The following is a 40,869-nucleotide window of genomic DNA, read 5'->3' on the forward strand; positions in this document are numbered from 1 at the left end:
TTTTATTTTCTACTCACCGCTGAAAGCTCTTTAGAACCACCCGCGTAGCAGGTGGTATTCAAAATACAATAAAAAGGTATGAATTTTTCACCCATACCTTTAACTATCCAATTAGATTAATTTTAGTAGATCTAAAATTTACTTATTCTAGTTGTGTTTGGCATAATGATAAACACTTTAAATATGCATTTTCTAAACACCTAATAGTTTGTCTATTGTATCAACAAGATCACTTACTTCTGGCTTACTTAGCTGTGCATTTGCTCCCACTGATTCTCCCTTATGTTTTAATTCTCCCGTAATTAGTGATGAAAATATTACAACAGGAAGCTTTTTCAATGTTTCATTTTCTTTTATTTTCCTTGTCAATGTGAGCCCATCCATCTGAGGCATTTCTATATCTGTAATAAGTAATTGAGCTTCTTCAATAAATTTTTCACCTTTATTTCTTGCTAATTCTTCGAAGAAATCTAACGCTTGTTTACCGTCATCAAAAATTCTTAAATTCTTAAATCCTGCTTTTGTAAGAGTATCTTTTAATAACCTTCTAATTAAAGCAGAATCATCAGCCATAACTAATTTTATAGATGATCTATCTTTATAATCTACTTGTATAAGTCTATCTTCACTTATTCCAACACTTGGACAAATATCTGTCACTATTTTTTCAAAATCAAGCATAATTAATACTTTTCCATTTAAAAGTATATTTCCAACAGCTAATGAGTTTTCTGATAGATCATCAGGTTTTCTTATTTCATCCCATCTTATACGATGAACTCCAACTATATCATCAATATTAAATGAAACTTTTATTTTATTAAACTCACAAACTATAACCTTGGATCCAAGTTTTCCTGCCGATCTTTTTGTTAATATGTATTTTAAATCAATCAAAGTAAGTATCTCATCTCTGCATAGTATGAGGCCAGCTATCTCTGGCTTAGGATCTGGCAATTTAGTTAAGTTTGAAGGCATCTCTATTACCTCTTTAACTTTTACAACATTAATTGCATAATGATTTCCATTTGCGATAAATTCTATTATTTCTAATTCCCCAGTACCCGATTCTAGTAATATGTTATTGTTCATAATATCTCTCCCCCTTACTTAAAATCTTGTAATTGTAACATTATTTTGCAAAATATATCCTTTCACTTTTTTATAGTTATCATAGCATTGATCCTATGTTTTATATCGTATTCATAATTATAGCTTATGTATATGTTGAATAAACATATTATTCTATTTATGCCTATACTTTTATTAAATACTTACATCTATTATCGTTGCCATATATAACTTCTTTAATTATATCATTTATACATGATAATTTGTAATTAAAAAAACTAAAATTCATACTCACTGTGAAAGATACATAAGACTGTTTTACCTTAAAATGATAAAACAGAAAACATTATTTTTTTATCTTTGTCTCATTTGTAGAAGCCTATCTTTCAATTTACCTTCAATTTCTTGTAATTCAGCTTCAGCAGCTTTACGTTTTTCTCTTCCTTCAATTTGTATTCGTAAAACTTCATCAAGAGTTGATATCAACGATTCATTTGTATTCTTTAAAGTCTCAATATCAACAATTCCACGCTCAGATTCTTTAGCTGTCTCAATTGTTGACATCTTTAGTGTTTCTGCATTCTTACGTAACAGCTCATTGGTCATGTTCGTAACTTCATTTTGAACCTTGGCTGCATTGTTTGAATGAGCTACTCCAAGAGCTAATACAATTTGACTCTTCCATAGTGGAATAGTATTAACAAGAGTAGATTGTATTTTTTCTGACATTAATGAATCATTATTTTGAACGAGACGAATTTGAGGTGCCATTTGGAGTGAAATCATTCTAGTTAATTCTAAATCATGTATCTTTTTGTCAAAGCGATTGCAAAGAGCCACAAAATCATTTGTCGCCTGAGCATCTTCTGGAAGTCCACTTATCCTTGCTCTTTCTGCTAACTTAGGCAGCTCATCCTTTTCTAATTTTGAAAGCTTCTTTTTCCCAGCTAATATGTACATAGAAAGTTCTTTAAAATATACCTTATTTATTTCATACATTTTATCAAGCATAGCAATATCTTTCAAAAGCTGTATTTGATGATTTTCTAGAGCACTACAAATTTTATTAATATTCCCTTCAACCTTTTCATACTTTGCTTTCATTTGCGAAATCTTTTCTGCAGATTTCTTAAAAAGACCTAGAAATCCTTTTTTTTCTTCTACAGATTCAAAATTTTTAAGCTCACACACTACATTTGTTAACATTTCCCCGACTTCGCCTAAATCTTTTGTTTTAACGTTATTTAATGCTGTCTCAGAAAAATCTGCAATCTTCTTTTGAGCTCCTACTCCATATTGAAGAATTGAATTTGTATTATTTATATCTATTTTATCTACAAATTCATTAATCATCTTCTTCTCATCTTCTGTTAAATAGCTTTCATCAAAAATTTCTTTCTTCTTACTTTCTTCTACCTTTACATCAGTAACTTCCTCTTCAAAAGGTTCAAATGTTAAACTTGGCATCATATCTATATCTTCCTTAAATCCATCATTCACTTTTAATTCCTCCTTTTAGTTCAAGTCCTATTTTTTGAAATCATCTTTTTTAAGCCCTTCTTGAGTAAATAGTGTTTCAAGAACAGAAATATCTGTAGAAATATCTAATGCTATTTCTTCAAATAAATCGTCTAATAACTTTTCAAATGCATTATTTATGGTATCCAAAGTCTTTTCAATTTCATTTTTTGCATTTCTTATATTATCACCCTGAACCGGCTGCTCATTCAATTCTTTATATGCATTAAGAAGCTTTAAAGTCATAGGCAGATAGTGTTTTGCAAATCTATCAACTTCTTGAAGCTTTTTAGGATTCTGCTCAACATACTTAAGTATTTGATTTATAATATTCTGGAGCCTATTTAATTTTTTAGAAATTTCTTCTTTATCTATAGAACTACTTATGTCTCCTATTTGTTTAATGTAATCCCTTCCCATTTCAATTGTATTCCTTAGTTCCATCTTCACTGGATCATTGAAGTCTTTTTTTAGCTCCTCTTGTTTTTTTAATTCATCTTCATTCCTTTTCTTCAAAGATTCCTGTGAAGTCAAATAATTCTCATAAACTTCATTATTTAACATGAAATAAGTCTGCTTATCATCAATATGTCCTTGTGGAAACATATTTAATTCAATCATTTTTCTTAAATCTTTAACTACAAATTTATTTTTTTCCTAACAGCCTCAGCTAATTCACTAATGGAGCAATAGCTATTACCTCGTAGCAATTTCACATATTCTTTAAAACGCTTCGCTCTCTTTCTTAAATTTATACCCCTTAAAGTAAAAGCTCCACTCGCCGCAAGAAAAGAAAACAATATTCCTAAGCTAATCAAATTACTCATTAAAAATTCACTCTTAAAAGAAATAAGTATTGAATATGAAATTATTAATATTCCTAATATTCCGCTTAATATAGATCCAAATATTGTATACAATGTTCCTGATATACTTCCAACTGGTCTCTTAGCAATATATTTCTGTATTTTATTTTCAGATTTTGGAACAACATTCGCGATATTTTTATATCCATTTTTTAATTCATCTTTTATCTTTTTATCAAAATACTGTGATTTATCTACAAATTTATTTCTTGTCTCTCTAACAGTTTCTTGAGCTTTATCATCAATATCTTTTTTTATCTTAGCAAAATCTATGACATCGAATGCATTTTTTATTGTATCTCTAATTTGATTTTCTAAATTAGAAAAATCTTTTTTATCCATTCCCCTGCCTCCAAATTATTTTATTAAAACTTAACTTAACATTAATTTATTTGCAACGATATATTGGCTTTATTATATCTTATTCTTGTATCCATTACAATTTGTAACATCTTTATCTCCCTTTAAAATTCTCATTCTAAGACATAAATATCCATAATTTTTTTATTTTGATTTTTATAGAAATGTAAAATCTGCTTCGTAGACTATGTATTTCTAATACCTTTAAAAATTGTTCTCAGATTTCATTATAATTTTCCCCAAAATAAAAAAATCGCAGGCGCTAGAATATAAATTCCTAAAGAATAAAATAAGCCCCGCGATAAATTATCGTGGAGCTCTAGTTTCAATAAAACGCAACCTTAAATTTTTATAATTCCATTAAAATTATATTATATATATTCTAATCCTCTAACTCATCTGAGAATACTCTTTCAATGTGCATCGCAAGATATCCTATCTCAACTGCTTTTATTTCTTTCTTTAATTCCTTGCCTAGTTTCATACATATGTCTTCAGCAATTTCAAATGATTTTGGAAATCTTTCACTAATATAATCATTCATATCAAGCTTTATCGTTTCTCCTTTTAACATTCTTGCCGCCATATATTTAATGTGGTTCATAAGACGATTATAGGATAATGATTCGATATCTATTGTCTTTCCTGTACTCTCTTCAATGGATGTAATACATGATCTAACTAACATTGCTACTTGCATTGCTTGTGATACTTTTTCATTTCCTAGGCTTGAATGAATATGAAGTGCTATATAGCCAATCTCATCTTCATTTATTTCAATGCCTTCTATCTCTTTGATAATATCTTTTCCTTTACATGCAACTTCATATTCTTCTGGAAATAAAGCTTTGATGTCTTGTGTTAATGGATTACTAATTTGTTCATTATCTCTTATTCTTTTTACTGCAAATGCAATATGATCTGCAAGTGGGCATAAAATGTTCTCGTCTACTTCATGAAATTTCTTTTCTGCTTCCATAATAATATTATTCGCAATTTCTAAAATCTGAGGCTCTATATTGTTTATTATCTCCTTAGTCAATCCTCTTTCAGTTTCTTGCTGCAAGAGATATATATGTGCATTTTCTGGAGCTTCAATACGTTCATTGACCTTTTTACCAAAACCTATACCTTTTCCGAGCAAGATATACTCTTTATAGTTATCCATATTTATAGCGAGTACACCATTATGATTTAGTGCTTTTATCACTCTAAACATTTTATGCCTCCTCATCCCTTATATATTATTCAAATGCATCAACTGCAATTAAAGCTTCTCCGGCTTTTATATCTCCAGTTTTTAATAGACGCACCTTTTGATTGCTATTCAATGCAGTGCATATGCATGGTGATGCAATAGATGGTGCATTATTTTTTATAAATTCTAAGTCAAAGCTTAATATTTTATCTCCAGCTTGTACTTTATCTCCCTCTTCCACATAAGTTTCAAAGGCTTTTTTATCAAGCTTTACTGTATCTATTCCTATATGAATAAGTAATTCAAGTCCATCAGTTGTTGTTAATCCCAATGCATGTTTTGATGGGAATACAAAACTTATTACTCCATCTGCCGGAGCTATAACATTTCCATCACTTGGGACAACCACAGCTCCATCTCCCATTATCCTGCTCGCAAATACTTCATCTGGTACTTCGGATAAATCTTTTGCTTCACCTGTTAATGGACTATTTAAAATCACTGTACTTCTAACTTTTCCTTGAACCTTTTTTTCAATACCTTTTTCAGTATCTTTCTCTGATTCTTTTTTTATTATTGCATAACCAGTATCTTCTTTATCTGGTGCTGTAACTAAGTAATCTTCTAAATTTGATTTTATAACAGTTACTCTTGGCCCATACATTATTTGGACGCCTACGCCTTTGTGAAATATCCCCGATGCTCCAGTTTGTTTTAACAAACCTTCATTCACCAATTCAGAGTTATGTACAGTACAACGCAATCTAGTTACACAGCAATCAACATCAGAAATATTGTTCTTTCCTCCGAGACCTCTGCATATCATGGCCGAAAGTTCGTCTGCGTTTTCATTTTGATCATTTTTCTTTGCTTCTAAATCACTTCTAGTATAAAGCTTAACTTCACCAGAATCTTCACGACCTGGAGTCTTTAAATCAAGCTTCTTAATTAAGAAGGTGAATAATAAATAGTATACTACAAAATATACGATTCCTACAATAACAATCAGTATCCAGCTTGTTTTAGCATTTCCTTGTAAAATACCAAATAAGAATAAATCAATAAATCCACCTGAGAAGGTCATACCTACGCCAACACCTAACATATGCATTAACATATAAGCGAGTCCAGCAAGCACACAGTGAATTCCATATAATACTGGTGCTACAAATAGAAATGTGAATTCAATTGGTTCTGTTATACCAGTGAGCATTGACGTTAATGCTGCTGATAGTAATAATCCACCTACTGCTTTTCTCTTTTCTGGCTTAGCACATTTATACATTGCTAGTGCTGCTCCTGGCAAGCCAAATATCATAAGCGGAAATTTACCCGACATAAATCTTGTTGCAGAAACACTAAAGTGTGTTATTCCTGGCGTTCCTAGTTCTGCAAAAAAAATATTTTGAGCACCTTCAATAACTTTGTCTCCTACTTGAGCTGTACCTCCAACGGCTGTTTGCCAGAATGGTAAATAAAATACGTGATGAAGCCCAAACGGTATTAGTAGCCGTTCCATCAAACCATAAACCCACGTTCCTGCATAACTTGATGCAAGCACTATATTTCCAACTTTGTAAATAGCACCTTGAACTGGAGGCCAAATATAGAACATTAAAATTCCAACTATTAAATAGACAATTGAACATATAATAGGAACAAATCTAGTTCCACCAAAAAACGATAATACTTGTGGTAATTCAATTTTATAATACCTATTATGCAATGCTGCTGTACCAAGCCCTACGATAATCCCACCGAAAACACCCATTTGTAATGAAATTATACCAAGTACTTCAGTTGATGCGCCACTTAAAAGAGCTTCTGTTCCACCATGAATTTTAATCATGGCACCAATTGATGCATGCATTATAAGAAATGCAATTCCTGCTGCTAACGCTGCAACTTCTCTTTCTTTCTTAGACATGCCTATTGCAACCCCTATTGCAAATATTAAAGGCAAATTTTCAAACACAATATTTCCTGCATCATTCATTACTGAAAGAAGTGCATTGACAAATGTGCCAGGTCCAATTAAACCTGTAAGTCCATACGTATCAAGCATTGTTTTATTAGTGAATGACTCACCTATACCTAAAAATAAACCTGCTACTGGTAAAATAGCAATTGGAAGCATAAAAGATCTTCCTACACGTTGCAAAACGCCAAAAACTTTGTCTTTCATAATTCTTCTCCTTCATAGGATTATTTTTGCACATTATTAATGCTTTATTATGCCTTTTTTGTGCAAAAAAACATTAACCAACATAAACATCTTCAATAAATATTTATGTATAGTTAATGCCTACCTACCAGTCACATACTATATCATATTTTTCACTCTAGCATATCTATAACTGCATGTCAATGTTTTCATAAAATATTATCGCGGGCATTTTAATAAAAAAATAAACGGTATTAGTGATTTAACTTTTCTTCATATATATTATATAATATTCTCATAATATATTTTAGGAGGTCGGCTTTCTTATGAATAATATTCTAACTGAAGAAAATATAAAAAAGTTAAGAGAAGAATTAGATTATAGGATGACAGTTAAAAGAGCTGAAATAGCAAAAGAAAAATTAGTAGCTGCTGCTCACGGAGATAGATCGGAAAATGCTGAATATAAAGAGGCTTGCAGAAACTATAGAGAAAATGATAATAGAATCCAGTATCTATTAACTATGATTTCAACTGCAACGGTAATAGATGATGGTAGTATAGATAAATCAATACTAGGAATTAATAGCAAAGCTAGAATTAGGTTTGTCGAAGATGATGATGAAGTTGTTGTAACACTAGTAACAACTATGGATCTGGATCCAGAAAATATGATTATAAGTATTGAATCAGACTTGGGTAAAGCATTATCTGGAAATAAAGCTGGTGACATTGTTGAAGTCAATGCTCCAGGTGAAAAATATTCAGTTGAAATACTCGAAGTACTATAATACCTATTAGATATTAGTTTTAAATATTCATATGATGCATATTTTGAATCCCCTAGCTAAATTGGTGATTAATCAAAATCTTTGCTAAAATATAATCATATAATAGAAAATAGTGCATATAACAAAGAAGCTTTTTCTTTGTTATATGCACTATTTTTACTGATATAATTATGCAAATTTATATTTTCTATTTCTTTGTATAATTCTTTTCTTTAAGTAAAAGATTAATTTTTTCAAGGCGTTTAGTATATAAATCATAATCATCTAGCAAAATTCCCATATAAAGCATATCCACAATAGCTAACTGCGATATGCGTGAAACCATTGTCTCACTATAAAATGTAGTTTCTTCACCACCAGTAAAAAATGTTATGTCTGCATATTCAGAAATAGCTGGTGCTTTAAAATTTGTTAATGCAATAGTTCTTGCTCCAGACTCTTTTGCTATTTTTAAAGCATTTACAGTATCTATTGTGCTTCCTGAATGGGATACACCAATGGCAAGGTCATTACTTGTTAGATGACTTGCACAGATTTGCTGTATATTACTATCAGAGTATGCTCTGCATTCTAATCCTATACGTAAAAATTTATTTCTAATATCACTAGCAACACTTCCCGAATTCCCCACACCGTAAACATCAATGATATTTGAGCTTCTAATCATTTCTATTGCCTTTTTATATTTATTAATATCAATTATTTTTAAAGTATCTTCCAAAGCCTTTATAGTAAGTCCAATCATTTTTACTGGCACATCTTCTATTTTTTCATCTCTATCAATATGAAGTTCTACTAGTAATTTGGAATCATACTGCTTATCTACAGATTCCCTTCCCCACTCTTTCATTAATGCCATCTTAAATTCACTATATCCACTACAACCTATACTTTTCACAAAACGTATAATTGTTGGTTCACTCACCCCTACTTGACGAGAAAGCTCAGCTAAAGTCATTGTAGAAACAGAATGCCCGTTTAATAATACATAATCGGCTACTTTTTTTTCAGATGATCTCAGTAAATTATACATATTTTTTATTTTATATTCGTAAGACTCAGTATGGTCCAATTCATCCACATCCTTTGTTTTGCAGTTTTCCTTAAATATATATTACACTAATGTAGTAAAACTACCAATTCAATATTTCTTTAATACTATTTTAAGATAATTCTTTTATATTGTAAATAGTTTTACTACATTATATCAATTGACATTGTAGTAAAACTACATTATAATATATTCAAAAGGAGGAATACCTAAATAATATTCAATACTGCATAATTACTACATTAGAATATTAAATACTAAATAGGTGTTATCGAAAATTATGATACCAACAAAAAAAGCTGCCGAAATGACTATAGAGGAATTAGGATCTTACATTGATCAATCAGTGCTAAAGCCAGAATTTACTTTAGATCAAATTAGAAAGTATATTCAAAAAGGTGTAGATTATAAATGCAAAACAGTTTGTGTCTATCCATCCTCAATAAATATTGCTAAAGAGTTAACAGCTGAAACTCAAACCGGGATATGTGTTGTATGTGATTTTCCTTTTGGTACATCAGCAACATCCTCAAAAATTTTACAAGCAGAAGAATGCTGCAAGCAAGGAATTGATGAGCTTGATATAGTTGCAAATTGTGGCTGGACACGAAGTAATTTGTGGCACTCAGTTGAGGCTGATATAAAAGCTGTCGTTGATGTGTGTCATGATTATGATATTCTTGTAAATGCAATTTTTGAAACTGATGCTCTAACATTAGATCAAATAAAAAAATCTACAGAAGTCGCTATTTCAGCTGGTGTTGATTTTATTAAGACATCAACTAATTTTCTAACAGGATTTGCTAGCAAAGGTGCTACCCCTGAAACCATAAAAATAATAATGGATACTGCAAAGGATCGCTGTAAAATTAAGGCCTCAGGTGCCATAAAGACAAGAGAGCACTTTCTAAAACTGATTGATATGGGAATTGATAGAATTGGGATAGGATATAAATCTACTCCTGTTGTCTTAGGTCTTTCATAATGAAAATAATAAATAGCTCGGTTATTATTGAAACTAAAGCTATAACTCATCATAGAAATATATATAAAATAGGAATGTAATGAATAATTTATATACATATTAATCCATCACATTCCTATTTTATATTTTAAAACTAAATTATCTAGATTTCTAGTTGTCATTAATTATAGGGATTTTTACCTTTATTTTTACCAAGCTCACTCTTCTGCAATTTTAATTGATTTACTGGAATTAAAAGCTCAAAATCACTTATTATCAACTTCTTTTACATATTGCCATGTTAACCCTTCATCTTTTGATTCATACAAAGCCTTGCATCCCCCATTATAATCTCCATCAGATCCTTGACCTATTAAAACATTAAGGATTCCGTCTTGCTCATAAGGCATATCTGGCAAATCAAAAGGATTATATTTTTCCCCATTATCTAGTGTTACTTTTCTCTCTGGAAAACTTACTTTTTTATAAGATACACCGCCATCCTCGGTGCGATATAATTCTCCGTTACTGCCACCACTATGAGATAAACATAAAAAACCAAGTTTATCATTCAAAAAACTTATTCCAGCTGCCACCCCTGTTTTCCCTGCAAAAGGATCTTCATTTACAATTGTCCATGTATTTCCACCATTAATTGTGCTCTTCAAAGAGTACGATCTGCTTCCAGCTGCAGCTCCAGTCACTTCTAGCCTATAACCAACTTGATCAGACATATAAAATTCATCCTGATTATTTGATTTTTGAGAAATACTTTTATCTTTGTCTTCTTTTAAAGGTGTATGCGTCTTAATGTTATTTAAATCTTCTGTTAAAATATATCTATACGGAGTATATATTTTTTCTTTACCAGGTACGAATACTGAAACAGCATAACCTATTATCTCTGAAGAGGCCTTTGAAGCTGCTTTTGTGCTCGCTTCTGGATTAATATAAGTAATTCCATCAGTATTATATCCAAAACTTCGGTTACCGTAATAAAGAATCCCATATTTATTTTCATTCCATTTGCTCACTGTATCCTTAAGTGGGATAGCTTTCATTGTACTTAGCAATGGCTCTAACAATTTATCTTCATTATAATCAGCATTTACATACCCATTTAAATATATTGTTATTTTATCTGATTTGTCATTATTATAACTTATTAAATAACTTTCTAACTTACCCTTATTATCTTTTCCATAAAGATATGTATCAAAAGACGTAATTGCTCCATCAGAATTAAAATTAAGATTAAAGTTACTTGAAACATACAATTTATCTGGCATATGAATTTCTTTATTAATGTCTGCGAAAATACCTTCTATTCCATTTTCATATATATTGTTATGTTCAAGCTTCACTGTCTTTTTGTTTTTTAAATCACTTAAAAACCACGAAAGTTTTCCGTTATAGCTTATTGTATCATTATATATTTTTGCTCCGTAAAATAATGTTGTAGCAGCTATAACTATCATAGCTATATAGATCCATATAGTTTTATAATTTGATTTGAAAATCTTTCCATCATTCAAGCTCTTCTTTATTATGACTATTTCTTCATCTGTTCTATCTATCATACTTAAAACTAATATGTCTCTGTTTCTAAGTGTTATAACAGCATATTTCCTATTTATTCTAAATGACTTTATATCTTGAAAATCTATCTCTAGTTCGTCTTCTTGTAAAACTTTTATATTGCTTTCATTAAATTTATATTTTTCCATAATCTGTTGCGGAACACTTATAGGCTTTTTTACACTTTTTATTATTACATATGTAAGCCACACTAAAAGGAATATTATACACCCAAACAATATAATAATATTATTATGAAATCTTCCAAACCTAGAAAGCGTATATAGCTCATAAATCGAAATACAATATATAAATACAAATATTGGGTTAGATATCATTGATAAAAATATACTTCTTTTTATAATTTGCCTGTATTTTTTCATTTTAACCTCCTTGCTTTTTTACTAGTATATATAAATTATACAGCAGATTTCCAATTATTTGTATTGTTCTGTTCTTTATATCTAATTTGCAACTGAAATATTTCATACAAAATCTAGTGATTATTTAGATTTTTATGGGCATTATCACCCATTCCCGCCTTTCCTGTTATGCTAGGACCACCATTCATTCCTTGATTTATCTTAAATCCATCTGCAGGATTAATGTTTATATTTTGAGCTGTGATTGCTTGACACGAAATCAATACTACTGACCAAATAAACAATAACATAATTATGACTATACTATATATTACTTTCTTCATATCTCTACAACCCCTTTCTAATTGATAACATATATTTAATAAAACTTCTTCTTGAAACAAATTCATACACATCTTTAAATCCCATGTATGATAAAATTATTAATATAGGGTATGTTGGATAAATGTATCTAGATTTTATTTCCCATAAAACATAAAATCCAATAAATCCTAAAAACACTAAAACTAAGAGCACTTCGTCAAATTTCTTTTCCTTTATTACACCTATCATTCTTATGAATATAAAACAATACATAAGAAAATTCATTACGTACAAAATCCAAAGTAATCCACTTCTATAGACCGAATCTCCTTTAAATAGTTCAGTCGCAAAAGTATTATAGCTATATACTTTTTCTTCTCTTCCAACTCTCTGAGATGAGCTAACTGCTTCATTACCAATGCCAAAGGTTTCAATTTGGTATGTCCCTTCTGTCCAAGTCCATATAATCTTGTCATAATACATTTTTGATAAACTAGTGAAACCCACATTTGATAATTTATTTTTAATTTCTTCTTTAAATAACTCTGTACTTTTTTCTTTATCATATCTTGCCTGTCTTTGATATATATTGTAACTTTTCATATTATCCCAATAACCTATCGTATCTTCATTCATCCCCATATTAATCCACATATATATGGGTGCAGAATTTTTATTAACAGATTCATTCACAATATTTGTTTCCTGCAAAATGAAATTTTGACTCCAATTGGGAATATTAAATAGCACTCCTAATATGCAGAATGATGTTATTGCCTTTTTAACTCCAGTCTTCTTTACTTGCAGTAAAATATAAAAAACAGCAGCTATTAAAACAATAGTTCCTACGCTTCTAAAATAATTTTCTATTGATAAACACACTGAAGCAATTACAATATATTTAATTGATCCATCCTTTACAAATCTTATCAAAAAATATATAGAGCTTGTAAGCAATGTTGTAGCTATAATATCGTTATATATATAATTACTCATAAATAAAGATGGTATATAGGTTGATGCAAATATCAAAACTCCATAATCATTATCTCTTGATTTATAATTTATCTCTTTATATATGTAATAAATGATTAGACTCGTAACTAGGGTAAATAAAATGTTGAAAATTTTAAGAACTAAATAGTTATTGGGAAATATAGTTAATAAGGTTTTCAAATACAATACAGTTGAAAAATTAAAAGGAAACATATATAAATATCCGCTACTTTGAAATGACGAATAATCATTCCTATACAACATATTTAAAGCTAATGATAGTACTGTTTGAGAATCAGCTGTCGGTAATTTAGTAAATAAAAATATAATTATCATTTGAATAATAAAACTAAATACCAAAGTTACTGGAACTACCATTTTCTTGCTATATCTGTTAAGTTTTAAGCACATTCTATATAAAGCTACACTTAATAAAACTAAAATTAATATCATGAATATAAAAATACCAAGTTTTTGATTTTGAAGAACTGGCTTATCTCCATATAAAAAAGTATTATACTTTGCCCTAACAAAAAATGATGATGCTATAAAAAGTCCTATAAAAAAAGTAAATATTAAATATATTATCTTTTTAATTAACGCTGACATATGAAAACTCCTTTATTACAAATCTATTATTTAATCATGGAAATGCAACTTGTCCATAACAATATTGATCAAATAAAAATACATTTATAAATTTTATTATAATAAAGTTTTCTGTAAGTTAGCTTAACAATTTCAAATTTTATAAAAATAATATAATTCATTCTTTATATTGAGTTATATTATAAATATCTAACTCTAAAACTAAATTTATGTGGTAACTTACCAAAATCATAAATATTTTGTTCCGAAAAGCTATGAAAATATATTTATGATTTCTAGTGAATATACGAACTTAAAATACTAGAAAACTTGCAAATATATTCATCTAATAAATATAACTGCTATTATATCATTAACATAAAAAAAATTAAAAATGACCAATGATTCATATTTAAGAATCATTGATCATTTTTATTATACACCTATTAATAATGCTCTTTTACTTTTTACTTTGCGCTTATACTCATACATACGTCTATCAGCTCTCTTTATTAATTCATCAAATTCAATTCCTTCTCTTGGGAAGTTAGCAATACCATAGCTATAACTACAAACAATTTTGTTTCCTTCAAATACTAGTGGACAGTCTTTAAACTTTCTAATCAGTTCTTCAAGCTTATTAGTTAAACTTACTAAATCTGAATTCAAAAAGATTCCTACAAATTCATCTCCACCAAATCTTCCTATAATATCGCCCTCTCCAGCCAAAGCATTTAAGCCTTTTGAAAATTCCTTAATTAATTCGTCCCCAGCCAAGTGGCCATAGTTATCATTAACAAGTTTTAAATCATTTAAGTCAAAAACTACAAGGAAAAATTCTTCTATATTCTTATCTTCATTATAAATTTCACTGTGAATTAATTGTTCAAACCACGTTCTGTTACATACATTAGTTAATTTATCATATCTAGATAAATATAAAGTTCTCTCATGAAGTTTATGATTAGTAATTGCAACCGAAACTTGATTTCTCATGTATTCCATTAATTCCAAATCACCTTCATTAAAACAATTATTGTAGATACTATCAATATTCAAAAATCCATATAATTCACTATCTATAATAATAGGTGAACTAATAATAGACTTTATTTTCATTCCCTCTGCCGTATCTAGCATTTTTATATTTTCTATTTTATGAATATCATTGAAAATAGTTGTTGTATCTACATTATTTCTCTGATTAGCCCATGCAAAGTGCTCTTCGTACTTTAATTCAAATGTTTTAATATCCTCTAAGTTATAGCCTTTAGCCACAGCTATTTTTAAACTTTTGTCTTTATCTAAAAGCAGCACCGATCCACAACTTCTGCTATCTATACAATTAATGACTTCGTCCAATATTAATTGCAGTAAATTATTAATATTAGATATCTCGTTAATCGAGTACCCTATTTTTAGCATTGATTCTTTTAATTTTAATAATTTACTTATCTTTTCTTTGCTCTTTTTTTGTTCAGTAGTGTCTATTATAACGCCAACTAATCCTTTAACATTATCATCTTCATTTACAACAACTGATTTATTAAAGATTACATCATGATATGTGCCATCTTTATGTGTAAGCCTTTCTTCATAGGCTTGGGATTGCTTTTGACTCATTATATTCTTATCTGAATTACTATAAACTTCAGCTAGTTCCTTTTCGAAAATATTATAAACGGTACTTCCCAAAAATTCTTCTTTACTCATTCCTAAAAATTCTGTAAATGCTGCATTGCAATGATTATATACTCCAAATTCATCCTTAGAATATATAGGATTAGGAATAGCATCAATAAGTGTTTGAAGAAATTTCGCATTATCATATACTTTTTTTCTTTGCACTTCAATCTCAGTAATATCTGTTAAAATTAGTATTTTACCAACTATCTTACCATTATTCTCAGATATATTATTAATATTTATCTTATAATATTTTAGCTGTTCTTCATAACTTATACTCATCAAGCTTTCATTGCTGGAACCATTCTTTATAACATTTAATAATGTTTTATATTTCCTACATACTTCATCAATCTTATGCTCTCCTTTACCTATGTCTCTTAACTCTAAAATAATATTTTTTGCTGAATCATTAAAATTTACTATATTATTTTCGGAATCCAATATTATGACACCTTCTAGCATACTGGAAAATACCTTGTTTAACGCTATTGGGGTAAGCTCCAAAAATTTAAATTTTAATATAGCAAAACTATAAATTATTCCCGAAAAAGAAAGCGTAAATGGAGACAAATCAAGAGTAAATGGTAACAGCTTCAATATATAAATGATATTCGCCCCCCATGGAATTACCCATGCAACTATTATAAGTAAAATTTGTTTTCTAATAATTGCAGCTGATTTTAAATATGCTGCTACCAAAAACACTAACCCTGCAATCATTAGAATGTATGTATAAGCAATATGTATCCAATACCAAGGCCCTTCTATTATCTTTGCTATTGGAAAAACTCCAGTATCATTCATATATAGTTCTTTATAGAATAGATGATGAAAATCATTCGTACAATTCAGAATAAATGTAATTGAAGGTATTATATATAGTAATGCTAAAGTATTCTTTTTAAATTTATCTTTATATCCTGTAAAGTTAAGTGCAAGCATTAACCAAAACACAGCTATAAATGGAATACCTAAGTATTCTATTTTTATCCAGAATTCTACTCCTTCGATGCTTGTACATAATATTTCAAATCCATATCCTAATGCATAAATTGATACAGGAATCAAAGACATTGAAACATATGATTTATCTCTTTTCCATGAAGAATATCCTATATAAATTAATGTTAGCGCAGATAATAATAGTATCAAGCAAAAAAAAATGTTTAGCTTCAAAAACATCACCTCATACACTCCATTATACTAAATATATCTTGTAATATTCTACAATTTTATATTTAAAATAAAACATAATGCCATATAATTCTAAAATTATGGCATATATGTCATTATAAACGTGTTACTAAATTGACACTGGATTATTATGTCTCCTAAAATAATCCAGTCTCAGAATTTCATAAATTCATTAACGACTTTGAATCTTATACTAATTAAGACTTTTGTGATTATAAGTTTAATTATAAAACACATTAAATATAAATCTAATGTTATATATATTTAAGAATGGTATCAGTATAAAAAATACTTATTTTTATATTTCTTGTAATATTAAACTAAAGTTATAAAACACAAATATCCAATCTCTAAAATATCATCTCCAAAACCATCCCTAATGAATTCTATCATAGCATCAGTATTATTACCTATTATTCTTGAAAAAGCTACAGTGTAATTCTTTATGTCTTCCTCATCTATTTTATTTTCCATGCAATATTTTAAGAATAAGGAATACCTTAACAATAAATACTCTAATATAATCATTTGGAATGAAATAATCATCTCTTCTATATCATCACTGATACAATTGCTAAAAATTTTAGATATAATGCAATTTTCAACAAAGTCGCTATATTGCTCGAACAAACTTTTATAATCATTCCATTTAGATGAAAGTTTTTTAATTTTAGCATTTTCCGCGAAATTAGCAATATCTTTTAAAAGAATATTAAAAATAGAAACTTCCTTATAATTCTCTATGATATCTAAAAATAGATTATTGACTTCCTCAACTGAGTCATTTGTGTTTATCTTTATTCCCTTATACATGTCAATAAGCTCTTTTACATAATTACTATTCTCATACTTTTCTAATTCTTTTAATAAGGCATGTTCTCCAAGATTCTCTTTTTCTAAAATAGTAGATAGCATTTGAAAGCTAATAATAAGCTTATTTTCTAGCAAGAAATTTTCTTGCTGCATTATGTTTATGATGGTTTCTCTAACTTTAATTTCTAACGCATTACTTTCTAAATTATTATGACTTTCTGAAGTCATATTTATTTTGCCAGTCTCACTACCTATAAGCTCTAATACTTCTGGACAGGAACATGATAATGAAAGCTCTCTTCTATCCTCAAAAATATTCTCTATTCTAGGAAACATTTGGCATGTTAAAGATAAATAATTTTCCCCATGATCTTTTACTATATTGCATAATCCATGGCTGTCTAAAAGCGGACATGCTTCATTTGTTTTCTTATTTATAAAATGCTCATCTTTACCTTCATATCTTTTTATTTTTATATTATTTAGGATATTATTAGATTTGTCATTTTTCCAATTATCATATGTATTGTCATCTACACTAATATCCCATCCTTCACAACATGTGAATTTACACTTATCAGCTGTGCACTTAAACTTATCATAGTTTGAAATTTTTAAGGTATCTATTTTATTCATATATATCTCCAGTTTTTTATAATATTAACTTAACATTAACCATTATAGTTTAATTCTTTATCCTTAGTATACTGTTTATATAAAATATTCACATTTATTTCTCACTTTAAACTATTTCCCTTAAATATAACGCTTTTATAAATACGATGATCTTACTTTACCCTGAAATAAAACTCTAAAAATATAATATAAAAAATCCCCTTCACTATTATATCCTCATGTATAATAGTGAAGAGGTTAATTTTTTAATAATTATTGTTCCATTAACTACTGACAAAGTACATTTCATACTAATTTCCTGAATTTGCAGTTGCTCCACCTGGAGATGGCTTTGTATCTACATTTTTAGTAGTTCCATCTGTAGAAGTTTTCTGATCTGTATTCCCATTTGTTCCACTTGTTGATGCCTTTGCATCCGTATTTTCACTTGATGTTCCTGATGGCGACTTTAAGTTTGTGCTTCCATTTGTTCCACCACTTGTTGATACTTTTGTATCTATATTATTTGGGCTATTTGCATCTGTTGATGTTTTTATATCTGAATTTCCCGATGCTCCACCTGCTTGTGTCTTTGCATCTGGTGTTCCAGTATCTCCATTTTGTGATGTTTTTGCGCCTGAATCTTTATTTGCTTCATTACCTGAAACTTTTACTGGAGAATTTTTACTTTTTCCATTTGTCGGCGTTTTTTCATTTGCATTTTTAGTCTGTTCGCCTTCTGACTGCGATTCACTCGTTGATTGCTTCTGAACTTCAGTTTTTTCATCTGAAGTTTTTGCATTAGTGGACATCTCCTGAAAATATAATGCGCCTAATCCTCCAATGCTTATAATCAAAATGAGCGATATAATTGCTATTAGCGCCTTTCTATTGTTATATGAGTTTTTATCTCTACCAAATCTCGTACTATTTTCTTTACCACCTATTTTCTTAGCAGTTTGTCCTTTATTTACTGTAGATCTGCGCCCTCTATTAGAAGTTGAAGCTTTATCATCCTTCGTTATATTACAAAGTAAATTCTTTATATTTTTAGGCATGTTAAGTAATGAGGATATTATTCCTCCTTGCTCAATTGATTGTATCTCTTTAAAATTTTCAGGTGATCTAATTGTTACAACAGGCTTTTTATATTCTCCATACTTACTTTCCACATACAATGTAGCTGAAAATTCATCATCTTTACTTAAGAAAGGTATATATACATCTAAAATGTTATCTTCTATTGAAGAATCAAATTTCAAACCTTTCGTTATTTGAGCATCTCCAATTTTCAAATCATTTTGTAACCCTTGTATATTTAAGGTTAACTTATGAATTGTTTTATTTGATATGTTTCTTACCGTAAGAACATATGCACATATTTTTTTGTTGTTTAATTCTAGTGGTACACCTTCTCCTATATTGCATAATATTTTAGGAGCCAGATTTTTATAATACTCTAACAGTAATCCAGATATAAATGATATTATTATAGTTATAATTGCAGTTTCGATAACACTTATCATAGTAATTTTCGCTTCCTTGTTTTTAAAAATTGTGTAACTAAATTATAGAGTAGAGGGATATTCATGTCAAACTTGAAAATTAATTATAATTTCTCCAATAATTCATATATAGCAGTACAGATTAATCTATAAATCCATTTAAATTACTATTCATAAATATTCTACATATGCTATATTTATGTTTATTATTGACTTTTTGTTATTATTAATAAAGTGCTTTTACTTTTATTTATCTTCTCTAATATCTATGCTATTTGTTTTAGTAGTTCGTTTTCAAAATTACTGTTTGTAAAAAAAGATATTGCAATAAAAACTCTACTGCAATATCTTTTGATATATACTATTTTGCAAAAAGTATTAATTCTTAATTCTTACAAAATAAAGGAAAACTGCTATATTTATTTTGTAAAAGCCTAACAATTGGTACACCAACTATTGTAACAACAACAAACTCGCCAATTGCAACTTCCCCAATTGATAGTACAAGTGGAAATTGATAAATATAGTTAAGCATCCATCCAATTATTACTCCATTAAAAATAGTAGGCCAAAGCGATGCTATTATTAATGATGTTTTCTTATTCTTTACAAACTTTTTCGTAATTGAGACAGCATAAACACTAATAAATGTTGCTACAGTACCAAATATTATATCTGCTAAACCATTAGGTCCAAGAATATTTGCAATAAAACATCCAAGAGTAAGACCTACAATATAAAACGGATCAAAAAATGCTAATAGTACCATTATCTCTGAGACTCTAAATTGTATAGGACCATAGCTTATTGGTGCCAGAACAAGTGTTATAACTGCGTAAAGTGCGGCTATGATAGCTGTTTTAACTAGCCTTTTCACTGTATTATTATTATTCATATAAACTCCTCCATTTTACTAATGATATTTTTAAAGGTAACCTGCTTAATCAACCTTCCCCATAATTTCCGTACTCTCAAAGAACAAAATCTCCACAAATTTTGCTTCAATATAGATTCCTAGAAAATAAAAAAATCGCAGGAAAAATCCTACGATAAATATACTCAACAAAAATAAAAGATTCCATTAACACAAATTAATTTAATCTTTATTATTATCAATTATTTAACCGTAGTTTTATTTTAAGTCAGGAGGCTTTCGAACTGACTATATGTTATTTTTTACTCTTATGATTATATCAAATAGATGAACTCACCACAAGCTATGCATTAGCTTTCCACTATATATTCTATATTAATTTATTAGATTTATTCTAAGTAAATTAATATGAACTTTCAACAAAATCTATATTTTATATTTCTATGATTTTAATAAGAAACATAATATGTCCGACTAAAGTATCAATAATTTCTTCATCATTAGAATTTTCTTAATTAAATTAACGTCAATATTAACTTTTAGTTATGCCATTAAAAGCGCAAGTGACCATATTCCTTATAAAATTCTCATCTACTATATCACCTGTTATTAATAATCTATAAAATAATGGACCAAAAACTAAATCCATAACTAATTCTATATCTAAATCCTCTTTTAGTTCTCCCCTCGAAATACCACGTTCTAGAATATATCTTGAATCAAGTCTACGAGGCTTAAAATATACTGTTCGGTATGTTTCAGCTAATTTTTGATCAGATTGTCCTTCTGCTATTATCTCATTAATTACCTTCCCCTCGCGACTAGTTAGAAAATTTGCTAAGTTATTTACTTGAATTATTATATCATCCATAGTTGATCCTGTATCCGGAACTGGGAGTCTCACAACAGCTGCGTCAAAAAAAGCATCCATAACAACAGCTGCCTTATTGGACCACCATTTATAAATAGTAGCTTTACTAACTCCAGCTTTCTCAGCAATCTTTTCAATTGTAACAGATCCAAAACCACTTTCAAGCAATAAATCATAGGCAGCGGAAAGAATTGCATTTTTAGTTTTCTCGCTACGAGGGCGTCCTAACTTTTTCTCCATATGTAGTTACCTCCATTGTAATTAACTTATAGCCTATACTTAGTAAACTATACGTCTATTATACTATATATATTATACTTATCAATTCTAATTTATCTCTTTTAAACATTTGACTTAATTGTTAGTGATATTATACCTCTTATGCCTTTTTAATAGACTTAAAAATAATTTTTTTATTTCTTCAAAAAACTATTTACAATACTGAACGTTTAGTATAATATATATTTATAAACTAAACGTTCAGTTTTATCAAATGCCTTATTATTTTATTAAGAATTTTTAAGATATATGGCGGGAATAATATTTATTAATATTCAATTAAAAACAAATAAGTAATAGATTTTATAAATTTCATCAAATTATATGTATTATGAGGAGGAAAAATAAATGAAAGTTGTAGCATTTAACGGAAGTCCAAATAAAGAAGGTAATACTTATCATGGAATAAAATTAGTTACTGATGAACTAGAAAAGGAAGGAATAGAAACAGAAATAATTCATGTGGGGAACAAGTCTATAAGAGGTTGCATTGCTTGCGGATATTGCACAAAAAATAAAAATGGTAAATGTGCCATTGCTACCGATCCAGTTAACGAGTGGATTGAAAAAATGAAAGATGCTGATGGCATAATCTTAGGGTCACCAGTACACTATTCAGCAATTGCCGGAACAATGAAATCATTTTTAGATAGGGCTTTTCGTGTAGCCGAAGCTACTGATAGTATGTTAAGACTTAAAGTAGGCATTGCAGTAGTCGCAGTAAGACGTGCAGGTGGAATTCCAACCTTCGATCAATTGAACAATTATATTAATCATTCTGAAATGATTATTCCTACTTCAAACTATTGGAATGTAATTAACGGAAGAGCCCCAGGTGAAGTAATGCAAGATGAAGAAGGACAACAAATTATGAGAATCCTAGGCAAGAACATGGCCTGGCTTATGAAGCTTATCGAAAATGGTCAAGGAATTATAAAAACTCCTGAAAGAGAAGAAAAGATTTTTACTAATTTTATTCGATAAACTTTTATCGAATCTACCCCTCATATAATTGTAGCATTGATATTTATAAGAAATTTTTATTACTTGTAAATTAGACCTTTGCTCAATTATATGTATTATATAATTTTAAGGAAGTGATTTATAAATGTATCAATCAACTAATGCTGTATTAAAAACAAATTCATCAATAGATAATACCAATACTAGACCTATATTAACTAAATTACTAATCTTAGTTATGTCAATAGCTTGTGGACTTACAGTAGCAAATCTATATTACATTCAACCGCTTTTAGGAGACATAGCAAAAACTTTTCATGTTGACCAATTAAGTATAGGTTTTGCAGCTACGCTCACACAAATAGGTTATGCAATCGGAATGATATTTATATTGCCTTTAGGAGATATAAAAGAAAAGAGAAACTTAATAGTAATAATGCTTTTATTCTCAGTAATTTCACTTATGAGTATGTTTTTCTCTTCAAATATATATATTCTTACGATCTCTTCTTTTGCCGTTGGGTTTACTTCTATAATCCCTCAACTTATTATTCCTTTGGCAGCACAGCTCTCAAATCCGCAACAAAGAGGACAAACTATTGGCACAATAATGAGCGGTTTATTAATTGGAATATTACTTTCTCGTACAGTTAGTGGCATATTAGGAAGCTACCTTGGCTGGAGAATAGTTTATCTTATTGCAGCAATTATGATGTTTGCTCTCATGCTTATTCTTAGAAAATTAATACCATTATGCAACCCTATTTCCGACATTAAATATTCTGAGTTATTAAAATCGATGATACACTTAATAAAAACAGAACCGACCTTAAGAGAATCCTCTCTTAATGGTGCATTAATGTTTTCAGCTTTCAGTGCCTTTTGGACCTCCCTTATATTTTTACTTGAAAGTTCTCATTACAATATGGGAGCTGAAGCAGCTGGCTTACTTGGGTTAGTAGGTGTTAGCGGTGCTCTTGCCGCTCCACTGGTTGGAAAAGTAGCTGATAAAAGAGGTTCAAGATTTGCTATAGGCATATGTATAGTCGTGGTTATAGTTTCCTATTTATTATTTTTCCTATTCGGATTCAAAATTTGGGGATTAGTTTTAGGAGTAATTCTTCTAGATTTAGGAGTACAATCTTGTAATGTATCTAATCAGGCAAGAGTACATTCTTTAAATGAAGAAACACGTAATAGACTTAATACTATTTATATGGTTAGCTTTTTTCTTGGTGGGGCGTTTGGATCGTTTTTAGGTTCCTATAGCTATTCTCACTTTGGATGGTATGGGGTATGTACTTTTGGTATAATAACTCAAATCCTTGCGCTTATTATACACAATATTAGCAAAAAAGCATAAAGTTCTATTTTGCATATTTAAATTTTATTGATTAGAATTTTCCTTTTATTCACCTGAGAAATAATCCTGCATTAATATATATGTTGCAGTTCACAATGCATATTTATCAATTCACAATTACAGATAAAATTCTTGCAATGCTTTTAGAATTAGGATGAAGAATTATTTATCGAATATATATATTAATATTATGTGATAACTTATAAAATGACTTACCTTTATATGGTGAGTCCTACTTTTTAATAATAACATTGTCCGCTGCATTTGCCATCAAGTAACTTATTTTTTATATATTCTTCATAAGTTTCACTTATTTCAGTATTATCTAATATAACTATGGCCTTTTTTAGACTTTTTATATCTTTTTCCATATTCTCAATAGAATTTCCTCTTCCTACTACCTTTAAATGAGTAATGCCAGCTTTCTTTAACTTTTTTAGAGAACATAATCCACATCCAGTTTCTCCAATGAAATATGAAACTTCCATTCCCTCTTCGCTTTCACTTCCATATTCATTTTCTGGATCAGATTGATTTTCTATATAAAGTTCTTCCTTATCCTTGTCATCTATGTCTTTGTAATAAGACTCAATTCTCTTATCAACTTCGCAAAAACTACTCTCATTTTTATCTATTCTTAATAGTTCATATGGAACTTTACACAAATGTATCATTTCATCACAATGTAGGGAGCTGCAAAAAGCACCAGTATAATGGCATCTTTCATTTAAAATAAATGCTTCATATTCAAGATTTTCTACTTCGTTGCTTCTTATACATGATTTCATATCTTCGATTGTATTTTTCCTATGAAATATGTATCGTGATATATTTAGTTTATTGAAAAACCCCATAGAAAGCCGGTTTAGCTCAGCGCATTCTCCACTTAAATGTATTGAGCACTTTATATTCCTTTCCTTTAAATATAATATAAGCGCAATATCTGCTACAATAAAATCATTAAAGCCAATATTTATCAAATCTTTTATTATGTTAGCTATCATTTCATATTGTTCTTCAAGATAGTATAAATAATTAAAAGTTATATTTACTGGTACTTTATAAAAATCAACCATTTTCTTTAGTATTTTCATGTCCTCAAGTGAACTTATTTGAATGTTATAATAAAGTACTTCTCTCCTATTTAAAGGAAATAAACTACCATATTTTTTATTCCATTCATAAGGAACATATCCACAAAACACTTCATCTGCTCCAGCCCTTACTAATTTTATATAATCATCAATACATCCCATTCCTGCTACTATCTTCATTATGTTTTCCTCCTTAATAGATAAACCTATATGTGCGTATGTGAAATAGTTACATATCACCGTTAAACTCTACATAAGTATAAGCTCATATTTCGATATCTATAGAAAATTTAAAACAATTCTATCAATTCCGCTATTTATGTAATACTCTAATTCTTTTGAATTTTTAAGCAAAGTATCATCAAAAGTGAATAGCGAATTATATCTTCCAACCATTTTTAAGTGCTTTGGATAAGAAAATACATAATCGCTACAATACTTTGGGCAGTCAGTAACAAGTTTCTGATTTCCTCTATCCATAGTTGTACACATTGCATATAGTGGACAATATTGAGATGTATTTGTTTGATAGAAAGGAATATGCATACTATGGTGCCCATCTGCAATAGAAATTTTATAACCACAATTTTCATATTCATATCGTTCTATTTTACATTCTCTCAAAAACTTTGTAAAAATTGAACTATTAAGACTGTTTGTTGCTATAAGCTCTTTATTTTCTAAGTACCCTTTCTTGTAAATATATCTTGGATCTTTTTTTCTCTTATTTAATAAAACGCCTAGTGACAGCTTGAAAATATCTATCTTATCTTTAAGCAATTTTAGCATCCCAAAATCATTTACAACAATTTCTATCTTAGTATTATTTTCATTACACCAATTATATACTGCCTCTATTATATCTTTTGTTTTTTCTATATAACACTCTCTCATATATGTAAAACATAATGTTATCTCCAGGCTCTCTTCTTTGGCTTTCTGCATCATGCCTTTTAACAATTTTATTTTTGGAAATAAGTTATGACAAAATTCATTTCCAATATAAATCCTGTTAATATCTTTCTTAAATAACTCATGCCCCCCTATAAAATTTTCATTTAAGTAATCCATCTTAAATGTTTGGATATCATTATCCATAAACTTTTTATATAATATATCATTATCTAAAGAAATAGCTATCTCCACTGAATCAATAATATCTTCATCCCAATGCCCATAATTTACGCCTAACAGCCACTCTTCTTTCTGTTCTAAATAATCCTTATGAAACTCCTCATCTAGCTTTGCCGGATAATTAACCATTTCCTTTGAAAATTCATTGCCATCACCAAAAGCTTTTAACATAATATACTTTGAATACTTTTTAAAAGCACTTCTTACATTATGTGAGTATTTTTGTGATTCAATGCTGAAAATATATATTAAACTAAAATCTTCTTTTCCTTTTTCCACTATATTATAATCTTGTATTATAACTTCTTCATATCTGTTTTCATCAAACTTATGAAATGCAACTTTTATACTGCTTATCTTTTCTATTTCGTCAGCCACACGCACTGTCAATTTTTCAGGAGATATTTTTATTATACGTACTTCTTTATCATCTAATAAACATGTTATGAGTCCTGCTGGCAATAATTCAACTTCTTCTTTTTCCAAAATTATACCTCCTAAACTTTTTCATATATATCTTTAAAAACACTTCATATACCTTATTTTATCTGATCCCACTTAATTCATCAATTTAACTATATATATTTTGCAATTAAGTTTCTACATTATAAATTATACTTGACTTGTACTAGCAGCAATAGCCATGAGATATTATGGTTATCAAAATGAACGTATATAAAACCACACAATTAAGTACGGATACAATAATTTTATATACAAGAAACTAGAATAGATATAGTCTCAAAGCTTTAAAATTTAAGGATATTCTTCTAAAAAACTTTGTCTTTTTCCAAAAGTTCTTCTGCATGTAAAAAAATCACTCACCGCAAAATTGTGGTGAGTGATCTTTGTTTTAGATTATTAATATCTAAGTTCTTAGCATTTCTTCTTGATTCGATTAACTTTCATAATCATGAAATTCATTTAATATTCATTTTAACAATTCAATAACCATTCTCCCATCTCTTTTGCCTCTGACAGAACTTCTGAACGTTCTAATAACTCGTTTATTTCACGTAAACCTCCAGTAATCAGTGTCTTGTATTCTCCAAAACCTAAAACTTTAAGGCTTTTACCAGTTAAATCAAAATAGCTCGTGTATTGTACTATATCGCCTCCCCCAAATGTAGATACAAATAAGACCTTTTTATTTGGAGAAAGATAGCTCGAATAATCTTCTTTCATATAAGCAACAAGTCTATCAACAACAGTTTTCAACTGTGCAGACATCTGATAAATATATATAGGTGTAGCAAAGATAATACCATCAGCATCATCAATATCTTGATATATTAATTGCATATCATCTTTAATGGCACATTTACCTGTTTTTTTACAGGCATTACATCCCTGACAGCAACTTATTTTCATTGTATTTAGGTTATAAGTTTTTATTTGAGTTTCTTTATTATCCATTGATTTGGATACCTCATTAACTAGCGCCATTGTATTTCCAGTTTTGTGCGGACTTCCATTTAATATTATGATTTTTTTCATAGACATAAACCTCTCCAATCTTTCATTGATTCAAAATTATTTTAATTTCTTTTCACATCACAAAAATTACGGCCATTTAGGATTTTGTGTTTTATCTGCAGCTTAATACATTGCCTTGTATTAATACTAACAATTGGTTTATCATAATGATAGATATTATTTTATACTAGTAATATCACTACCACGATAAAGGAAGGCAAAGGTTTATGGATAATCCAAAACAGAGATATAAAGAACTAGGAGATTTTTTGAGAACACGACGAGCAAAGATTTTACCATCACAGGTTGGTTTGCCTGAAGGTACCAGGAGAAGAACAATTGGGCTTAGACGAGAAGAAGTTTCTTTTCTTTCAGGCGTTGGGCTAACTTGGTATACATGGCTTGAACAAGGACGTCCCATAACCATATCTTCACAAGTCATCGAAAGTTTAGCCAGAACTTTGATGCTGGATAAAAAGGAAACTATGCATCTTTACAATCTTGCGAGACTAACACCTCCAACTGAAATAGCTACCTATGATAATACTGTTAATCCAATGCTTAAGCATGTGTTAGATAACATAGAGTTTTCTCCAGCAACTATACTTGATCAACGATACAATGTTATTGCATGGAATAGAGCTTCTGAAAAACTTCTTTATGATTATAATAAACTTGATACTTCTAAACGCAACATGTTAAGAATTATGTTTACTAATGAAGAATATAAAAAAACAATTATTGATTGGGAATCAACAGCACAAAGTATGCTTGCCAGATTTAGAATAGCTTATGGCAAACTTGTTGAAGATCCCTATATCAAGGAGCTTGTAGAAGAACTTAAAAGCGAAAGCAAAGAATTCAATTCATGGTGGACAATGCATAATGTTGAAATGGAAGAGGAAATATTAAAAAGCATTACTCATCCGATTTTAGGTGAATTGAACTTTGAGTATACCAGCTATATGGTTTTATCAGATAGAAATTTAAAGATGACAATTCTTACAGCATTGCCCGGATCAGATACTGAAAAAAAGATAAAACAATTTCTACTGGGTTAAACCAGACGTAGTGTACTCTTGAAGTTAGATTAGTAAGGAATACTAAATGCATATTTTCTACTTAGACTCTTTCAGACACTTCTATATTCATCTTGATATTTCAACTCAATTTTCTGTGCAAATTTACCTTTAATCAACACGAAAGCCCACTGAAATCAATGGGCTTTCTATTACATAAATATAATATGGTTCCAGATAAGCTAAAGAAAGATAGTACTTTATCCACTATATAAAAGTATTTCTATAATATAAACTTATAAATTCTAGCTTCATATGGCTTAAGTTCTATACTCTCAATCGAATCATTTTCATTAACATTATAATTTGAAATTAAAAGTTCTTTAGATTTAAATTCAAATTTTCTTTCAAGTACAAACTCTGTCTCATTTCCTGTAAAGTTACATATAACTAGTAACATTTCATTTTCTAAAGTTCTTGTATATGCAAATATTTCTTTGTTTTCTTCTAACATCAATTCATATTTTCCGTATACAACTACTGGATTGGATTTTCTTATTTTTATTAGTTTTTTATAATAATTGAATATAGAGTTTTCATCTTTTAATTGAGACTCAGCATTTATTTCTTTGTAATTAGGATTTACTTTTAACCAAGGCTGTCCACTTGTAAACCCTGCATTTTGACTATCATCCCATTGCATTGGAGTACGGGCATTATCTCTGCCTTTTGTATATATAGATAGCATTATCTCCTCATGAGTATAACCTTGTTTTTTTCTTTCATTATACATGTTCAAAGTTTCTATATCCTTGTAATCCTCTAATGATTCAAATCTTACATTTGTCATACCAAGCTCTTCACCTTGATATATATATGGAGTCCCCTTCATTCCATGTAATAATGTAGCAAGCATTTTCGCACTTTCTACCCTATATTCTTTGTCATTCCCCCACCTTGAAACTATTCTTGGTACGTCATGATTATTCCAGAATAAACTATTCCAGCCTGTGCCTTCTAGCTCTACTTGCCATCTAGATAACGCCTTCTTTAAATCTAATAATTCTAACGGCTTTAAATCCCATTTTTCCTTACCTGGTTGTTGATCTAATAAAATATGCTCGAATTGAAATATCATGCTAAGTTCACTATCATCTGGATTTGAATATTTCTTAGCTATTTCTGTAGTGCATCCCCAAGTCTCTCCAACTGTTAGTAAATCTTTGCCGCCGAATGTCTTCTTATTCATTTCTCTAATATATTCATGGAGTTTTGGACCATTATGCGTAACTTTTTTATCTGGAATTTTTCCTATAAGTTCAATTACATCCATTCTAAATCCGCCAATACCTTTATCAATCCAGAACTTCATCATTTTATAAATTCTATTGCGCACATCTTCATTTTCCCAGTTCAAATCTGGCTGTTTTTTACTAAATAAATGTAAGTAATACTGCCCTGTAGTTTCATCATATTGCCATGCACTACCGCTAAATGTTGATCTTAAATCATTTGGTTCTTCCCTATTTACTGGATCTCTCCATATATAATAATCTCTATAAGGATTATCTTTTGATTTCTTAGCTTCAATGAACCATTTATGTTCGTCGGAAGTATGGTTTACAACTAAATCCATAAGAATTTTTATTCCTCTTTTATTTCCTTCCTTAATAAGATCATCCATATCTTCCATTGTTCCGAATTCATCCATTATATCTTCATAATCGCTTATATCATATCCATTATCATCGTTTGGTGATTTATATACTGGAGATAACCATATTACGTCTATCCCCAATTCTTTCAAGTAATCTAACTTCTCTATAATTCCTCTTAAATCTCCAATTCCATCTCCATTAGAATCATTAAAACTCCTAGGATATACCTGATAAACTACACTTTCTTTCCACCATTTTTTATCCATAACTTATTCTCCTTTTAATATTACTTATTTTATTTCGTTTAGATGCATTTTTATTATTTAACAGCTCCAGTAACAATACCATTTCTTATCCACTTTTGCGCAAAGATGTATACTATAAACATTGGTAATAATGCTAACAAGTATGACGCAAAAGCCAGATTATAATTTGTAGTAAATTGAGACTGGAATACGTATTGAACTAAAGGCAATGTAGCCATCTCTGGCTTACCTAAGATGATAAGTGGCAACATGAAATCATTCCATGTCCACAAACAAGTAGTAATTGCAACCGTAGCATTAATAGGCTTTAGTAAAGGGAAAATTATTCTCCAAAATACTTGAAATGTAGAAGCACCATCTATTGTTGCTGCTTCTTCAAGTGAAACTGGAATTGATTTAATATAACCTGAATATAAAAATATATTAAAAGGTAGCCCAAATACAACGTATAAACATATTATTCCAATTATATTATCCATGTTTAACATATTTACTTGCTTTACAAGAGGTAGCATAATTATTGGAAATGGTACAAACATAGCACTCAAAAAGTAATAGTACAATGCATTAAAAAACTTTTTCTTTCTATTTCTAGATATGGCATATGAAACCAAAGAATTTGAAAGTATTGTAAGAATTAATACCGAAACTGTTATTGTTAAACTGTTTTTTAGAGCATCAAAGAAATTTGTCATTTCAATGGCTTCAGTAAAATTTTCAAAACGCAATGACTTTGGAAATGATAAAGCACTTGGTACCATATCTTGTGGAGATTTTACAGCTATTAATATTGTTAGATACAATGGAAATATTATAGCCACCAAAGCTCCTGCTATCATAAGCGTAGTTACTATCCAATTGGTTTTGTTTCTCCTCATAGTACTTTTTCCTCCCTCTTTTCAAGCACTCTAAGCTGAAATAATGATATTGCTACAATTACGATGAAGTAAATAACAGCATTTGCGGATTGATATGCAAAACTTCCTTGGTTAAATCCTCCGTTATAAATTACATAAGATATTGATTGAGTAACAGTTCCAGGTCCTCCTCCTGTCATAGCTACAACCTGATCAAATACCATTAAAAATCCTTTCATACATAAAACCATGTTAATTGTGAAAAATGGTGCTATTAATGGAAATGTTATGCTTTTGAATCTTTGCCATGAACCAGCACCATCAATATCACACGCTTCGTAAACATCAGTATCAATTGTCTGAAGTCCAGATAAATATATGATCGTATTAAAGGCTATAGATTGCCATGCTGCTACGAACACTATTCCAAGCCATGCAAGCTTTTCATCACCTAAGATGTTTTTACTAAGCATAGAAATATTCATAGTCTCTCCAATGTTTGGTACAACATGAGCAAATACAAAATTGAATATAAATGCTACTATTAAAGTTCCTAATATGTTAGGAATAAAATATATTGACTTTAAAGTATTTTGAAATTTGATTTTTGAGTTTAAACCTACAGCAATTAAAAGACTTAATATGTTTACTATAATTGTAGTTATAATTGCAAATTTGAAAGTAAAAATGTACGCATGCATAACATTACTATCTTGAAATACTGCAATATAGTTTTTTAATCCAACAAAACTCCAATCACCATATCCTTTTGAATTGGTAAAACTATAAAATACACCTTCTAAAAGAGATGATGTATGAAATATAAAGAATAACAAAACTGCTGGTATAGTCATAATATAAAAAGCTTTTTTCTTCTTCAAAACCTTCAGCCCCCTATTATTTTTTCATTTGACAAATAAATATTATTAGCATATAGCATAGGTTGTCCTAAAATCAGTCTATTTTCATAGAGACATTATTTTTCATGCTTATCAGTAAATATCGCATCCTCAACTATCTTTTAGGACATCCTCATACCTTTTATTTTCTCTATTTATTGTTTGCTATTGGCTTTATCGTATTCAGTATCAAGTTGTTTTAAGAATTCTGCCTTATCTTTTTTACTATAGAACCCTTGAACTAAACTTGCTGCATCAAATGAGCTTGGATAGTAGTGATCAGGGAAAACACCAATTTTTCCATTTTTAAAGCTTTCTTGTACATCTGTTACACTTTGATCATCTTGTGTCACATCTTTAACTGCAGAAAATGCAAATTGATCTTTTATATATTTTTGAGCATTCTCCTTTTCAGTCATAAATTCTATGAATTTTTTTGCTTCATCAGAATGTTTTGACTTACTTGTTATTCCAAATAACACATCTATACCAGATACTATATTATTTTTAGATGAATCATTACTTGCAGGTAATGGGAACATGCCTATATTTATATTAGGATTTGCTTTTTTTATTTCACTAATAGCCCAGTTACCTTGTAAATACATTGCTGATTTACCTTGTGCAAAGGCTGCATTACCATCATTGTATGATACTCCTAAAATATCTTCTTGCCCAAGAGTTCCTATAGTCTCCATCTTGTCCACTATTTCTCCATGTGTAGCTTCAAAAGTTGTTTTTCCTGCTTTTTTATCAGCTAAGAAATTACTAGGCTCCAAGTCACTAGCTATAACATTCCAGAAACACATTCCAGTCCATGCATCTTTAAGTGTCAAATAAAGTGGTAATTGACCTGCATCTTTAATTTTTTTCGATACAGCCATAAATTCATCCCAAGTTTTAGGAATTTGCAATCCTAGCTTTGAAAACATATCTTTATTGTATAAAACGCCATCGGCATTAGTAGCATATGGAACTCCATATATCTTTCCGTTATCATTACTTGCTATGCCATGAAGCATATCTAAATATGGTTTTTGTATGTTTTCAATAATGCCATCATTAGTAAGATCAACAAGAGCATTTGCATCTACTAGTGCACCATAGTTTACATCAGCACCTAAAGCTACCAAATCAGGCATATCATTTTTAGCAAGTCTTGTTTTTAAAACAGTACCAGCATTTGCAGGTGAATTAATTGAAATTTCAATATCAGGATTCTTTTCTTGAAATTCATTTGCTAATGATTGTAATATTGTTTTATTTTCTGCCTTAGTTGAAAATAACTCCAATTTTACTTTTCCATTTTCTGTGCTACCTCCCTTAGAACCACATCCTGCTAATAATGAAGTTCCAATTACTGCACTAATAGTAATTGACATTAGTAATTTTAATTTTTTATTCATTTCTCTTCCCCCTACTTTGTAATTTCAGTATACGATTACGTAGATTTAATATTATATTAACTATACTATTTTAGGCACATCAGCCTTAAGAAGTACATTTTAATATCTTTTTTTGTTTGTTAATACTTAATCGTTTACGTAAACTATAAAAATTTACGTAATATTTTTCTCAAATCTTATATGAAATTATATTACAAAGTTTTAAACTTAGAATTGTATATAGAAACTTGTAATATAGCTTCATATCATTTTATAAATAATCATTGAATATCTTATATTCCTATAATAATTTATATATTACTATTAACTTTCTACATTTAAATCATAACTGAGTATTTAATATCTTATATCTTTAAATGTAGATTTATTAGTGCAGTCTATATATCTTTAATTTTTTTAACTGTCTCTCTTTCTATAATTTCAAATGGCATTATTATGCTTTCAACTTTTTCGTTGTATGATATTCTTTTTATTAACATTTCAACAGACTTTTTCCCCATATCATATAAAGGTTGCGCTACTGTTGTTAAAGGTGGATATGACATCTCAGCTATATTTGTGTTATCATAACCTACTATAGATAGATCATCTGGTACTTTTAAACCATTCTTATGTGCTACTGATAATGCTCCAACAGCACAATCATCAGATGCCGCAAAAACAGCTGTAAATTTCTCACCTGTCTCTAGAAGTTCATTCATTCCTTCAACACCATCTATAAATCCAAACCCTTTTTCTTTAATAAGATTTTTCTTTATGGATATGTTATTATCTCTTAATGCTTGCAAAAATCCATTTAAACGTGGCACTCCTGCTATAGGGTCTTCAGTCGGTCCAGATATAATTGCTATCTCTTTATGGCCATTTTCAATTAAATATGATGTTGCTGAATAAGCAGCTTGATAATCATCAACCTTAACATAAGGTAATGAATACTTGTACGATAATCCTGAAACAAGAACTGTTGGAATATGTGAGTCTATTATTCTTTTGCATAAAGTATCATCTGGAGGTATGCTGCAAACAATTAATCCATCTACCTGTCTTTCAGATAATACCTGAAGATATTCTGACATTCGCTCCCACTTATCTCCACCATTACAGATTATAACGCTGTAATTATTGCGTTGCGCAAAATCTTCTATTCCATTTAAAATTTCTACATAATATGTAGTGCTTATCTTAGGACGTAACACTCCAATAGTTCGTGTTTCTTTAACCTTGAGATTTCTCGCAATTGCATTTCTTTGATAACCAAGTTCATCCATAGCTTCAATTACTTTTTTTCTAGTCTCTTCTGAATAACCATCTAGATTATTTATTATCCTAGAAACTGTGGCAACAGAAACATTGGATTTCTTAGCGACATCTTTAATTGTGGGTCTTTTAATATTACTATTCATAACATATTCCTCTTTTTCAGTAAACGTTTAAGTAATTAAATCTTATCATAATTGGATTTAATTGTCTATATCTTCGTATAATATTTTTTTATATTTTTAATTTCTATATAAAATTAGCTATGTTTATATTATACGTTTACTCAAATATGAACGCTTAAATCTTCTTACAAAATATGGCTGTAAACTTCACTTAATATCTTGCAGAGCTATCCATTCAACACTATACTATATTATGTGAAGTATTTTTGGCATGTGCTAAAGCGCATTCAAAATAGCAGTCAATAGCAAGTCTATTTTATATATAGGGTCCAGACTCTTAAAATACAACATCTATAAGAAATTACGCGTTTCTTAAGAGAATGTTTTAGAGGCCAAGTATAAAATATTCACGGCAAATTTGGACATGTTATTTCATGTATCTAATAAAAACTCGGCGAAATGAGAGGGAGATTTATGAACAAAAAAGATATATTAGAATTAAAAAGACGTTTAAAAAAAGATGACTGTACATTTACTAAAATGTGTGGTTGTTATGTAGATGGTCAAAAAGATATTGTATTAAAATTTAAAGAAACTTTTTTAAATCTAAGAGAGGAAGAATTCTTTAAATATTTAGAAATCGCCAAGAAAACACTATCTGGAACAGTTGGAAATAACATTCTTGAACTTAACTTTCCTCTTGATGAAGAAGGCATAGGTGGCAGACAGCTTTCCTTAATGGAGCTAAAAAAAAGTAAATTAAAAGATGATTCTATGCTCGATAGCTTTTATAAAATGATTATAAATAGTTATGAATATACTGGTAACTTTCTAATACTCGTTTTTCACGATGCCTATGATGTTATGACAAAAACTACGGATAACTCAAAATTAGATGAATCTGAAGAGGTATATGAATATATATTATGTGCAATCTGTCCAGTATCACTTTCAAAACCAGCTCTTGGATATCTTGAAGATGAAAATCGAATTGGAGCTCGTATTAGAGATTGGGTAGTTGGTCCACCAGACCTTGGATTTGTATTTCCAGCATTTATAGATCGTAGTACTGATATTCATTCTATTATGTATTACACAAAAGATGCAAAAGATCCTCATCCCGAATTTATGGAGGAAGCTTTAGGTTGTAGTTCAAAACAAACAGCTACTGAGCAAAAAGAAACATTCCAAAATATAATTCGTAAAGCTGTTGGAAGTGATGATGAAAAATCAGAGCATTTATTTATGGAAATTCAAGAAACTCTCAATACTATAGTAGATGATCATACTACTGTTAACGGCAAAAATGCTGAGCCTATAGTTTTGAGTAATGATAATATTCAAGATATTTTAATCGAAAGTGGAGTTCCTGAAGAGATCACTGCAAAGATTGAAAAATCATATACAGAAGCATTTGGAGATACTCCGCCTGTAGCAGAAAATTTAATTGATAAAAAAGCACTTGCAGCAAATGAACAAAGAAAAAAGGAAGAAAAACTTGAAAAGAAAGTACGCATATTAGAAGAAAGACTTGAAAAGACAAAACTGGATGCTTTAGCAGATTCAGAGAAAGAAGCTGCTTTAGAATCAGAAACTGAATCAGCTTTGAATAAGATCTTAGAGTCAGAGCCTAATTCTGCTTTAAAGACAGAATCTGATACCATCTTAGAAGTGGCTTCTGACTCTAATTTAGATGAAAATCTTGATTCAGAAACAGCATCTGATGCAAATAATACTGAAAACACTGAAATAGAAACTGAGATTAGCGATGCTCCAAATTATGATATTGTACTTAATGTAAAACCTCAAAAAGTATCTCAAATAAAATCACAAATAATAGACGGAAAGAAATGTATTATAATTCCTATAGATGATGATGAACAAGCTAAAGTAAATGGCGTTAATGCTTTGCTTTAACTTACTGCAAATAATACTTTTCTCATTTAAATAGCCATAAAGATCCTGATTAAGGGTCTTTATGGCTATTATAATCTATATATAATTCAGTAATGAGTTTATATTTAAAATTCGGGAAGTTATATACCTGATTAAACCTAAAATATAGAGGCTTGATTCTAATACATATAATATGATTCAATATTCATTACTTTATATACATTCCACCAGGAGTTTCTGATAAATTAACTATGATATTTTTCTTTTGAGTATACGCTTCTAATATAACTTTGTGAGTTTCCCTGCCTATACCAGATTCTTTGTATCCACCAAATGTTGCACCTGCTGGGAAAGTATTATAAGTGTTAACCCATATACGTCCAGTCCTTATTTCTTTAGCAACTCTTATAGCACGATTTAAGTTAGTAGTAAATACTCCACCACCTAAACCATATTCACTATCATTTGCCATAGCAATGACTTCTTCTTCTGTCTTAAATTTAATTACAACTCCAACTGGCCCAAATATTTCTTCTCTAGCTATTCTCATATCATTAGTGACATCTGTAAGTAAAGTAGGTTTCATAAAGTATCCATTCTTAGCATCACCCTCGATGAATCTTTCCCCTCCTGTCGCTACTTTTGCTCCTTCTTGTTTGCCTATTTCTATATATTTAAGAATTTTTTTAAGTTGAGATTCACTAACTTGCGCTCCCATTTGAGTATTAGGATCTAATGGGTTTCCAACTTTAACTTTTTCAAAAGCAGTAATTGCTTTTTCCATAAATTCATCATAAAAATCTTCTTGTACAAATATTCTAGAACCTGCAGAACAAACTTGTCCTTGGTTAAATAAAATTCCCAATTGAATACCTTCTAATGCAATGTTCATATTTGCATCACTAAAGAAAATATTAGCTGACTTTCCTCCAAGCTCTAAAGTTGCAGGAATAATACGTTTAGCCGCAGCAAGTCCAATTTGTCTTCCAACTTCTGTAGATCCTGTAAATGCTAATTTATCAAGTCCTTCATGATTTTGCAGATATTCACCGCTCTTTGATCCTTTTCCTGTAATAACATTAATTACACCACTAGGAACAATATTTTGTATTAGTTTCATAAGCTCTAATACGCTCAATGAAGTAGTACTTGATGGTTTAAATACTGAAACATCCCCAGCTGCTAACACTGGAGCTAACTTCCAAGCCGCCATTAAGAATGGAAAATTCCAAGGAACTATTTGCCCTACAACACCAATTGGCTCACTTAATATTAAATTTAAAGTATTTTCATCTATCATTGTTGCAGAACCCTCATCAGCACGAATAACACCTGCAAAATATCTAAAGTGATCTGCTGCTAATGGAATATCTGCTCCTGTTGTCTCTCTAATTGGTTTTCCATTATCTAAAGTTTCTACTGTAGCTAAGTATTCTGCGTTTTCTTCAATAATATCAGCAATTTTATTTAATATATTTGCTCTTTCTACAACAGTAGTTTTGCCCCATGTAGCAAAGGCTTGTCTTGCAGAATTAACAGCATCATCTACATCTTTTTCTGTAGCATCTGCAATCTCAGCTAAAAATTCCCCATTAGCTGGATTATAAGTCTTTATTGTAGCTCCATCTGAAGCATCTCTCCATTCTCCATTAATAAATAATCTATATCTATTTTCTAATTTAACATTCATAATAAACACCTTTTTTCCTCATATAATCGATCTTTTATAATTTTATTATAGCACTAAATTAATTGTATTCAATATAAAATAATTATTTAACAATAATAATTATCCATATAATTATTGGTAAATATTGAAATCACATGGTGTTCCTATATAATATTATAAAATTTTTTTATTTAAAGACAAAAAAGTATAATATAAAACAAACACTTTGTTAAGAATTTATTTTATATTATACCTTTCATATTTGAAAAAGGTGCTATATTTATTTCTTATTAATAATTAAAATTTAACTCTCTTTTCCTATTCCTTTATTAAAATGTCTAGTGTATGTGCACTTGCTCCAAGCAACTCTGGTCTTTCACATGTAGAAAAATGATAGTTAATAAAAAGCTTAAATGTCTCTTCATCCATAGCATTTAAAACAGATCTCATGTAATTCGCTGGCCCATCTGCTGAAATTAATTTTATCCTTTTTAGTCTTACTTCTTCATTTAACTTATTGATATCTTCAATCCTTACATAATCATATAAATCTTTTGGTTCAGATATAACATGAAAATCATCAGTAAGCTTTCCATTTTCAATAGATGAACGAATATTATTTTCCTTAAAACCATATGTTATTACGCTATACTCATTCATGCAATAAGCTACTAATATAACTCCTCCAATTTTTGTTACTCTCTTCGCCTCTTGTAGGGCTTTTACTTTATCCTGAAAATTATATAAGTGATACATCGGTCCAAATACCAATGTTATATCAAATGTATTTTCTTCAAATCTTGATAAATCTAATGCTGTCCCTTGATATGCTTTTACTGAACTTCCTTTTGATTTTAAAATACCTAGATTATGCTTTACAAGCTCAATTGCTGTAACATCATACCCCTCGTTTGCTAGCTCCACAGAGTATCTTCCTGTTCCAGCACCAACATCTAAAATTTTGGAACCATTATTCTTTTCTAGATACTCATGAATATATTTCATAGAAGTTAAAAACTCAACTTGTGCATATTTTCTAGTTAATCTTTTATCTTCACAAAATTTATTATAGTATTTCTCTAATTCCATTGTCATCTCTTTACGTTCCTCACCTATCATTTATTAGAAATTATTAAATATAAATATTAATTTCTTTCCTGATTTCTAACAACTATTATACTATATATTGCAACTATTAAAAATATAGATTTATTCTTTAAATATCTATGAATAAAAGTAACCCACAAGAATCTAATTTCGAGATTCTTGTGGGGTTATAATGAAATAGAAACACTCTTTTTACAAACACACAACCATTAGAAATCTAATTAGTAGTGAAATTACTAATTATGCCATATGAATTCTTTATTTAATATTCTCATTAGAAACTATTATGGTTTTAGGTTCTAGATGTTCTTGAAGTCCGTATATGCCGCATTCTCTACCAATTCCAGATTGTTTAAATCCACCAAATGGTGCTTTCATCTCAAGCATAACATCATTTATATAAATTGTTCCTGCAGCGATTTGAGAAGCAATTTGATTCGCCTTTTCTATGTTAGAAGAACTTATATATGCCCCTAAACCATATACTGTGTCATTTGCAATTTCTACGGCTTCTTCTTCGGTTCTATAAGTTAAAATAGATAAAACTGGGCCGAATATTTCTTCTCTAGCAATAGTCATATCTCGAGTTACATTTGCAAAAACCGTTGGCTTTACAAAATTGCCATTCTCCAATCCCTCTGGATGCCCTTCTCCTCCAACTACCAGTTCAGCACCTTCTTCTATACCAATCTTAATGTATCGTTGAACATTATTATAGTGATTTTCGTTTATCATAGGCCCTATAAACGTATCCTCTTCCCATGGATATCCTACCTTGGTATTTTCAACAGCTTTTTTAATAAGTTCTTTAACTTCACTAAGACGGTGTTCTGGAACCAATAGTCGGCTTCCAGCAATGCACATTTGTCCATTATTTCCGAAGCAACTCATAATTGCACGTGGAATAGCTTTTGTGAAATCAGCGTTATCAAGAATTATAGATATCCAAACTTAGAAATACACTTATGCATAGCATAGCTATTTTTACACAAACTAGTACTAGTTAATT

Annotated in this window: 30 protein-coding genes and 1 pseudogene; 6 read left to right on the top strand and 25 right to left on the bottom strand. The window is 29.4% G+C overall.

Going from position 1 to position 40,869, the window contains the following annotated elements; genetic code table 11:
• Positions 1-192: 192 nt before the first annotated feature.
• The 5 genes and pseudogenes from L1S46_RS23460 to L1S46_RS23480 form a co-directional block, all read right to left on the bottom strand.
• Positions 193-1,092, bottom strand: coding sequence for a chemotaxis protein (locus L1S46_RS23460; RefSeq protein ID WP_011968099.1), 900 nt, complete (start codon positions 1,090-1,092; stop codon positions 193-195).
• Positions 1,093-1,425: 333 nt separating this feature from the next.
• Positions 1,426-2,571, bottom strand: coding sequence for a toxic anion resistance protein (locus L1S46_RS23465; protein WP_011968098.1), 1,146 nt, complete (start codon positions 2,569-2,571; stop codon positions 1,426-1,428).
• Between the two features lie 27 nt (positions 2,572-2,598).
• Positions 2,599-3,797 (bottom strand): annotated as a pseudogene (locus L1S46_RS23470) (5-bromo-4-chloroindolyl phosphate hydrolysis family protein).
• 400 nt (positions 3,798-4,197) lie between these two features.
• Positions 4,198-5,034, bottom strand: a complete 837-nt coding sequence (locus tag L1S46_RS23475; protein WP_238860738.1) for a PRD domain-containing protein — start codon at positions 5,032-5,034, stop codon at positions 4,198-4,200.
• Positions 5,035-5,059: 25 nt separating this feature from the next.
• A complete protein-coding gene (locus tag L1S46_RS23480; RefSeq protein WP_238860740.1) occupies positions 5,060-7,198 on the bottom strand; it encodes a PTS transporter subunit IIABC in 2,139 nt (712 codons plus the stop codon).
• 305 nt (positions 7,199-7,503) lie between these two features.
• Here L1S46_RS23480 and L1S46_RS23485 point away from each other — a divergent pair, with 305 nt between their 5' ends.
• The gene (locus tag L1S46_RS23485; RefSeq protein WP_077856178.1) at positions 7,504-7,968 is read left to right on the top strand and encodes a GreA/GreB family elongation factor; all 465 of its coding nucleotides are present in this window, start codon (positions 7,504-7,506) and stop codon (positions 7,966-7,968) included.
• A 187-nt stretch (positions 7,969-8,155) separates the two neighbouring features.
• Here the strand turns inward: L1S46_RS23485 and L1S46_RS23490 are convergent, their stop codons facing one another.
• Complete coding sequence (locus L1S46_RS23490) at positions 8,156-9,040, bottom strand: MurR/RpiR family transcriptional regulator (RefSeq protein ID WP_238901128.1); 885 nt, start codon at positions 9,038-9,040, stop codon at positions 8,156-8,158.
• A 259-nt stretch (positions 9,041-9,299) separates the two neighbouring features.
• Between L1S46_RS23490 and deoC the strand changes: the two genes are divergently transcribed.
• Entirely contained in the window at positions 9,300-10,004 is a 705-nt protein-coding gene (gene deoC, locus L1S46_RS23495; RefSeq protein WP_011968092.1) for a deoxyribose-phosphate aldolase, read from the top strand.
• Positions 10,005-10,249: 245 nt separating this feature from the next.
• Here the strand turns inward: deoC and L1S46_RS23500 are convergent, their stop codons facing one another.
• The 8 genes from L1S46_RS23500 to L1S46_RS23535 form a co-directional block, all read right to left on the bottom strand.
• Positions 10,250-11,944 (bottom strand): hypothetical protein, encoded by a 1,695-nt coding sequence (locus L1S46_RS23500; RefSeq protein WP_238901129.1) that lies wholly within the window; start codon positions 11,942-11,944, stop codon positions 10,250-10,252.
• A 113-nt stretch (positions 11,945-12,057) separates the two neighbouring features.
• Positions 12,058-12,267: a hypothetical protein gene (locus tag L1S46_RS23505; RefSeq protein WP_026887935.1), complete on the bottom strand. Its 210-nt coding sequence runs from the start codon at positions 12,265-12,267 to the stop codon at positions 12,058-12,060.
• Positions 12,268-12,271: 4 nt separating this feature from the next.
• Positions 12,272-13,852 (bottom strand): glycosyltransferase family 39 protein, encoded by a 1,581-nt coding sequence (locus L1S46_RS23510; protein ID WP_238901130.1) that lies wholly within the window; start codon positions 13,850-13,852, stop codon positions 12,272-12,274.
• Positions 13,853-14,266: 414 nt separating this feature from the next.
• The gene (locus tag L1S46_RS23515) at positions 14,267-16,672 is read right to left on the bottom strand and encodes a histidine kinase N-terminal 7TM domain-containing protein (protein ID WP_238901131.1); all 2,406 of its coding nucleotides are present in this window, start codon (positions 16,670-16,672) and stop codon (positions 14,267-14,269) included.
• Positions 16,673-17,029: 357 nt separating this feature from the next.
• Complete coding sequence (fliB, locus tag L1S46_RS23520; protein ID WP_238860750.1) at positions 17,030-18,163, bottom strand: flagellin lysine-N-methylase; 1,134 nt, start codon at positions 18,161-18,163, stop codon at positions 17,030-17,032.
• A gap of 290 nt (positions 18,164-18,453) precedes the next feature.
• Positions 18,454-19,668 carry a hypothetical protein gene (locus tag L1S46_RS23525; RefSeq protein WP_238901132.1) on the bottom strand — a complete coding sequence of 405 codons (1,215 nt, stop codon included), beginning with the start codon at positions 19,666-19,668 and terminating at the stop codon, positions 18,454-18,456.
• A gap of 364 nt (positions 19,669-20,032) precedes the next feature.
• On the bottom strand, positions 20,033-20,542 hold the full coding sequence (locus L1S46_RS23530) for a QueT transporter family protein (RefSeq protein WP_077830184.1): 510 nt from the start codon (positions 20,540-20,542) through the stop codon (positions 20,033-20,035).
• A gap of 511 nt (positions 20,543-21,053) precedes the next feature.
• Positions 21,054-21,632 carry a TetR/AcrR family transcriptional regulator gene (locus L1S46_RS23535; RefSeq protein ID WP_011968085.1) on the bottom strand — a complete coding sequence of 193 codons (579 nt, stop codon included), beginning with the start codon at positions 21,630-21,632 and terminating at the stop codon, positions 21,054-21,056.
• A 387-nt stretch (positions 21,633-22,019) separates the two neighbouring features.
• Between L1S46_RS23535 and L1S46_RS23540 the strand changes: the two genes are divergently transcribed.
• Both L1S46_RS23540 and L1S46_RS23545 read left to right on the top strand, forming a co-directional pair.
• Complete coding sequence (locus L1S46_RS23540; RefSeq protein WP_077853736.1) at positions 22,020-22,655, top strand: flavodoxin family protein; 636 nt, start codon at positions 22,020-22,022, stop codon at positions 22,653-22,655.
• Positions 22,656-22,779: 124 nt separating this feature from the next.
• Complete coding sequence (locus L1S46_RS23545; RefSeq protein ID WP_238901133.1) at positions 22,780-23,997, top strand: MFS transporter; 1,218 nt, start codon at positions 22,780-22,782, stop codon at positions 23,995-23,997.
• A gap of 239 nt (positions 23,998-24,236) precedes the next feature.
• Here L1S46_RS23545 and L1S46_RS23550 read toward each other — a convergent pair whose 3' ends face one another.
• The 3 genes from L1S46_RS23550 to L1S46_RS23560 form a co-directional block, all read right to left on the bottom strand.
• On the bottom strand, positions 24,237-25,271 hold the full coding sequence (locus tag L1S46_RS23550; RefSeq protein ID WP_238901134.1) for a U32 family peptidase: 1,035 nt from the start codon (positions 25,269-25,271) through the stop codon (positions 24,237-24,239).
• 99 nt (positions 25,272-25,370) lie between these two features.
• Positions 25,371-26,711 (bottom strand): hypothetical protein, encoded by a 1,341-nt coding sequence (locus L1S46_RS23555; protein ID WP_238901135.1) that lies wholly within the window; start codon positions 26,709-26,711, stop codon positions 25,371-25,373.
• A gap of 450 nt (positions 26,712-27,161) precedes the next feature.
• Entirely contained in the window at positions 27,162-27,722 is a 561-nt protein-coding gene (locus tag L1S46_RS23560; RefSeq protein WP_171787224.1) for a flavodoxin family protein, read from the bottom strand.
• Between the two features lie 206 nt (positions 27,723-27,928).
• Between L1S46_RS23560 and L1S46_RS23565 the strand changes: the two genes are divergently transcribed.
• A complete protein-coding gene (locus L1S46_RS23565; protein ID WP_275299045.1) occupies positions 27,929-28,762 on the top strand; it encodes a helix-turn-helix transcriptional regulator in 834 nt (277 codons plus the stop codon).
• A 241-nt stretch (positions 28,763-29,003) separates the two neighbouring features.
• Here the strand turns inward: L1S46_RS23565 and L1S46_RS23570 are convergent, their stop codons facing one another.
• The 5 genes from L1S46_RS23570 to L1S46_RS23590 form a co-directional block, all read right to left on the bottom strand.
• On the bottom strand, positions 29,004-30,644 hold the full coding sequence (locus L1S46_RS23570) for an alpha-glucosidase (RefSeq protein ID WP_238901137.1): 1,641 nt from the start codon (positions 30,642-30,644) through the stop codon (positions 29,004-29,006).
• Positions 30,645-30,697: 53 nt separating this feature from the next.
• On the bottom strand, positions 30,698-31,522 hold the full coding sequence (locus tag L1S46_RS23575) for a carbohydrate ABC transporter permease (protein ID WP_238901138.1): 825 nt from the start codon (positions 31,520-31,522) through the stop codon (positions 30,698-30,700).
• Positions 31,519-32,382 (bottom strand): sugar ABC transporter permease, encoded by an 864-nt coding sequence (locus tag L1S46_RS23580; RefSeq protein WP_238901139.1) that lies wholly within the window; start codon positions 32,380-32,382, stop codon positions 31,519-31,521. The genes L1S46_RS23575 and L1S46_RS23580 overlap by 4 nt, the downstream gene beginning before the upstream one ends.
• A 173-nt stretch (positions 32,383-32,555) precedes the next feature.
• The gene (locus tag L1S46_RS23585) at positions 32,556-33,806 is read right to left on the bottom strand and encodes an extracellular solute-binding protein (protein WP_238901140.1); all 1,251 of its coding nucleotides are present in this window, start codon (positions 33,804-33,806) and stop codon (positions 32,556-32,558) included.
• A 377-nt stretch (positions 33,807-34,183) separates the two neighbouring features.
• Positions 34,184-35,209 carry a LacI family DNA-binding transcriptional regulator gene (locus tag L1S46_RS23590; RefSeq protein ID WP_011968076.1) on the bottom strand — a complete coding sequence of 342 codons (1,026 nt, stop codon included), beginning with the start codon at positions 35,207-35,209 and terminating at the stop codon, positions 34,184-34,186.
• Between the two features lie 453 nt (positions 35,210-35,662).
• On the opposite strand from L1S46_RS23590, the gene L1S46_RS23595 reads away from it, so the two are divergent.
• Positions 35,663-37,105 (top strand): DUF4317 domain-containing protein, encoded by a 1,443-nt coding sequence (locus L1S46_RS23595; protein WP_077304428.1) that lies wholly within the window; start codon positions 35,663-35,665, stop codon positions 37,103-37,105.
• A gap of 187 nt (positions 37,106-37,292) precedes the next feature.
• On the opposite strand, the gene L1S46_RS23600 is transcribed toward L1S46_RS23595, so the two are convergent.
• From L1S46_RS23600 to L1S46_RS23610, 3 genes are all read right to left on the bottom strand, one after another.
• Positions 37,293-38,774 carry an aldehyde dehydrogenase family protein gene (locus tag L1S46_RS23600; RefSeq protein WP_238901141.1) on the bottom strand — a complete coding sequence of 494 codons (1,482 nt, stop codon included), beginning with the start codon at positions 38,772-38,774 and terminating at the stop codon, positions 37,293-37,295.
• Positions 38,775-39,071: 297 nt separating this feature from the next.
• The gene (locus L1S46_RS23605) at positions 39,072-39,848 is read right to left on the bottom strand and encodes a class I SAM-dependent methyltransferase (protein ID WP_238901143.1); all 777 of its coding nucleotides are present in this window, start codon (positions 39,846-39,848) and stop codon (positions 39,072-39,074) included.
• A 270-nt stretch (positions 39,849-40,118) separates the two neighbouring features.
• Positions 40,119-40,805 (bottom strand): aldehyde dehydrogenase family protein, encoded by a 687-nt coding sequence (locus L1S46_RS23610; protein ID WP_343217287.1) that lies wholly within the window; start codon positions 40,803-40,805, stop codon positions 40,119-40,121.
• Positions 40,806-40,869: the final 64 nt, after the last annotated feature.

The sequence above is a fragment of the Clostridium sp. YIM B02500 genome (assembly GCF_022324665.1).
Lineage (GTDB): Bacteria > Bacillota > Clostridia > Clostridiales > Clostridiaceae > Clostridium > Clostridium beijerinckii.

Excerpts from the sequence above, each read along its gene's own strand:
- L1S46_RS23460 (WP_011968099.1), bottom strand. The coding sequence starts at position 1,092 with ATGAACAATAACATATTACTAGAATCGGGTACTGGGGAATTAGAAATA.
- L1S46_RS23475 (WP_238860738.1), bottom strand. The coding sequence starts at position 5,034 with ATGTTTAGAGTGATAAAAGCACTAAATCATAATGGTGTACTCGCTATA.
- L1S46_RS23480 (WP_238860740.1), bottom strand. The coding sequence starts at position 7,198 with ATGAAAGACAAAGTTTTTGGCGTTTTGCAACGTGTAGGAAGATCTTTT.
- L1S46_RS23485 (WP_077856178.1), top strand. The coding sequence starts at position 7,504 with ATGAATAATATTCTAACTGAAGAAAATATAAAAAAGTTAAGAGAAGAA.
- deoC (WP_011968092.1), top strand. The coding sequence starts at position 9,300 with ATGATACCAACAAAAAAAGCTGCCGAAATGACTATAGAGGAATTAGGA.
- L1S46_RS23500 (WP_238901129.1), bottom strand. The coding sequence starts at position 11,944 with ATGAAAAAATACAGGCAAATTATAAAAAGAAGTATATTTTTATCAATG.
- L1S46_RS23505 (WP_026887935.1), bottom strand. The coding sequence starts at position 12,267 with ATGAAGAAAGTAATATATAGTATAGTCATAATTATGTTATTGTTTATT.
- L1S46_RS23510 (WP_238901130.1), bottom strand. The coding sequence starts at position 13,852 with ATGTCAGCGTTAATTAAAAAGATAATATATTTAATATTTACTTTTTTT.
- fliB (WP_238860750.1), bottom strand. The coding sequence starts at position 18,163 with ATGAATAAAATAGATACCTTAAAAATTTCAAACTATGATAAGTTTAAG.
- L1S46_RS23525 (WP_238901132.1), bottom strand. The coding sequence starts at position 19,668 with ATGATAAGTGTTATCGAAACTGCAATTATAACTATAATAATATCATTT.
- L1S46_RS23530 (WP_077830184.1), bottom strand. The coding sequence starts at position 20,542 with ATGAATAATAATAATACAGTGAAAAGGCTAGTTAAAACAGCTATCATA.
- L1S46_RS23535 (WP_011968085.1), bottom strand. The coding sequence starts at position 21,632 with ATGGAGAAAAAGTTAGGACGCCCTCGTAGCGAGAAAACTAAAAATGCA.
- L1S46_RS23540 (WP_077853736.1), top strand. The coding sequence starts at position 22,020 with ATGAAAGTTGTAGCATTTAACGGAAGTCCAAATAAAGAAGGTAATACT.
- L1S46_RS23545 (WP_238901133.1), top strand. The coding sequence starts at position 22,780 with ATGTATCAATCAACTAATGCTGTATTAAAAACAAATTCATCAATAGAT.
- L1S46_RS23550 (WP_238901134.1), bottom strand. The coding sequence starts at position 25,271 with ATGAAGATAGTAGCAGGAATGGGATGTATTGATGATTATATAAAATTA.
- L1S46_RS23560 (WP_171787224.1), bottom strand. The coding sequence starts at position 27,722 with ATGAAAAAAATCATAATATTAAATGGAAGTCCGCACAAAACTGGAAAT.
- L1S46_RS23565 (WP_275299045.1), top strand. The coding sequence starts at position 27,929 with ATGGATAATCCAAAACAGAGATATAAAGAACTAGGAGATTTTTTGAGA.
- L1S46_RS23570 (WP_238901137.1), bottom strand. The coding sequence starts at position 30,644 with ATGGATAAAAAATGGTGGAAAGAAAGTGTAGTTTATCAGGTATATCCT.
- L1S46_RS23575 (WP_238901138.1), bottom strand. The coding sequence starts at position 31,522 with ATGAGGAGAAACAAAACCAATTGGATAGTAACTACGCTTATGATAGCA.
- L1S46_RS23585 (WP_238901140.1), bottom strand. The coding sequence starts at position 33,806 with ATGAATAAAAAATTAAAATTACTAATGTCAATTACTATTAGTGCAGTA.
- L1S46_RS23590 (WP_011968076.1), bottom strand. The coding sequence starts at position 35,209 with ATGAATAGTAATATTAAAAGACCCACAATTAAAGATGTCGCTAAGAAA.
- L1S46_RS23595 (WP_077304428.1), top strand. The coding sequence starts at position 35,663 with ATGAACAAAAAAGATATATTAGAATTAAAAAGACGTTTAAAAAAAGAT.
- L1S46_RS23600 (WP_238901141.1), bottom strand. The coding sequence starts at position 38,774 with ATGAATGTTAAATTAGAAAATAGATATAGATTATTTATTAATGGAGAA.
- L1S46_RS23605 (WP_238901143.1), bottom strand. The coding sequence starts at position 39,848 with ATGACAATGGAATTAGAGAAATACTATAATAAATTTTGTGAAGATAAA.